The following is a 57,671-nucleotide window of genomic DNA, read 5'->3' as shown; positions in this document are numbered from 1 at the left end:
TTTATATTAATATTTAATTGGAGGAATTCTCATGGAAACAGCAATTTTTGCGGGTGGATGTTTTTGGTGCATGGTTCAGCCTTTTGATAGTCAACCCGGAATCGACAGTGTTGTCTCGGGTTATACTGGTGGACACACGAAAAATCCCACTTACGAAGACGTCAAAGCGCATACGACGGGTCATACTGAAGCTGTCAAAATTACGTTTGATCCCGATATCATTAGTTACACGGAATTAGTCAATATTTATTGGCATCAAACGGATCCTACCGATGCAATGGGGCAATTTCAAGATCGTGGTGATAATTATCGGCCGGTCATTTTTGTGAATGGTCCGGAACAACGGCGGATCGCGGAAGCGTCTAAACGGGCATTACAGGTGAGCGAACGATTTAGTAAACCAATCGTAACGGCGATTGAGAATGCCAAACCATTTTATCCAGCCGAGGCACGCCACCAACGCTTTTATAAAAATAATCCAGTGGTATTTGCGGAACAAGAAGCGGGTGGCCGCGCTGATTTCATCGCCGAGCAGTGGGCCGATGCACCTAAAGTGGACTAAGCGTGAGTTGCTGGTCATCGCGATAGGTGTGATCTAATAATAACTATCGTAGCGGGGCTCGTTCTGGAAATTAGTCGGATTGATTAATGGGAGTTTGCTGAGAAACGTGAGACTTTTAGCAGAATACTGCAAAAGACCGGCCGTTTGCAAATCGGCGTGTTACAATAACGAAAGCAAAAACGTAAAGGAGCACACTTAATTCATGGATGATTTTCAGCAGTTATCCAAACACCATCGTGATGTTGTGAAAGCGTCAACTGCTTTTATATACGCCATTTTAGTTTCCATTGCCATGAACTACTTTTGGACGCCGGGGCATATTTATTCTTCAGGGATCACTGGGCTTGCGCAATTGATCAATAGTTTGATGAGCAAGTTTCTTCCCGTTCAGATTTCAACTGCGGCGTTACTGTTTATTTTGAATGTTCCAATGTTCATTATTGCGTGGCGATCGATTGGGCATAAGTTTACGTTGTATACGTTCTTAGCTGTTACGCTATCTAGTATTATGATCAAACTGATTGCCCCAGTTGGCTTGACCCATGACCCCATCATTTGTGCGATTTTTGGGGGTGCTGTTAATGGTTTCGGGACCGGAACGGCCCTCAAAAATGGGATTTCAACCGGTGGCCTCGATATTATCGGTATCGTGTTACGCCGTAAAACGGGTCGCAGTATTGGGACGATCAACATGGCGTTCAACTCGATCATTGTCATTGCGGCTGGCTTTGTTTACGGGTGGCCATATGCCTTTTATTCCGCACTCGGGTTGTTTGTAAATGGTCGGGTCATGGATATGACGTATACGCGCCAACAGAAGATGCAAGTGATGATTATTACGAGTCGCCCTAAAACGGTGATTGATAGCGTTCAAAATCGGATTCGTCGTGGCGTTACCATCGTACACAACGCTGAAGGTGCTTATCAACATGATGATAAAACGATTTTATTTACAGTCATCACGCGTTACGAAATGGGCGAATTGAAGGCGGCCATGGCCGAATCTGACCCGCACGCTTTCGTTAGTATTTCAGATACGGTCAAGATTCTCGGTCACTTTTATGAACCGAAGCCTTGATGAATTTATCAGATTAAAAGTGTTTGCAAACAGGACTTTCGGGACTTGTTTGCAAGCACTTTTTGATTAGGCGTTCGGGGACGACTTTTACACCACTATTAATAGTGACCCGACTAGCCGAAGTGTGGGCATCTGTTATATAATACAAGCATTGTGTTATTGCTGGATCATAAGTCCATATCAGTTAGACCCAGAGCTAATGAACAACTAATGGGGAACAGACTTGAAAAATAGTTGTTTATATTTAGTGGACGAAGGCAGACGGCTCAAGTAAGTTGACGCCAATCTGAACTTTTTAAGCGTAATTGAGCTGGCACATTTTTGATTGTCACGTAGGGCACGCTTTACCAATAATTAATGATGAAATGAAAGGATGGCCAGTGTGAAGAAAGTAATTTATGTCTGGCTGGTGCGAGTTGTATCGTGGCTAGCGCACTTTAGCAAAAATGATCAGGTGATTTATTTGATGAGCTTTGCGGACAATTTGGATTTTATTCAGCAGTTGAACCAGCGCGTTCCCGGGCGCTTGACTGTTTATTACTTGCCGAGTGCAGCCACCGGGGCGGCACAACTGGCACAGGCGGGAATTGCGACACGGCCGTTTCATGATTCAGTTCGATTTGCCTTGACGGGAATTCCCGTCATTACCCGGGCAGCGGACGTTTATCTTGATAATTATTATGGCTTTACCGCTGGCTTGACGCGGCAGGCCCCACAACGACTGATTCAACTCTGGCATGCTGCTGGCGCGGTCAAAACATTTGGTTGGGGTGATCCACAGACGGCACAGCGACCCGCAGATGATCGGCGTCGGTTTCAGACCGTGTATGATCAGATTACTGATTACGTGGTTGGTTCTGAGAAGATGGGAACGATTTTTGCAGCGAGTTATCACGTCCCACAGACGCGGATGCGGGTCTTGGGATATCCTCGTTCGGATCGGTATTGTAAGTCCGACTGGGTGATGCAAACTGCAACGGCCATTTATCAGAAGTATCCGGCGTTTAAACAACAGGAAGTTATTTTGTATGCGCCGACTTATCGAGCCGGTGTTCAATTTGCGTTGCCGGCTGATTTTAAGCAATTAAAGTTGCGGCCCGACCAACACTTGATTATTAAGTTACATCCCCATTTGGCCGAGCAGGAACGTGATTTGCAAGCCCGTTACCCGGACCTAGTGACATTGGTACCTGAGTTTAGTACCGATGAATTGTTGACGGTCGCTAATACGTTGGTCAGTGACTACTCCTCAGTTGTGTTTGACTACGCGTTGTTACCAAATTGTCAAAAAATCGTTTTTTATGTCTTTGACTGGGACCACTATGAGCAAGAAGTGGGCCTGCAAGCTGATTTTAGGGACTGGGCGCCGGGACCATTAGTCCGGACGGTGGTGGACTTGAATCATGTCCTAGCAATGCCGGGTGCGCCGTTACAGTTAACCCAGTTTAATCAGTTATGGAATACGCGTAATGACGGTCATGCGATTGAGCGGACCTTGGCGTACTTTTATCCACGGGTGACCACAACCGCTTAGAATAACTTGACAGATTTATTTGGATAATGAGTGATCATGCCGGTATCATATGTATCCGGCAACTTTAAGGTATGACAGGAATTAGTAAACTTGCGAAAAGGATGGGACTACAATGCTTAGATTAGGTTCACATGTTTCGATGAAGGCACCCGACATGTTGCTCGGATCTGCCAATGAGGCGGCAAGTTACGGCGCCAACACATTTATGATCTATACGGGCGCACCCCAAAATACACGGCGTAAACCAATTGACGAACTGAAAATTGACGAAGCACAGCCGATAATCGAGGCTCATGACCTCCGGCAGATCGTCGTACATGCCCCATACATCATTAATTTAGGTAATACGAAAAAGCCGGGTTATTTTGAGTTTGCAACGGACTTTCTCTATCAAGAGATCCAGCGTGCAGATGCCGTTGGCGCAACACAATTAACGCTCCATCCGGGAGCACATATTGGTGCCGGAGCGGATGTTGCCATTGCGCAGATCATCAAGGGACTGAACGCGGTTATTCGGCCAGAGCAGCACGTTCAAATCGCGCTAGAAACGATGGCTGGCAAAGGAACTGAAGTTGGCCGGACGTTTGAAGAACTCGCACAGATGATCGACGGGGTGACTTATAATGAAAAGTTATCGGTTACCTTTGATACTTGCCATACTAGTGATGCCGGTTACGCGATTAAGGACGATTTCGACGGTGTCCTGAATGAATTTGATCATGTGATTGGGCTGGATCGTTTGAAAGTGATCCATCTCAATGATTCTAAGAATCCTCAAGGTGCTCACAAGGACCGGCACACGAATATCGGTATGGGAACGATTGGCTTTGATACTTTGAATAAGGTCGCCCATCATCCACAATTGCCAGACATCAGCAAGATTTTAGAAACGCCGTATGTCGGGGAAGATAAGAAACATCAATTGCCACCTTATAAGTATGAGATTGCAATGCTTCGGGCCGGGGAGTTTAATCCGCATTTGATTGAAGATATTGAACAGCAACGTTAATGAGAATTGAACGATAATCGCTAGTCGGTTGTCGTTTTTTGTTTTAGAAGGAGGAAAATGACGATGCAATTGAAAAAACAGCGGCTATTAGTGATTGGTGGTACTTCGGGTTTCGGCATGGCAATTGCTCGCCAAGCCTTACAGGAAGGCGCCGATGTCCATATTATCGGTCATACGGCGGCGCACGTAACAGCTGCCATCACCCAATTAGGCCCATCAGACCATTTGACTGGAACGGCGTTAGACGCACAAAATCTGGCGCAACTAAAAACTTTTTTTGCAGCTCAGCCCGCATTTGACCACGTCGTCTCAATGTTAGGTGGTGCAATGGGTGGGGGGTTCTTGGACAATTCGATTGCAGCGATTCGGCAGACGGTTGAAGATAAATTTTTTGCAAATCTGCAAGTGGCCCAATTAGCCAGCCACCATCTTAACCAACACGGTTCGCTGATTTTTACTTCGGGTGCTGGTGGGCGGCCAGATAATGCCTCCGGAGCGATTGTTGGCAATCAAGCCATTAATACGATGGTCGTTGGACTTGCCGTAGAGTTGGCGCCTGACTATCGCGTCAATGCAGTTGCACCGACTTGGACGCCGACTGGTCTTTGGCGCCAACTATCGGACGCACAATTGGCAGCCCAGGCTGCGACCGTCAGTGCTGGTAATCCCTTGAAACGCGTGGCAACGCCCGCCGAAGTCGCGTCGGCGTATGTTTATTTGATGCAAAATGAGTTTATGACTGGGCAAGTGTTGCACGTTGACGGTGGTGTCGAGCTCGTGTGAGTGACACGACTGATGATTAGTAGCTGACCTAATTAATGATAAGAAAAATGATGCAAAAAAGCGCGCGCTGACCGTTAGAAGGTGGCACGCGCTGATTGTCAGGAAAACTTAGGCGGCATCGGTGAGTTGGCGATTAGTGATACTAGCCATTATTAGTGTCGTCAGTATTCAAGCTTTCGGTAATTAAAGTGGCGGTTTCTTCGATTGACTTATTAGCGACATTGATAACTAAACACCCAATCTTTTTGAAGATCTTGTCGGCGTATTCCAACTCGGCTTTAATTTTATCCGTGTTGGAATACATGGTGTCGGGATTAAGCCCATATTGGACCATTCGCTGCCGGCGAATATCGTTTAACTTTTCAGGATCGTTAGTTAGGCCAAAAATCTTTTTCGGATCAACTTTCCAAATTTCGTCAGGAATTTGAGCCTGAGGAACTAGTGGCAAGTTGGCGACTTTCAGGTTACGATTAGCTAAGTAGAGTGACAGGGGAGTCTTAGAGGTCCGGGAGACACCCAGTAAGACCACGTCGGCCTCTAAAAAGCCACTCGGATTCTTACCATCATCGTAAGTGACCGCAAATTCGATCGCGTTGATCCGGTCGAAGTAGTTGGTGTTTAACGCGTGTACGGTACCGGGGTGATTGGACGGTTGGACGTGCGTAATCTGTGAAAAAGTATCTAAAGCTGGTGTAATGACGTCATAATAAGGCAACTCGTGCGCTTCGCAAAATTGGTTAACGATTTGGCTGAGCCGGCGATCGACAAACGTATGAAAGATGGCGGCGTGTTCCTTCAGTGCCTGCGACAAAACCGTCTGGAGCAGTGAGTCGGTGCGGACAAATGGGAAACGCTGATAGCGAATGTCATAGTCGGAGAATTGTGCAGCGGCAGCTAAGGCCACGTTATGAGCTGTTTCACCGATAGAATCAGATAAAATAAAGACTTTAATTGCTGACATAGAATAACCTCATTTCGGTTCGATAATAGTCTTAGTGTAGCATAGCCGGCGGGGGATGAAAACGATTTACTGTCCGAACTGACGTTGCTTTTAACGATTTATTTTAAGGAAATTGTAAACTTTGGTTGACGGCCTTTTTCAATTTATGTATAATTTACTAGAACAGTTGCGTTATGTGTAAGTATGCATAATTTAACGGTTACTTTTTGAGCTCGGAGGGAGGGAATTTAACATGGCAAAAACAGTCGTTCGTAAAAACGAATCTCTTGATGATGCTCTTCGTCGCTTTAAGCGTACCGTTTCAAAGAGTGGTACTTTACAAGAATACCGCAAACGGGAATTCTACGAAAAACCAAGTGTGAAGAAGAAGTTAAAATCTGAAGCAGCACGTAAGCGTAAGAACCGTCGTCGTTTCAAGTAATTAGTATTGATTACTAATGACCTAACGAGGAGGGAAAACCAATGAGTTTAATCGATACACTCAATGGTGATCTAAAAGCTGCGATGAAGGCACGCGATAAGCAAGCCCTCAGCGTTATACGGATGCTTAAGTCAGCATTGATGAATGAACAAATTAATGTTGGCCATGATTTAACGGCTGATGAGGAAGTAAGCGTGCTCTCACGTGAACTGAAACAACGGCGCGAATCATTAAGTGAATTCGAAAATGCGGGTCGTCAAGATTTAGTCGACGGCGTTAAAGCAGAAATTGCAATTGTTGAGCAGTACATGCCAAAACAATTGTCGGACGAAGAAGTTCAACAGATTGTTGCTGACACCATTCAACAAGTCGGAGCTACTGGTAAAGGTGACTTTGGCAAGGTGATGGGGGCAGTGATGCCAAAACTTAAGGGTCAGGCGGATGGCAAGCTGATCAACCAAACAGTTAAATCATTATTGAATTAACGGTTAACCGGAGAAATTTTTCTCCGGTTTTTTTGTTTCTTCTGGTTGATCAGAAATGCAGTACCGGTTGTTCGGATTAAGTATAAGCAATGGGTGCAGGGACTGATCTAACTGGGCTTACGTTGATTGATAGCGTGCCAATTTAATCGCTCGAAAGAAAAATGCTGTTCAGAAAATCGTTGTCGAATGTCGAGGCGTCCTTGTACTGGTTCGATGGGGGCTTTTATGCTATGATTAACTAACAAATACCTGCTGAAATCAGCGTGGTTATCACGCTAACTGCGGGTGCCATTATTAAATAATGGTGATTAAATCTGTCAATAAAGGAGTCCATGTTTTTGACCGAAAACTCAAAATATGAACAAAAATTTCTCATTGCTGATCCGGCCCAGTCAGTCGCGTTATTAGGACCAGAAGACGCCCACTTAGCTTTGATTGAGGATGGGTTACACGTTCAATTGCACGTGTTTGGGGATCAAATGACGATCAGCAGTGATGACGAGGTTGCTGTTCATAATACGCAAGCAGTACTAGATAATTTAACGAGTTTAATTAAACAAGGTATTCAGATTGGGGCGCCAGATGTTATTAGCGCTATTAAGATGGTCAACCGGGGGACTTTGGATTACTTTAAAGACCTCTATTCAGAGACCTTAATTAAGGACAATCGTGGACGGCCCATTCGTGTCAAAAACTTTGGTCAGCGGCAGTATGTGCAAGCCGTTGCTAAAAGTGATATTACGTTTGGTATTGGTCCAGCCGGGACTGGGAAGACCTATCTTGCCGTTGTGATGGCAATTGCAGCCTTAAAACGGGGCGATGTCGAGAAGCTGATTTTGACGCGGCCAGCGGTTGAAGCTGGTGAGAGTCTTGGCTTTCTACCTGGTGATTTAAAGGAAAAAGTCGATCCGTACCTGCGGCCAATTTATGATGCGTTGTACGATATTTATGGCGCTGAACATACGCAGCGCTTAATGGATCGTGGTATCATCGAAATCGCACCGCTGGCTTATATGCGGGGACGGACGCTTGACCATGCGTTCGTCATCTTGGATGAAGCACAGAATACGACGAATGCCCAGATGAAGATGTTTTTGACGCGGCTAGGTTTCGGTGCCAAGATGATTGTTAATGGTGATATCTCACAAATTGATTTACCACACCATACTAAGAGTGGCTTGATTCAAGCCGAACAGATTTTGGGCGGCATTAGCAATGTCGCGTTCGTTAAATTTACGGCGGATGATGTGGTCAGAAATCCGGTCGTTGCCAAGATTATTACGGCGTACGACCGTGTGGAACAACGCTAGGGGGCACTTATGGATTTAGAATTATACGACCAAACAACAACGGGAGCGCAGCCAGAACAGTTGCAATTGATTCGGGATTTAATTGATCTTGCTGGTCAGACGTTAAAGTTACGGGATGATACCGAGGTCTCGGTGACCCTGATGAATAACGATGCTATTCAAAAAATCAATGAACAGTATCGGGGTGTCGATCGTCCAACTGATGTTATTAGTTTTGCGATGCACGACGATGACGAGGATGATTTGATTGTGATGGATCCGGAGATGGCGGCGGAAATGCCACTAAATCTCGGGGATATTATGATATCAGTTGATAAGGTTAGCGAACAAGCCGCTTTTTTGAACCATTCGGAGGCGCGCGAGCTAGGTTACTTGGTCGTTCACGGCTTTTTACATTTAAATGGGTATGATCATCTTCAGCCAGCGGATGAAACCGAAATGTTTACATTGCAACGCCAGATTCTGGACGCTTATGGCCTCGAAAAATAGACCAGATCGGCTACAGGTTGGCAAAAATCACTCGTTTTGGCAGTCCTGGCTACACGCGTGGACTGGGCTTAAAACGGTTGTGATTGAAGAACGTAATATGCGAACACACCTTGTACTGGGGGCGGTGGCCTTGTTTGCTGGCTGGTGGGTTCACTTGAGCGTTAACGAATGGCTGTGGCTAGCATTAGCGATTTTTCTGGTCATCTTATGTGAAATTAACAATACGATTGCAGAAAACCTGTCCGATATGATCACTGGGCCTAATTTCAGTCCCCTAGCTAAAAAAATTAAGGACATTGCGGCTGGTGCGGTAGTGTTTGCCGCGGCCTTTGCCGTCTTAGTTGGGTTAGTGTTGTTTGCACCTAAAATTTGGAACTTAATTGTCAGTTGGTTAAACTAGTAATTGGTTAACGATTGGACAAGATTGAAAGGAATTAATTATGGCAGAACAACAAGCATTTCATTCCGGCTTTGTGGCGATTATTGGTCGTCCCAATGTCGGTAAATCAACACTATTGAATCGGGTCGTTGGGCAAAAAGTCGCCATTATGTCTGACAAAGCCCAAACGACGCGGAACCGTATCCAGGGGATTTATACCACTGCGGATACGCAGATGGTCTTCATTGATACCCCTGGGATTCATAAACCGCATAGTCGATTAGGTGACTTTATGGTCAAGTCCGCCTTGTCAACTTTGGGTGAAGTGGATGCCGTACTATTCATGATTAATGCGGACGAACGGCGTGGTGCCGGGGATAACTTTATTATCGATCGTCTTAAAACGGTTAAACAACCGATTTATTTAGTGATTAATAAAATTGATCAAGTCCATCCAGATCATCTCTTGGAGATTATGGATCAGTATAAAGACGCTTTGCCGTGGAAGGAAGTTTATCCAATTTCCGCGCTTGAAGGAAATAACGTTGATGAACTACTGACGACCTTGAAGGGCCAATTGCCGGAAGGACCGCAGTATTATCCGTCCGACCAAATTACGGATCATCCAGAGCGGTTTATCATTTCTGAATTGATTCGTGAAAAGGTTCTTGAATTGACTCGTCAAGAAGTTCCCCATTCAACGGCGGTCGTGATTGATTCGATCAAACGTCAAGATGAAGAAAAAATTCACGTTCAGGCCACGATTATTATTGAACGATCTTCGCAAAAGGGCATCATCATCGGTAAGGGTGGTAGCATGCTCAAGAAGATTGGCTCGTTAGCTCGGCGTGATATTGAACACTTACTTGGGGATAAGGTCTACCTTGAGCTCTGGGTAAAAGTCCAAGAGAACTGGAAGGACCGTCAAGACTTGCTAGCCAGCTATGGCTATCGGCAAGATGACTATTAGAATCGCTAGGTGATCCGGATGGCCCAACAAATGGTCACGAATTTTAACGGCATTTTGCTCTTTCGCCGGGACTACCGGGAACGCGATATGCTAATCAAGTTTTTAACTGCCGAGTATGGCAAGAAGATGTTTTTTATCCGCGGTGCGCGTCGGCGTGGCTTCAAAATGGCGGCGGAGTTATTGCCGTTCACGATGGGGGAATACGTTGGTGATTTACGTGATCAAGGTCTCTCGTATATTAATAGTGTCAAGTCAGTGCAGTATCTTGAACATATTAGTCAAGACATTGCTTTGAACGCTTATGCCACGTACGTTATGAACTTAATGGACGTCGCTTTTCCAGATAATCAACCGGTGGGGCGGTGGTACCAACAGTTGACCAGTGCGCTGCAACTGATTGATCAAGATGTGGCCCCCGCGTTGGTGGCTAACGTGGTCGAAATTCAGTTACTGCAACCGTTTGGGGTGGCCCCAGAGTTGCGTTGGTGTACGGTTTGCGGTCGAAGTGATTTACCGTTAGATTATTCTGAAAGTTACGGCGGTTTGCTCTGTCAACAGCACTGGCATTTGGATCCCCACCGCTTGCATGCTAGTCCAGCAGCGATCTTTTATCTACGTCAGTTTTCCGTGTTGGATTTGGCTAAGGTTCATTCGATCAAGGTCAAACCGCGGACAGCGGCGGAGTTACGCCGGATTTTGGATGAAATCTATCAGAACTCAGTGGGCGTTCGATTGAAATCTAAACGCTTCATCGATCAGATGGGCAGTTGGTACCAACCGTTGGCGCCCCGGAAGAATGAGGATTGACAAACGAACGACCATCGGCTATGATGATGAAGAACTGAATAGTTAAGTGTTGATGAGAGAAGGTTAACGGATTCGACTTACAGTGAGACCGTGATGGTGAAAAACGGTCAGTCAAAGTCGTTAATTGGCGCTTTCGGAGCTTTAATACCGTGTAATTAAGCTGCTGAGGTTACTCAGAAGTAGGGTGGAACCGCGAAACCAATCGTCCCTATGTCGTTATTGTCGACGACAGGGGACTTTTTTTGTGCCATAAGTCTGGGAATAGCGATGCCCCCGTTTCAAAGCCATCAGCCGTTCAGTCACTAATTTTGGGAGGATACTAATGAGCAAAAAGTTATCAGTGCAAGAGATTATCTTAACCTTGCAAAAGTTTTGGTCGGATCAAGGTTGTATGTTAATGCAATCATATGATACAGAAAAAGGGGCCGGAACGATGAGCCCCTACACGTTCTTACGGGCAATCGGTCCCGAACCATGGAACGCGGCGTACGTTGAACCTTCACGCCGGCCTGCCGATGGTCGGTATGGTGAGAACCCCAACCGGTTGTACCAACACCACCAATTCCAAGTGGTCATGAAACCCTCACCAGAAAACGTGCAGGATTTATACTTACAAAGCTTGGAAAAACTTGGCATTAACCCGCTAGAACACGATATTCGTTTCGTGGAAGATAACTGGGAAAACCCATCAATGGGTTGTGCCGGTGTTGGTTGGGAAGTTTGGCTCGACGGGATGGAAATCAGCCAATTCACGTACTTCCAACAAGTTGGTGGTCTTGAAGTTGATCCCGTCACTTCTGAAATCACCTATGGTTTGGAACGACTCTCATCTTACATTCAGGATGTAAACTCCGTATTTGACCTTGAATGGGGCGATGGCGTGAAGTATGGCGACATCTTCTTGGAACCAGAATTTGAAAATTCTAAGTACGCTTTTGAAGATAGCAACGAAGAATTATTATTAATGTTATTTGATGAATATGAAAAGGAAGCCAAGCGGCAAATTAAGAACGGCTTAGTTCACCCCGCGTACGACTACTGTCTTAAATGTAGTCATACCTTCAACTTGATGGATGCTCGCGGTATGGTTTCAGTCACGGAACGTGCCGGCTATTTAGATCGAATCCGAAACATGGCGAAGTCGATTGCCAAGGAATTCGTGGCGCAACGTGAAAAACGTGGCTTCCCGTTATTAAAACACGCACAGGAGGAGACGAAATAATGGCGAAAACTTATTTACTTGAAATTGGTTTGGAAGAAATGCCGGCCCACGTCGTTACACCGAGTGTGTTACAACTTAAAGAACGAATGGTCAAGTTCTTAAAGGATGCCCGGCTTGATTTTGAAGATGTTAAAACCTTCTCAACACCACGCCGGTTAACGGTTCAGGTGTTAGGCTTAGCTGACAAGCAGGCTGATGTGAAAAAAGAAGTTCGGGGTCCAGCTAAGAAGATTGCTCAGGATGCGGATGGCAACTGGACAAAGGCAGCGATTGGTTTTTCTAAGGGCCAAGGGGCGTCAACTGATGACATCGTCTTTAAAGATGTTAAGGGTACCCCGTATGTCTTTGTACAAACCTTTACGGCCGGTAAAACGGCGGCCGAAGTATTGGCGGCCGGAATCGAGGATGTTATCACCAAGATGAATTTCCCAACGATGATGAAGTGGTCGACGTATAGTTTCAAGTATATTCGGCCGATTCGTTGGATCGTGTCATTATTAAATGACGAGGTTGTGCCGGTTCAAATTCTGGACGTTGCGGCTGGCCGTGTTTCACGAGGCCACCGTTTCTTGGGCCATGACGTTGAAATTGCTACTGCTGCGGACTATGAAGCTGACTTAGCTAGTGTTCAAGTTATTGCGGATGCCGCTAAACGTAAGGCAACGATTCGTGAACAGATCGCAGCCTTGGCGAATGAACGCGACTGGCAAATCAAAGTTAATGAAGACCTGTTGGAAGAAGTTAATAACTTGGTGGAATATCCAACTGCATTTGCGGGAGATTTTGATACCAAATACTTAACGATCCCGGATGAAGTCTTGATTACTTCGATGCGTGATCATCAACGGTTCTTCTACGTAACGGATGCCGAGGATAACTTATTACCACACTTTGTTTCCGTTCGAAACGGGAACACGGATCACTTGGAAAACGTGGCTTTAGGTAATCAAAAAGTATTGACGGCACGCTTAGAAGATGCAGCTTTCTTCTATCATGAAGATCAACAACACTCGATTCAAGAATATGTGGAACGACTCAAAAAGGTTAGCTTCCATGATAAAATCGGGACGATGTATGAGAAGATGCAGCGGGTCATGGTTATCAGTGATTTTTTGGCTGATCGGTTTGGTTTGACTGAGACTGAAAAGAACCAACTCCACCGGGCAGCGCAAATCTATAAATTTGATTTAGTGACAGGGATGGTTGGCGAATTCCCTGAATTACAAGGGGTCATGGGTGACAAGTATGCTGTCTTGAAGGGTGAAGATCCAGCAGTCGGTCAAGCTATTCGTGAGCATTACATGCCAATCAGCGCTGATGGCGACTTACCTAAGTCCAAGGTCGGCGCGGTGTTAGCTATTGCGGACAAAGTTGATTCCATTACGAGCTTCTTTGCCGTTGGCTTGACTCCTAGTGGCTCTAATGATCCGTTTGCTTTGCGTCGTCAAGCGTTTGGAATCGTACGGATCGTACGGGAACAAGGTTGGGATTTCCCAATTCGTCAACTCGAGGCCGATATTCAAAAGGAATTAGTGGCCCATGATGCTACGTACAACTTAGACTTCGAAAAGCAAACGGCACCAGTTGCTGATTTCTTAACGGATCGCGTCAAACAATGGTTTAACAACCGTAAGATTCGCTACGATATCATCGATACGGTTATCAAAGGGAGTCGTCAGGATATCCGTGAAATGTTCAAAGCAGCCGATGTGCTGAATGCGCATCAAGATGATCCGCAGTTTAAGGACACAATTGAAGCCTTTACTCGTCTGTTGCGGATCACGGCGAAAGCTAAGTTGGCAGCCGGTGATTTGACTGTTGATCCAAGTTTATTTGAAAATGAGGCGGAACAACACTTGTACGATGCTGTTCTTGAATTGCAAAAGCAATTTACCCCAGCGATGAGTATGGAGGACCGTTTCAAAGCCCTGGCCGCCTTACGACCATTGATCGTCGACTACTTTGAACAGACGATGGTGATGAGTAAGGATGAAAAGGTGCGGGATAATCACTTGAAGCAACTCTTGACGATCGCCCAAATGATCAACGTGATGGGTGACTTGAATCAATTAATCGTTAAATAAGCACGGACTGTGGATAATCAAAAGAAGTTACAGCAAGCGCGCTGTAGCTTCTTTTTTAGTTTGCTGACAAACAAATTTGACAAATATGTCTAATAAGGGCAACTTATTATTGCACTGCTGTCAAACTTGTGGTAGTATATATTCTGTAAAAGTTTGCACGCACAAAGTCGCATCCAAATTTCGTGATGCGGCTTTTGATTGCGGCAATGATTTGGTTGGTTTGTCAGACTTTAGTTAGTAGAAATGGGGTGGCAAAGTGGCCAATCGAATTCCCGAGGAAAAGGTTGAGCAAGTCCGCTCAGCAGTCAACATTGCGGATTTTATTGGACAATACGTTCAGTTGAAGAAGGCTGGTAAGAATTTATTTGGCCTGTGTCCCTTTCACGAAGAGCGCACGCCATCCTTTTCGGTCAATGAGCAAAAGCAGATTTTTCACTGTTTCAGCTGTGGCCGTGGGGGCAACGTGTTCAGCTTCATTATGGATCTCGAAAACTTGTCTTTTCCGGAAGCAGTCGTCAAGGTGGCCGATTTTGGGCACATTGACTTGCCGGCGAGCTATACGGCGCAGTCACAACCGGCCGCACCTAAGGATCAGCAACAAGCCGATCTGTTAAAGTTGTACGCGGATAGCGCTAAAATGTATCAACATATTTTAGTGAATACTGAACTGGGTGAACCGGCGCTTAAGTACTTGCACGAGCGTGGGCTGGATGATGAGACGATTAAAACGTTTGGTATCGGCTATGCACCTGCTAATCAGCTCTTGTTAGATTTTTTTAAAGAACACCAGTCCGACTACCAACTACTACGGCAGTCGGGTCTGTTCATTGAAAATCAAGCGGGTGACTTACGTGATCGCTTCGTTGACCGGGTCTTGTTTCCGATTAAAGACGCGAGTGGTCGGGTGATTGCTTTCTCAGGTCGAATCCTCAAAAAATCACCTAATGAACCTAAGTATTTGAATAGTCCGGAAACGAAGCTGTTCAACAAGCGTTCAGTATTATTTAACTTTGACTTAGCACGGGGCCCCATTCGACAACAAAAGTCGGTGGTTCTGTTTGAAGGCTTTATGGATGTGATTGCGGCTTATCGTTCTGGTATTCAGAACGGGGTCGCATCAATGGGGACGAGCTTAACTGATGAGCAGATTTACATGCTTGAGCGCGTTACCGACACCTTATATGTCTGTTACGATAGCGATATGCCGGGGCAAAAGGCGACTGATCGTGCTCTGAAATTGCTAGGTGGCAACAGTCGCCTTAATCTGGGTGTAATCCAAATGCCTGATGGGATGGATCCCGACGAGTATTTGCGTGCTCAGGGGCAGGAGAAGTTTGTCCAAGTATTTGAAGATGGTAAGCAAACGCCCACTGCATTTGAAATGCAGTATTTAAAACATGATTTGAACTTGCAAAACACGCCCGATCAATTGACTTATTTACAGGCGGTCTTGCAACAATTAGCACAACTGTCCTCTAGTGTCGAACAGGATTTATATTTAAACCAATTAGTGGCGGAGTTCGATCTTGATAAGGATGATTTAAAGCAACAGTTACGATCACTGGTCGGTCAGCAGGCCGTTCGACGTGGTGGTGGTCACTCGGATGAACCGCAAGTAGCTCCGCCACCAGCACCTGCGCCGCTAGGGCCACCCCCAGCCACGGTGGATGGCAGTACGAACAGTGGCCCGTTAAGTCGGGTAGAGAAAGCGGAGCGGTTGTTACTGTACCGTTTGTTGAATGACCACGATGTTTGGTTACGGGTGATGGCGATTGCTGGTTTTCATTTTGTTCATGATTCGTATCAACAAATCTTGGTGTATGCGGAGGCTTATTTTAAAACGCATAATCAATTTGATTTGGGCAACTTTACGGATTTTATGACGGATTCAGATTTACAGCCTGTCGTCACGAGTTTGGAATTTATGGACGTGGCCAATGAATCTTCCAAGGAAGAGATTGCTGATCTAGTCAATGTGATCATGAATCAACAGCCGCTGGTAGAACAAATCAACAGTAAGAAGGCCGAGTTAACGGCAGCCAAGCAGATCGGTAATCGTGATTTGGTTCAGCAGTTAACGTTGGCATTAATTGACCTATATCGGCAACAACAGCAGGTCCAACGAGCTGATAACTAGGCGTGAAAATGATATACTTAAGGTTGGCTCGGTATTGCAACCGATCAGCTGGTAGATGCATACTAAATAGGAGGCTACTACATGGCAAAGGCAAAAGCAACGACGGAATACGACAAAGCCGTTAAAGCATTAATTAAGGAATATAAGAAAACTGGTAGCATTCAATATGATGAATTATCAGATAAATTAGCAGCGCCTTACAAACTAGATGCTAGTGGCATTGATAAATTATTACAAAAGGTTGAAGATGCTGGGATTAGTGTTGTTGATGAAAAAGGTGATCCTGATGCTCGAGCGGTCAAAAGTGTCAAAAAAGTTTCTAAGAAGGAACTTAGTGACGCTGGCTCGGCTTCTGGAATTAAAATCAATGATCCCGTGCGGATGTATTTGAAAGAAATTGGTCGTGTCGACTTGTTAACGGCTGACGAAGAAGTCGCTTTAGCACTCCGAATCGAACAAGGTGATGAATCTGCCAAGCAAGAATTAGCCGAAGCCAACTTACGGTTGGTCGTTTCGATTGCCAAACGTTACGTGGGTCGGGGAATGCAATTCCTTGATTTGATTCAAGAAGGTAACATGGGGCTAATGAAGGCCGTTGAAAAGTTTGATTACCGTAAAGGATTCAAGTTCTCAACGTACGCGACTTGGTGGATTCGCCAAGCAATTACGCGGGCAATTGCCGACCAAGCGCGGACCATTCGGATTCCAGTGCACATGGTCGAAACCATTAACAAATTAATTCGAATTCAACGGCAACTGTTACAAGATTTAGGGCGCGAACCAACTCCTGAAGAAATTGGGGCTGAAATGGACATGCCAACGGAAAAGGTTCGTGAAATCTTGAAGATCGCACAAGAACCCGTTTCATTGGAAACGCCAATTGGTGAAGAGGACGATTCACACTTAGGTGACTTCATCGAAGACCAAGACGCAACCTCACCAGCGGATGCCGCGGCTTATGAATTGTTGAAAGAACAACTGGAAGGTGTCCTTGATACCTTGACGGACCGGGAAGAAAACGTCTTACGCTTACGGTTCGGACTTGATGATGGTCGGACCCGGACACTGGAAGAAGTTGGAAAAGTCTTCGGTGTGACCCGTGAACGGATCCGCCAAATCGAAGCCAAGGCGCTACGGAAGTTACGCCACCCATCACGTAGTAAACAGTTAAAAGATTTCTTGGAATAATCACCAGATGATGACGTCTGACTAACCAGCTAAAGGTGCTGATTGGTCAGGCGTTTTTTTTGCTTATGTAGATGTTAAAACGTGGTGGACACTGATTTAAGCCGCAACCCACGTCTTAATGCCATATTGACGAAACGTGTTCGGGTCCGATGAGCCTTCCGGGTAGCGACACGATGAGTTTACCGCTTAACGCCTTAGTTGGGCTAATCCTCAGTCTCAAGCCGTCTGAACCACACACTCTGGCAGTGCTGAGCATTGGCCGAAATGCCTTCCAGTTGGGAAGGTATTCGAATGGCTGACAGGGATGTCCCCAACTTTTGCTGGCTTGGTCGTTGCTATTTTAGAGACAGCAATTTTATCAGTAACTGTCAGTTTGATAATCGAACTGTGATTCGTTCATTAATTCTCAGTCACCATATTATGACTGAGATTCCAAACAACTGAGACCACATTAACGTTTGTTCAATGTTCCAAGCAGTAATTGAATTCGGCGACCAATTGCACTAAGTTGAGTGGCCGTTCATCTGTCATGCGAGCAGGGGTCCCGGAGGTCGGAATAGGATGAACAAGCACTGATGAACTGGCAACCAAATTTAAGACTCTTTTCAGTAATTTGGCATACTGTAATGATGTCGCACTCACGTTTGAGGTAATCATTTTGTGCCAGGAATATGATTGTTGAGTTGTCAAACTCAAATTAGTGTGTTATTGTACTAGTTGTAGTAATACACGTAGTACACAATACCGAGGTGATAAAATGCCGTTTGCAACTAATGGGGCACCGTATTACGAACAGTTAGTTATGCAGATTAAGCAGCAGATCGTTCAGGAAGTCTTACGACCAGGGGATCAATTGCCTTCAATTCGAGCAATGGCGTCAGAAATGCACCTTAATCCGAACACGGTCAGTAAGGCTTATCAAATCTTGGAGCATCAGCGAGCCGTGTATACTGTAAAAGGTCGGGGGACGTTTGTGAGTGAATCGAGTCAGATTGCAATTGATTCGAATGCGGTTGATGATCTTCAGACGCGCTTACAATCACTGTTAACGGAAGCACAATTTTTAGGAATCAGTGCGCAGCAAGTTCAGGCGTGGGTGACCACGGCTTATCAAAAGGGGGAGTCACGGGATGAGTATCCAAGTTAAAGCATTAAGTAAGCGGATTGATAATCGTGAAATATTAAGGGGGATTACTTTTACTTGGCAGCCAGGTCGAATCGTTGGGTTGGTCGGGCGGAACGGCGTTGGAAAGACGACGCTCTTTCGGACGATGGCTGATCACTATTTGGCGGACGAAGGCGAATTAGTGATTGAGGGGCAGTCGACTTTGCAGCAACCATACTGTCGGCAAAAATTATTTTATATTGATACACAACGTCACTTTTTTGGTGGTCAACGGTTGCGACAGATCATAACGACATACGCGTTGGCTTACGATGACTTTGACCAATCGCAACTAACAGCGTTATTAGCGGCCGAGCATTTATCAACCAAAAGCTACTACCAGCGGTTATCAAAGGGTCAGCAGATGTTATTTCAAATCTTGCTAGCGTTAGCGAGTCACGTGCCATATATTATTTTGGATGAGCCGTTTGATGGTTTGGATATCATCGTGCGCGAGCGGATTGTAGCCTATATGGTTGAGGAGGTCGCCGAACACGGCGTCAGTTTCTTGATTTCATCACATAATCTTGATGAACTTGACGGTTTATGCGACCAAGTGCTGTTTTTGCAACATCATGAATTAGTTGCTGATTACGACCTAGAAAGTTTACGGGCAACGGCCCGCAAGTTTCAGCTTGTTTTTGCAGATAAGCATATACCAGCGGTTGTGAAAGAGCATGGGCAGCTGATTAAAGTTTACGGTCGGGTCTTAGAAGTGTACTTTGCGGACTACACGCCGACAATTGAGACAGCGCTCCAACAAAATCAACCATTGATGATGGCCGTCCAGCCGTTGACCATTACAGATGTTTTCCGAGTTAAATTGGGCGACCGGCAAGCTGTTTGGGGTGGTGTGTAGAATGGCAACTGTAAAATTGAGACGGTTATGGTGGCAACAAAATCGGCCTTGGGTGCGACTTGTGACGGCAACGTGTCTGTTAGTGAGCTTATTAATGGCAATTAATGTGACACATACTTGGCAGGTGGAACATGCCCGGAGTGTACGTGGTGAACGGATCAACGCTGCAGATTTTGTTAAACACCCGAAAGACTATAAAGTTGCCGGTCGTCCGGCGGTTAGCCTGCATGTTTATTATGAACATCTTGACCAGTTTTTTTGGCCTGGCGAATACACTTCTACGGATCCCAATCAGGCAGTGCGGGCCCAACAACCCAACCGTTTGTATTATGTTTTGGGACTCGTCAGCGGTTTGCTGCTTGCATTCTGGGGTCGTCGCACACACCGCTTCGAGTTTATGGCTGGTTTAGGTGTTACGCGTTGGCAAATTTGGTGGCAACAGCTGCGGCTCGGGCTGCTATTAATGGTCACCGTTTTTGTAAGTCAAGTGATTTATTATGGCTGGATCACGGCTGCAATCCCCCAAGTTTATCAGCAATACCGTAACGGGGCCGCCCTCTTGGGAAGTAGTGTGGCAGTGACGATGGTCAGTGGGTGCCTAATTATGCTTGCTTGGCTGGTGGGGAGCTTTAATCAGCGGTTATGGTTAGCAATCCTGATCAGCACTCTGACCTGGCGTTGGGCGTCGGGAATGTTAACGCGGACAAATATGTGGTTGCGGTGGTTTCACATTCAGTCGTTGCCTAGTATCCGGTTACATGTTCACTACGGGGTAGCGGCAATCATGGCATTAGTGGGCTTGCTGATGCTACTAGGATTAACTTGGGTGGCCTGTCGTCAATGGTCAGCGGATATCACCACATTGCGGCAACAATCGCTATTTAATGGGGTTATCGCCAGTGCTTTGATTAGTTTGAGTATTGGCTCAACACTTGGGGACATCCTACTACTGCCTTTGATGGGAACAATTGCGCCGTGGTATGAATTGGTCGGAATCGTGCTGACTATGATGGCACTGCTCGTCTATCGTGTTGGCCGTCGTTACCATCAACTGGGGGAAGTTGTGAGATGAATAAAAAATTGGGGCACTTGATTATTTGGCAGCATGCGCCACTTCTCATTGGTATGCTGATTTTGTTTATAGCACTGGGGGCGTGGACTGGCTTCAGAATGAATCAACACTGGCAAATGCTAGATCAGAATCATGACATGCTAATTTCAGGTCTTAAATACGACCACCGGCGGCAACAGTATCAGGATGTAGATGGCTTAGTAGCACCTTCGAAACAGCAGTACTTGAATCAATATTTACAAGTTTATCATGCTGATCGGCGGGGATTATTGGCGAATTTGCGCGTTGGGAGTAATGTTGAACCAAATGATTTTCTATGGGGAATCAGTATTTTAGTGGGCATAGCACTCATTGCCATTCCACGTTACCGGCATCAGAATGAGTGGTTACAGAGCTTAGGATTTCGCCGAGCAGCTATTTTTGGTGCGACGTTTTTGAGCTATAGTTTAACGACGATCATTGCGTATAGTTCGGCGAAATTAATGGTTCTGCTGGTGCTGGTACAGAATATTCCCGGAATTTATTTCGCGCAATTCAATTGGTGGGTCTGGGGCGGCAATGTAATCAGTACCACGCTCGTTGCACTGATTTTGATGACCGCTTCTGCATTAGTGTTATTGGTCACGCCTAACCTGGTAATGGCAATGCTCGTCGGCTATGCAGTCGTTAAACCAATCAGTTGGTTTGTATTGATACGGTCATTCGGTCAACCTGGTAATTATTTGTTGGCGTTCCTCAATCAACACTGGTTGTTGGGTATCGCAATTGGATGTCTAGTCTGGGGCTTGGGCGGGATACTTGGTCGGTATTTGAGCGCCCAGCAAATCACGGAGCGTGACCACCAAGCGATTTTGTTACCGGCTTGGCGGGTACCAATGCTGATAGGGTTGAGCATCATACTGACTAAATTGATTACCGACGTTATGCTGGCACCACAGACGAGTTGGTCATATGTAGCAGTAGTTTGGTCAGCAACATTAATTGGTCTGATTGCTTGGATTTATCAACCGCGCTGGAGTCGCTACTTTTGGCAAGTTGTGCGACAGTTACGCTAATATGATGAAATTAACAATTAATCGATAAAGCATCCAGCCGGTCAGTAATCTTATTTGACCGGCTGGATGCTTTTAAACGTTACGGGTTTGAAAAGAATAGTTGGCAAGCGTTAAGAATAACAGTAGATAGGCGATATAACCAATCGCCAGCGTGGATAGATTTAGTCGGGTTAATTGTTGTAGTTGTGGTGTTTGGATTTGCTCGCCTAGATTGATCATGTTGAGCGGATTCCACTTTAACCAGCTGACTTTGGCGTATAAATAAAAACAAAGTTGATTGAAAATGGTCACAATAAAGTACCCAATGATGCCGGTCAGAATGGCTGGTGTTGAACTGGTGAATAGGGTGCCCAATAGTAAGACGACACTCATTAAAAATAGTAGGGTCAGTCCTGTTGATAGCATGTTCAGACCCCAAGTGTGCCAAATTGTACCGTAATTAGGTAACCGCCGAAAGAAGCTCAACTTCAGTCCGAGACTCATGAGGGTGCTAAAGCCAGATAAGCCAATCATCAGACCGAGTATCGTGAGCCATTTGCTGACTAAGACTTGGGTCCGCGAATAACTGCGATAAAGTAGCGCTCGTAACGTGCCATTTTGCCGTTCATTCGTTAAATAAGTGCTGCCAATTGTGATTGCCAAAAATAGTAGCGGAATAAAGCCGTAGTCGTTGTTTACAAATGCATCATATGGCGTTAGTAGCTGTGGGTAGTGAGCGGCATATATCGCAATTATGAATTGAAAAATCATTATAAATGGAATAAACAGTTGAATCACACGATGGTGCATTAATTTTCGATTTTCTTGTCGTAACAATGTGAACATTAGATTGACCTCCTTAGTGGTTGACCGTTTTCAGCATGGTTAATAAGGATGATTCTAAGTCTTCAGTGTGGGGTTGAATCCGCTGTAACTGAATCTGATTGGTCAAAAGTAGTTGCAGTAATGGATTAAGCTGAAATCCGGGCGTTATTAAGACACGAATTGGTGTTGCTGCAACTAGGTGGTATCCAGCAGAACGCAATAGCTGATAAGCCCGTTGATCTTGATTAGTTACTAATTCATAAGTGGGGCGCTGTTGGGCAAGAAACGCTGGCATGCTCATATTGGCGATCAGTTGCCCGTGATCAAGAACTAAGACGTCATTGGCGACCCGTTGCAGTTCACTCAGGAGATGACTTGAAATTAAAAAGGTGGTGCCTTGAGCTTGCGCCCATAAAATTAAATCGCGTAATTCTTTTGTGGCCTGTGGATCAAGACCATTCATGGGTTCATCTAAGATGACTAGTGCGGGCTGATTGAGCAAAGCCAAGGCTACACCCAATTTTTGCCGCATACCGAGTGAGTAGTGTTTCGTTAGTATATCGGCAAATGCTTGCATGCTAAGTGCTTCAATGATTTTGGTAACGCGTGCTGTACGATTGGCACCGGTTGCGAACAGTGAGAGTTGTTGCCGGCCAGTCAAGAATGGGTAGAGTCCGGGATATTCAATTAGGGCGCCCACAGCGCTTAAAGCTTGGTGATGGCATGGCGTAATTGACTGACCATTTAAATAAATCTGACCAGTAAAGGAAGTGAGCCCTAAGATTGATTTCATCAGTGTCGTTTTGCCGGCACCATTTGCACCAACTAAGGCGACGATATGCCCCTTTTGAATGGTGAAGGTCAGGGCTTTTAAAATGTGCTGGTGACTGAAGTATTGATTTAATTGCGTGACGGTCAGTAGTGGTGTGTTCATATTGGAATCCCCCTAAACCTTAAGCGGCTAATAATAACCACTTCAAGGTATTTTACAAACAAAGTATACTATTAATCATAGTGTAATAGTGTAGTATTACGCTATTTAATATAATCTTAATTATTACTTGTTGTACTCGTTATTATTTAGCAATAACTATGGTTAAAACGTCTTGATTTTAAAATTCAGCAACTGCCAGCTTGGATCAACCGGAAACAGTTTGAGTTTGCACCAATTTTCGGTGGATTCTTACCACGCTAACTGGAGGCATAATTATCAGCCATTCGAGTGGTTGACCGATGGGAGCGGCAGGGTGACAGTGCTCAGTAGCCCAAGCTGACGAGCAGGAGTCTGATTGACTGTCACGTTTTAATCATGATTCATGTCGGATTAACTAAGTGCATTAATTATTCCATTGATACATAAGTGCTAATTTGACAAACTGACTTAATCTGACATACTAATTATTAGCGAAATTAAAAACACGGTCTGGTCGGTAGTCCAGACGCAGCAACGGCTGTCAGTAACCTGCCTTCCTTGGTTGTCCGAATTTCGTTAGTGAAATTAAGGAGGGGTTAATTTGATTAACCGATGCAAATTAACGGTGTTTTTTGATCAACAATTTTATCAGGGTGTTTTTGAGCGTTGGTCGACGGACGGGTATCAAGTCGCCCGAGTGACCTTTGGGACGCAGAATCCTAGTGAACCCCAGATTAGGTTGTTAATTCAAGATCGGTGGTCAACGCTGCAATGGACGACGGCTAGTGCGGTTGCTCAGCAGCAATTGGTTCGCGAGTATCGTCGTGCGGCACGACAATGTCGTCAACATCACGTTCGATTCAAACCGACTAGAGCAATGCAAATGTTGAAGTTAGAACATCAGCGTAACTTGGTAATGAAGAAGCGGCAGCAGCGTCGTGCCCGACATGACCATGCTCAGTTGATACGAGCAAAGCGGTTGGCAAAACATCGTGCTCAACATCGTGGCCATTAGTTGACGAGACACTCACTTAGCTAATTTTAGTTAAGTGAGTGTTTTTTGACAGCATCAAAATAAAATCAATCAGTTTTGAACCGCTTCGAGATTTGATACCAATGATTCCGGGCTTTGAGGACGGACTACTGATTGGTGCCAATGGGGCGTTAATTGCAGATAATCGGCAAATCAAACCAGTTGCATCAATACGGTCGCATGATTTACAGCTCGTGACTGAGATGGTTGCTAGCGATTGAGTTATATTGCGGATGGCTGCTGAGATTGTGCGGCTCAAGTCGATTTTCAACCAGCTTGATTCTCGACACTTGCCACAAAGAGTTGGACTGCCGAAATTGGATGAAGTGATTAAAGTTATCTTATTGAGGGTTGATGAAGATGCAGAGTATGCGCTTAAGTACTTAACTGCTGGCAACTGAGATGTTGATGACTGTTCAGCATACCACAGAAGGTAATCTTGATTTGATTGCTATTAGGGTCAATAAATGGTCCGCCTGTAACGACTGGGGATCCAGCGCTAAGTGGCGTTTGGTAGCGATGAAAATGATCGACAATTACTACAACATGTAATAACGAGCATGTGGGTCCAAAGTAAATCAATTAGGAGAATAATTAACGGATAGCCGATGTTCACCTGCATTAGTGGCTGAAAGAATTCGGGCACTGGCAGACTAACGAATTGGCGTGAACACAAGCCAAAAAACACGATCACTAGCCAGTGACCGTGTTTTTATTTGATAATTCTGGAAATTAGTTGTTCGCGTCAGCGGCTGGTGTCATCCAAGCAACAAATCGATTTGCATGTTCGGTAAAGAAATTTACGAGTCGCCCAGTTAAAAAGGCTGCAATGAGGGTACCTTCCCGAACCCCCGCTAAAGAATGAGTAAAGCTGAGTGCCAGGACTAGTGAAATGCCAATCAGAATGAAATCATTATAAACTTTGACTTTGGCAAACTTGAGTTGATGCATCAGTGCGATGGCGTTCGGAAGTCCTTCACCAGGCATGATAATGGCGTGTGAATTGACTTCTAAAAAGACACCTAACGATAAGAGCACCGTTCCCATTAAGACAAGTCCGAGTTGCTCGATGTATGTTTGATTAGGAAGACTATGGAAAAACCGCACAAAAGCATCGATGAACCAACCGAACAGGCTACCCGGAATTAATTGCAATAAGTTTTGCCAGGAGAACTGCCGGCGCAAAACGATGGCTTCTAGTAGAACTAAAATGAAAATAAAAGCAATTGTCAACTGGCCAATTGGAATTGCCGTAATATTGCTAATGACATTCGGAATACTTGAGATTGGGGACGTTCCTAATAAGGATAATTTAGAGAGTGCGACGCCAGCTGACATGCACAGGATACCAATTACGAGGACTCCAAAGTGTTTAATGAATTTTTTCAATGACGATTTCAATCTCTTTTCTCTTGTAAGGCGAGGTAAACTTGTTGTAATTGGTGCGTAAACACTTGCTCGTTGACTTCTGGATGAGCAGCGAAGAAGTCATGCCACCAGTCAATCAATGTTTTCTTAATGGCGATAGCGATTTGTTCACCAGCCGGTGTCAAGCTAATTCGTAGACTACGCTGATCGGCAGGATCACGAAACCGGATGACGAGTTGGCGTTGCTCAAGTTGACGAACAGTTCGAGCTAATAAACTAGGATCGAGCATCAGACTGGCAGCCAAGTCCTTTTGAGTTTGGGCCGGGTGATCGTAAACAACCAGTAATAAGTCACTTTCGGTCGCCCGAATGTTCAGCGCCTGTAGTTGGGTGTTGATGCTGTTTTTGGATTCGCGGTAAATACCCGCAATATATTTAGTTAGACTAAAATACTCGATAGTCAGCACTCCTTTTTTTATAAATAGTGGACAAGTCCATTATTTATAAAAAAAACGACCTTGTCAAGTCAGTCGTTTAATGGGTCACAGTTGTAAGTCATAGTTAATAGTGGATATGGACGGCCCTGATCATCAGTTGGTTGGCGATTAGTGACTTGGAAACCACGGTGTTCATAAAATTGACGCGCCCGTGGGTTTTGTTCATTCACTGTAAGCGTTGTGGCACCATAATCCTGAATACTAGTTTGCAGTAAGGCGGTTCCAATACCAGCGCCACTAGCGGCTGGGGCGATAAAAAGCATGGCTACTAGTGAACCATCAATACCGATGAAACCAGTTGGGGTATTTTGATCATCCACTGCAACGAGCAGTTGTGGAACGGTTCGTAATGCTGTGGGGACTTCGTGCTCAATGGTTGTGATTTCAGCGGGCGTTAGAAAGTGGTGACTGGCGTCGACGGACTGTCGCCAGAGTTGAGTTAATTGGCTAATCAATTGCGGTGTTCGCTCGGCAGGCGGGAAAGACTTAATTAACAATGGTCGACCTCCTTATTTTCGTTGTGATTGATTAAGTTTAACATAAGAGCCGGTGTCAGTGCCAAAACTAATTTAACGGTTGGAATGACCTTTGAATGTATTGAACTTTTGATGGACTAATCATTTTCCAACTGGAGAATGGCGGATTAAAGACATACATACGTAGGCGAGTAACAACTAAACGAAGTGAAATCACAGTTAATCAGCGACCACCCTCAGTTAGGAATGGCAGATCAATCGACATTGTATTGGCTGGCTCGTATACTAGCGAAAAGTGGATTGGATGTGTTGGAATGAAATTTGTAATTTTTGGCGGTGAATTACTGGTGTTAGCTGCCTGGCTCATTTATGGTCGAACACTGCCATTGAGTTTGCGTATCATTGGTGTTATTGGAATCGTTATCGTTTCGCAATTGGCACATTGGGTATTGAAAGCACGGTAACTAGCGTTATTAATTGTGATTCAAATGAGCTTTTGATGTAAATCCAGAAGCTCACTTTTTGTCTGGGTTATTTTCTAAAGAATTATGCTAACTTATCAATACTGTTGAAATAATGACATTTGTCACCTGATCATTATGACAAACGCGACTACTCGACCCGATTACGCTGGCGTACACTATAGTCATTAAAGGAGGCGGGGATAATGACACCGTTGATTGAAGCAACTAAGGTCGCATTTAGTTATGGTCAACAGTCAGTTTTGACTGATATTAATATGACGATCATGCCGGGCGAGATTGTTGGCTTGATTGGTGAAAATGGGGCCGGCAAAACGACGTTGTTAAATTTGTTATTAGGAATCAAACGAGTTCAGCAGGGCCATCTCAAGGTGTTCGGGCAAGCGGCCGGTAGCCTGGCGGCGCGATTAAAGATTGGGTCAATGATGCAGGGTGATATGGCAATTCAAGGCGTGACGGTGCGTGATATGTTAAGGCTAGCTGCGGCTCAACGTCTGCCTGAATTTGATTGGCAAGCATTATTAGCCACCTTGAAACTACAAGACATAGCCCAGCAACGCTTGACGGCGTTATCTGGAGGACAGTTACGACGAGTCACCTTTGCTTTGGCACTGGTAGGTGATCCCGATTTGTTATTTTTAGACGAGCCGACCGTTGGCATGGATACCAATGCGCAACAGACATTTTGGCAACAGATTAGGCGCTTGAAGGCCGCTGGTAAAACCATTATCATTACCAGTCATTACCTACCGGAGATTGAAGCCATCGCTGATCGAATTATGTTGCTGAAGGACGGGCGCTTTGTCTTTCAAGGCTCGTTTGCCGTGTTGCAAAAACAATATCAACAAGTGGAGATTCGTTGCCAAACGAGACTGCCAGCGGATCGGTTTACAAATTTAACGGCAGTAACTGCGGTTACTAAGCAAGGCGACGAACTACGCATGAGTAGTGAAGACGGTGACGCTACGCTGCAAGCGATGATGCCCATAATCAGTGAGTTGCATCAAGTCTCAATTAGTCGTGAATCATTGACGGATATTTTTGTTCATCTGACGAAGGGAGTCTCAGCATGAAAATTTTAATGGCTCAACTGAGATTTGATGCACGGCGTTTGATTATTCGAAACGCAGCGTTTCAGTTTTTTGCCTTGGTGATGCCAGCAGCTTTTTACTTGTTATTTACAAAAGTAATGGTTACCGGTGGCACAACGGCTCAAATCGCACTTTTTAATCGGTCTTATATGGGCAGTATGATCGTTTATAGTGGGACGATCAGTACGCTGTTCAGTATTGCCCAGATTCTAATGCATGATCGGGAACGGGGACTATTACGGTGGCTACGGTTAACGCCACACGGGGTAGTACCGTACTATCGTTCGATTGGCATGATGAGTTTGGGAATGAATGCGTTAACGGTCGTTATTTTAGGCGCGATTGCGGTCGTTGTGAACCACGTTGATTTAACCGTGGTTCAATGGCTAGGGATACTTGGAATTGCTCTGATTGGTCAATTACCGACATTGCTTATGGGCGTTGGACTCTCATTTTTGAATCGTGCCGAAACGTTGAGTGTCGCTAGTAATTTAATTACCTTTCCAATGGCCATTATTAGTGGTCTATGGTGGCCCATTAGCCTATTACCAAGCTGGCTACAGGTGATTGGTAAACGACTGCCAACATATTATGTGAACGATTTGTTGGTCAACTGGGGCACCCATGGTACACTAAAATTAATCGATTTGCTTGGTATCGGGCTGTGGGTGTGCGGCCTATTAGTGATTGTTAGTTGGGTGATTCAGCGGGGACTTAAACGGGGGAATGGCGTTGTTGACGCATCATAAAAATAAATTGAAGACGATTGAATGGACGAGCTACGTGTGGCTCGCCTATTTGCCGTATACAATTGCGGCTTACATACCCGTTAAATCTTGGCATGATTGGCTTTGGCTATTGCTTGTTGGTGGTTTTCTTGTGTTGTACATCTTGGTTGTCGAGAAGCCACATTGGCGTGCAGTGACGATGCCAGCGGAGTTAGTTGTGACGGGACTGTTTGCGGTATTTGCGGCTAACAATTTTATGATCATCTTTCCCGGCTGGCAAGTGAGCTTTTTACTTGGTCGTCGTCCTAAACGAGAATTTTATGGTTTTGCTTTAGGGTATTATGCCTTTTTAATTGGTGGCTGTATACGAGACTATTTACAATATCCTGGTGTGTTTGGGTGGCATAATGGTGACGTGATGGGCTTAGTTTTTCCATTGTTATCACCCATACTCGCGTATACCTTTTCGTGGTCAGTTGAACGACAGCGCCAACTCAACCAAACTAACCGCCGATTAAAAACAATTGTGGAACGTAACGAGCGTGAACGAATCGCGCGTGACTTGCACGATACCCTTGGACAAAGCTTTTCAATGATTACACTCAAAACGGAATTAGCTAAAAAATTACTCGTCAAAGCACCGGAGAAAGTGGCACCAGAATTGGACGAAATCGAACAAACCAGTCGCCAAAATTTACAGTTAGTTCGCGAAATCGTCAATAATTTGCATGAACAATCGCTCACAGAAGTCCTATTGGCCCAAACTCGTAATCTAGCAGTGGTTGGTGTCTGGACGACGACCACTGGTGAGACACAGGCAACCAAGTGGCCGACAACGGTCCAAAGTTGTTTTGCGGCGGTGTTAGTTGAAGCCATGACCAATGTGATGCGCCACGCACACGCGCACGAGGTGCGGATTGATTTTGTCGAGACGGCAAAAATTTATCAGATTAAGCTGAAAGATGACGGTAAAGGTGGAACCTTGATTCGTCAGGGCGCCAACGGGATTGCCGGGATGCGAACCCGCTTGCAAGCTAAACAGGGCACCTTTGCCATCACGAGTAGTCGGCGCGGCACCCAGTTGATCTTAACTTTACCAAAGGAGTAGTGAGTCAGCATGATAACTTTATACTTAGCAGAAGACCAAAGCATGTTGAATTCTGCCTTGACCCAATTACTGGAATTAGAAGATGATCTACACGTGGTGGGTAGCGCAGTAGACGGCATAAACGCCTGGCAGGAGTTGCAAGAACTGCAACCGGATGTCGCAATTCTGGATATCGAAATGCCAGGGATAACCGGCTTGGATGTTGCTGATCGATTGGCCAGTTCGCAGCTAGCCACGAAAGTAATTGTTTTGACGACTTTTGCGCAACGCCGTTATTTTGAACGAGCAGTTAAAGCCAATGTCGCGGGATATTTGTTAAAAGATAGTCCGAGTGATGACCTAATTGATGCAATTCGAGCTGTGATGACCGGCCGCACCATCTATGCGCCCGAGCTAGTCACGAATATGTTGTCAGCAGACAACAATCCATTGACCGAACGGGAACTAGCAGTTTTGGTCGAAGCTGAGAAGGGGTTGCCCACGAAGACGATTGCGGCCAATTTATACTTGTCAGCGGGGACGACCCGTAATTACTTATCCGCCATTTTTAGCAAATTGGGGGTTCACAATCGATTAGAAGCGATTCGTGTGGCGAAAGCTAATCAGTGGTTGTAAAGCTAGGCTGTTTGAACGAGGGGCCAACTAGGTTTATTTTTATCAACACATATACAAATAATTTGGTGCGCGATATAATTAATTGAATAGTGGTTAATGTTGAGCCCACTTACTAATTACGTGGCAAATCTGGAAGAATGGAAGATCCGGTAAGATGAAAGTAATGATCATCGGTAGTACCCACGCTGGTACGGCAGCGGCACGCGAAATTTTAACACGTCATCCGGAGACGGCGGTGACGATTTACGAGCGGAATGATAACGTTTCGTTTGTTTCGAGTGGGATTTATTTGTACTTAACGGGTGTCATCCAACACCTGGAAGACATGTTTTACACCTCGCCGGCTGACTTGAAGCAGTTAGGCGCTCAAGTTAAGACCCGCCATAATGTTTTACGAATTGATACGGGCCATAAAACGGTGCAGGTCGCCAATATGCAGACTGGCGAAGTCTTTGATGATACTTATGATAAGCTGATTATGGCAACTGGTTCATCAGTTATTGTGCCACCAATTATGGGTATCGATCATGAGAAAGTATTACTGTGCAAAAACTACGAGCAGGCGGAACAACTTTATCAATCTCTACAAGCCAACCAACGCGTTGCAATTGTTGGGGCCGGATATATGGGGACCGAGTTAGCGGAAAGCTATGCTAGTATGAACCAACAAGTCATGTTATTTCATTCGCATTCACATATTTTGAATAATTATCTTGGTCCCCAAATGGCGGATGCTGCAACTAAACTCTTACAACATCACCAGGTCGATATCCACCTCAATGAACGGGTGACTGGATTCGCAAGCGGTTCGAATGATCAGTTGATCGTTGAAACTGCGCAGGGTGATTATGAGGTTGATCTGGCCGTCGTTTGCGCGGGCTTTATGCCGAATACGGAATTGTTACGCGGGCAGGTCGCTATGGACCGCCATGGTGCTATCTTGATCAATGATTATGTTCAAACCTCTGACCCGGATATTTATGCGGCTGGGGATGCTTGCGTGGTCAATTATAATCCCACGGGACAGCCGGCGTATACACCATTGGCAACTAACGCACTGCGCCAAGGTGCGTTGGCGGGGATCAATGTTTTCGGAGATTTACAGCCGTACATGGGAACGCAAGCCACCTCAGCCATGCAATTATTTGATCACACGATGGCCACAACTGGGTTGACCTATCTAGCCGCGCAAAGACGAGAACTACCAGTACGACACGCCGTCTATCAAGGCAATTGGCGGCCAGCTTATATGCCGACGACGGCCAAAGTCACGATTGAACTAGTTTATAATTATCAGAATCGTCAGCTTCTCGGCGCGCAATTCTGGAGTCGTCACGACATTGCCCAAGCTGCAAACACGATCTCAGTAATGATTCAAAATCAGAATACGATTGATGATTTGGCTTACGTGGATATGTTCTTTCAGCCGAATTTTAATCAACCGTTTAACTATTTAAATTTGGTGGGGCAACTAGCCGTCAAACAAGAATATCAGCGAGGCAATCAAACACCACGAATTACAGCTCGTGGTAACTGGTCGAATAGTAGTGATAAGCATTGACCTAACGTAAAGCAGCACAGGCGCATTAAATCACAGACTTGGGGTCATTTCCCAAGTCTGTTTTTATGCCATCCAAATGATGAAAGCACTGTTCGTCATCCCATAATTGGTGAAAAAGCCTGATTTGCGCTGACAGGAACCCTGTATAATAGATTCCAGTCAAAAGTAGGAATCAGGACATGCAAGTAAAAGTGAAATGGCTGTCGGGGTTGCTAGTGGTTTTGCTAGTACTGGGGCTCAGTGGATGTATGGCACAACAACACCGCATGAAGTATGTACAGTCAAATACGCCTACGTTATTTTTCCACGGTGGCGGTAATAGGTATCACGCCGAGGCACAGATGGGACAAGCGGCTGAAAATGCAGGGGTGACAACTAGCGTTATTCGGGCGATGGGGCTTAAAAAAGGGCGCTTCAAGAATTCGTAGTGGATTCTTGAAGCGCCCTTTTAAGGCTTTAATGCGTCGTTTGACAGTCAATGTGGCGATTGGTCAATTGGCTGAGGCTGGAGCCGATACCGTATTAAGCTTCAGTGCCGACGTTGATGATGAGCTTACCAGCACTGTGACTGTTTTCGCTATACCGGTGGGCGGCTTGGAGACCAGCCGTACTAAACGGAAAGACTTGGTCGATGATGACTTGTAAGTGTCCTTCAACGGCGAGCTGCCCCAAGATGGCTAACTCCCGGCCGTTGGGTTGTAACCACCAGCTGGAGACAGTGGGGCCTTGGGATTTTTGAGCCGCTGTTGGTTGCCCATCAATCGTCACGAGTCGGCCAGTTGGCTTTAAGATTGCCAAGCCCTCATCAATGGCGTCAATGGTATCAAAGACGGCATCGTAGTCTGTAAGGACATCTTGAACAGCCGTCGTGTGGTAATCAATGACGTGGTCAGCGCCGATTTGCTTCAACAGCGTATGGTGATTGGCGCTCGCAGTAGTCGCAACCTCGGCACCGAGGTACTTAGCAATCTGGATGGCATTTAAACCAACCCCGCCAGCACCGGCTTGAATTAAGACTTTCTCGCCAGCTTGAATCTTTAATTGGTCATGAATGACTTGGTAAGCAGTTAGCCCCACTAACGGCAAAGCGGCGGCTTGTTCAAAAGAAAGACTGGCTGGTTTTAGTGCTAACTTGTCTTCTTTGACTGCGGCATATTCAGCGTAGGTCCCGCGCCGGCCATCCGCATAAATGTCTGGGCGGGCAAAGACTTCATCACCAACCTTAAAGTTGGTCACGGCCGCGCCAGCCTCAACAATGGTCCCAGCGACGTCCCAACCAAGGACAACTGGCATTTGCCAGTCAAACATGCCTTTAAGCAACCCTTGACGAGCTTTCCAATCGATGGGGTTGATACTCGTTGCCTGAACGGCGACTAAGACCTCGTCCTGATCAATGCTGGGACGTTCGATAGTGGCCATCTGGAGTTCTTCGGGCCCACCGTACTGATTAATAATGACTGCTTTCATTTTAAATAATTCCTCCCTGAAACTGAATAACCTAGCTTAGCATTTTAGTTGTGCTCAATTCAATTATTTAGTTCGGACTAGCGTGAATTAGATGCGCGTCGTTTTCAGCAGCCATCAATTGGGCAGTGTGTTGTGGTGATTGGTGAAAGCTGAGTCGATAGTGTCAGTCAGTAGGTATTTGTTGCTGCAGGTCTGTCGCCAGTTGCGTTAAAAAGGTTTTGGCGGCTTCCGACAAGCGTTGTCCCTTAGTCCAGACTAGGCTAGTGCGGGCGGTTATTCGAGGTGTTAGTGGGATGAAAATTAAATCGGATTGGTTCGTATTGATGATGCCATCAATCCCCAACGCGTACCCGACGCCCGCAGAAACTAGTAACGAGGCATTATAGAGTAAATTATAAGTGGCGACGATGGTGAATTTTGGCGTGCTTTCACCATACCAATCCTGAAGTTGATTGATCGTACCGTGTTGTGCAGAAACAATGATCTTTTGGCCTTCAAGATCAGCTAAGCTAATGTAATCATGGTCAGCTAGCGGCGAATGCCGCGGAACCAGTAATCCCCAGCGACTTTCGCCGGGTAGATGGATAAAGTTTAAGTCGTGTTTGTCAGTTGGTTCCGTGACGATTCCAAAGTCAAAGTTCCCGGTTTTGAGGTTGGTTCGAATCTGATTCGCATTACTACTCGTCACGTTGATCCTGATTTTCGGATACTGTTGTTGTAGTTTCTTAATCGACTGAGCAATCGTCAAAAAACTGCGCATCTCGGCACTCCCTAATTCAATCGTGCCACTGATTTCTTTGGCTGTATTAATGTTGGCAAGCGTCTTATCGGCTAAGGCGATGATTTGGTTCGCCTGCGTGGCAAAGTATTCGCCACTACTCGTGAGACTGATATGACGGCCATTGCGTTCAAATAGGGTCACGCCCAGTTCATCCTCTAAATCCTTTAATTGTCGTGAAATTGTTGGCTGCGAGACGTGTAAGCGTTCAGCGGCCCGACTGATATTTAACTCGGCGACCACTGCTTGAAAATAACGTAGAACTCGTAATTCCATCTAAAGCACTTCTTTCTATTACAATTAAGTATAATTTTAAATACCATATAAGCATTCGACATGGTTGCTGTCAAGCTTTAAGATGAAACTTGAGGTTAGTGCAGAATAGTTGGTTATTCAGAGAATAACGTGTCAAGCATCAAGGCAGGGCACCATTTAACCGAAGTGCTCTGAATTAAGCATCACTATTTTGCCAGAATGGAGGAATGTTAACGATGAACAAAAGTAATCAGCCCGTAGTGTCAACCACTGTAACCACGATGCAGTGGTCCAGAGCACAGTTAGCCGCTTTTAGCACGGCGGATGATTTTCAAGTCTCCCCATTTTACAGTGATGGGCAGACATACGGGACACCGACCTGGATTTGGTCGGTCGTGGTAGGGCAGCAACTATTTATCCGTGCTTGGAACGGTCCGCGCTCACGCTGGTATCGATCGGCCGTAACCCAAAGGGCTGGCCGGATTCATTTGGCCGAGAGCAATCATCTGGTGAATTTTGTGCCCATTTGTGATGAGCAGTTAAATAACCAGATTGACCAAGCTTATCGACAAAAATATGCCGGTAGTCCGTATTTAATGCCGATGCTAGCAAGTGGACCGCGGCAGGCGACGGTCCAAGTGATGCCACGAATATCTAAGAAAGGTGAATAGAAATGACTAAAATAATGATTATTGGTGCTAATGGTGGGATTGCCAGGAAGCTGACGCAACGGTTATTAGCAGAAACTGACGATGAACTGGTATTGTTCCTACGTCGAGCGGAACGTTTAGCCCAGTATCGGGAGCAACCACGGGTCACGCTGATTGATGGCAACGTGCTTGATACGGATGAACTTGCCACAGCAATGGCACCGGTGGACATAGTCTATTCCAATGTTGGTGGGACTGATCTAGCAGCCCAGACGAAGAGCATTTTGGCCGCAATGGTCCGAACTCAGCGGCAACGGTTGATCTTCATTAGTGCACTCGGCGCCCATCATGAGGTGCCAGGAAAATTTGGCGCGTGGAACGAACAAGCCATTGCCGATTTCCTACCCGGTTTTCGAGAAGCAGCGAGGTTGCTTAGTGCTTCCGAACTGGTTTATACGGAGATCCGACCAGCCTGGCTAACGGATGTTGCCGAAATTGATTATGAATTGACGACTGGCGCAGAACCTTTTAAAGGAACTGAGGTATCACGAGCAAGTGTTGCCGATTTAGTCTTTAAATTAATGGCGCATCCTGAAAATTATCAGCGTGTCAGTTTAGGGGTCGATAAACCTGGTACGGCGGGTGACCGGCCTAGTTGGTTGTAATTCCTGTCATGAGCCTTGATTGAATGCTAAAATAGGCGTTAACGCTCAGACGACAACGCCTTCCGATGCGGGGTGGCGCAAATTCAAATGACGAACTAACAGTGAATAGATGATTAAATAGAATTCAGGGGGAAGTTATTGAAAAGAATACGCTTATGGGGGCTGATGGCAGGCCTGCTGTTATTATTAGTTGGTTGTGGTCGTGCAGAGACGACCGGGGTGACTAAACCGGTTACGACTCAGGGGCATCGCTACATTCCGACACTGTTTTTCCATGGGTGGGGCAGTAGTTACCATGCTGAGACGCACATGGCAGATGCTATCGTTAAAGCCGGCAAAACACAAACTATTGTACGCGCGATGGTTGCTAAAAACGGGACGGTGGCTTTGAAAGGCCACTTTAGATCAGGTGATTATCGACCAATTGTTGAAGTGAACTTTGCTAATAACCGGTCTTCAGATTATCCAACCGTGGGCCGCTGGGCAAAAAATGTGGTGGTGGCGCTCCAACGAACTTATGGCATCACGTCGTTTAACATGGTTGGTCATTCCATGGGTAATATGGCGATTACCTATTATCTATTGGCGAATGCGCAAAATGAGCGGTTGCCGCAGCTCAGGCGACAAGTCGCAATTGCTGGACATTTCAATGGTATTTTAGGCATGGACGACAGCCCTAACCAGATGACGTTGAATGCTGCGGGACGACCGAATAAATTGCGACCGGCCTACCGCCAGTTATTAGGATTGCGGCGGGTTTATCCACGTCAGCAAGTACGAGTCCTTAATATTTATGGCGATAAGGGCGATGGGACGCATTCGGATGGGTCCGTCAGTAACGCTTCATCACGCTCTTTACGGTACTTAGTTGCGGCGCGTGCGCGTTCTTATCGCGAGGTTAAGATTACTGGGAAACATGCGCAACACAGCCAGTTGCATGAAAATGCGCAGGTCGACCGGTTACTGATTGATTTTTTATGGCCCACACATTAAAGTGGGGCAGCCTGATGGACAGGCACTGGCGAGTTCGCATTTTTAAAATTGACGCTAAAGAAACTGGGGTAGTCAGCTGACGTTTGTCAGTGATTAGCCTAGTTTTTAGGTTGCTACCAACTTGTAATGACGGGGTATTCGCGCTTAAATAGATAAAGACTGATTACTGGTAACGGTGTTGGTCGTTTGCTAGCGCGATCAGAGTGGCTGATTATAGTAGGCTATTGATAGTAGTTGCGCGTCCAATCGATTGTATGACTAATGAGGGTCGAACAAACCAGGTCATTATGGTGACCAAGCAACGGATTATTGGAGTGGGGGGTAGTGGCGGATGTTTAGTTATGAGCAGCTCGAAAAATATAATGAAACTGATGTGGAAATTTACAGGTACGTTATTAATAATATGGATAGGGTCGGCTACATGAGCATTCGTGAGTTAGCTCACGAGTTGCACGTGTCGACCTCGACGATTTTGCGTTTTTGTCTTAAAAATGGGTTCGAAGGCTATCGTGATTTTAAACGGGCACTTAAAAGTGAACAACAACAGTTGACCACCTACGAGCCCAAGAGCGACGTCAGTGAGCTAGCACACTTTTTTGCAAAAACTAATTCTAGCGCGTATGAACGTAAGTTGATGCCAGCGCTCACGTATTTGCGTCGAGCCACGCTGGTTATTTTTGTCGGCATTGGTTCCTCAGGAAGTTTGGCCCGCTATGCCGCGCGCTGTTTTACCAACGCTGGTAAGGTTGCGTTTGGACTTGAGGATAGTAATTATCCAGTGAATACTTTTGAGATTCACGATACGGTCGTTTTTGCGTTATCTGAGAGTGGCGAAACCCCAGAACTAATTGTACTTGTTCAGCATTTTCAACAACGCCGGTGCGCAGTCTTAAGCATTACTAACCAGTCCCAATCCACGCTAGCGAAGCTTTCCGATTGGAATTTTTCATATCAATTGGCTCACCAGAGAATTAATGGTAATTATAATATAACGACCCAGGTCCCCGTGGTCTATGTGATTGAGACCTTAGCGAAACGACTATAACTAAAGAAACGAATCGTGACTTGAATAGTAACGATTCGTTTTTTAAGCTTGGAAGTGAAAGGGGTGCTTAATGATGGATGAACGACAGCGGAGTTTGAGCGGTCAGACCTATGATGCACACGCACCAGTATTTTTAGAGCTAAAACGGCGTACACGGCAACTTTTAAGCCAGTATAACCAGCTCGCCTATGACCAAAAAAGTGAGAAACGTACGATATTGCAGGCTATGTTTGCCAAGATTGGATCGAATGTTTCGGTGGGGAGCCCATTTATTTGTGACTACGGGTGTAATATTTCGATTGGTCAGAATGTTTCAATCAATATGAACTGTACCTTGATCGACTGTAATCGGATTACCATTGGTAATAATGTCTTGATTGCCTCAAATGTTCAAATTTATACGGCTACCCATCCGGTCGAACTGCATGAACGTTTACGTGCGGACTGGCAGCCAGATAGTGATCAGTATTTTTGCCAGACGTTAGCGCGGCCAGTCACAATCGAGGATGGCTGTTGGATTGGTGGTGGCGTGATTATTATTCCCGGCGTGACAATTGGTCGGGGATCCGTGATTGGTGCCGGTAGTGTGGTCGTCAAAGACATTCCAGCTAATTCGTTGGCGGTAGGCAATCCTTGTCGTGTGATTCGGCAGATTAATCAAGGTGAACCGCATGCTTAAGATGATCGCCTTTGACTTTGACGGCACGCTCGCGCCGACGATTCCAATGGTGATTGACGTCTTTCGTCGTAGCGTTGCACCGTACGTTGAGCACGAACTGACCAAGCAAGCTATCGTCCAGACGTTTGGGCTAAATGAGGTTGGGATGGTCAAAGCAGTGGCTGGTCAACGGTGGCCGGTCGCTTTGGCCGCCTTTTATCAAGAATACGCTCGCGCACATTTACGGGTGTCAGCACCGTATCCGGGAATCGTCACACTTTTAGAACTGTTGCAGCAGCAAGGGATGGCGCTAGCTCTGATTACGGGTAAGGCGGCTAAGAGTTGTCAAATTTCCTTGGACGTGACTGGCCTGACGTCCTATTTCCCCACGCGGTTGTATGGTTCTGAGTGTCAACCTAATAAAGCTGACAATCTGCGACAATTGATGCGCACTAAGTCGTTAGACGCCGCGGAACTCTTGTACGTTGGCGATACTCGCTCAGATTTTGAAGCAGCTGATACGGCCGGGGTGCAATGTTTGACGGCGGCGTGGGATCCTAATCAGCCAATTGTTGAAGCCGGTGATCAGATCGTGTTTACTTCGGTCGAGCAGTTGTGGGTCTACTTGCAACGGCGACTTGGTTGAAGCAGTTAAATAAACAGGATAATTAATAATCGTGGTAACAAACAAATTAAAAAGAGTGGCGTGATAAGTCGCATCGTTATATAAGGCCAATTAATAACAGGGCATGACTTTAGTGTTTTTAAAGTTACGCCCTGTTATTAGTGTTTTTTAATCTATTGATGGGTGTATTAGGATTATCAGTATGTGGTCAAAGCGTAAATCAGTTGAGACGATCGCAGTCAGTTAGAATTAAATCTTCTAATCATAGTAATTTGCAAAATAACCTAGTCGCACGGCGGATTACGACCACAGTGAAGGGGCACCAACTGGCCTGCTTATTTGAATCGTTCCAGTGCTGTTTAAGCAATTGCACGTGAATTGTCAAACGGTCACACCGGTAATCAGGGTGAAATTGGTTATGTTGACGAGCATAACTATTATCAAATTATTCAGCGCATGGGTAACCATGTACAAATTCGAATTGCGCGGGCGAAATAACGTGACGACACGTTATGACTGTCTAAATTTTAAAAACTAAATCTTTTTGCACTTTACTAAAATCTTAGAAATTTAAAAACAACATGTATATCTAATCTTAACGTGTATCTTTAAGAGGAGTCTGGTTTGCAAGTTTAATTTTGAATTAAACAAAGATAAGAAACTAACTTGTATTGAATAAGTGCCATTTTCAGGGATTTTGCGGTAGCCAATCGTGTAATATTCCATTTCGATATTTTATAATAAATTCTATTAAAGTATGAAATATATTGTCGACAGAACTAGTATTATTACGTATAAGTTAAATAATATGTGGTGTTTTTTTGTTGAGATTTAGCTGCGCCTGACTCTTTTAGTGGATACTATTGAAAGGGTATTGAGAAATTTCTAGTCAATAAAAAAGTAAGGTATTGATGGAGTGATATGCTACATTGAGCTAACTTGGGAAAATGAAACTTTTGTATGATTTAAATGGTGAAACAATCAATGAAGAAATATAATATTCAGTCCATAATTGATTGGCTTTACAGAATCAGTACTTTAAAATGGTTTAATTATTTGCAAGACGCATTAATAGCTGCTTTTCCAATAATTGTTGTTAATGGTTTTCTTGAAACTATCTTACAAGCCTTAATGACTGACAATGGATTTTTTGTCGTTATCTTTCACTTAGAACACTTTGTTGCAAGTAATGCTGTTTTGATAAATCAGCTGACTGTATTAGTTCAGCTATTACAAGTTTTTGCCAACACAATAATTGCTGTCCAGTTCTCAAGAAATGTGATCAAATCTTTAGATAATAATATAGCTTGTGGTGCAATGGCTGCATTCTCTTTTATTATTTTGAGCATTAAGTTAGGCCAGAACCATGAATTGATTTTTCTAATTCATGGTGTTACTTTTGCTTTGCTGACGGGCCTAGGAGTTAGTAAATGTTTTGATTTTTTTAGAGTCGAAGTCAATAAGGACGATAATGATTATCAAAACGCTTTAATTGCGACATTGACAAACATCAAGCCTATTCTCTGTATCATTTTTTGTGTTTTAATTTTAAAAATATTAAATTTTGAAATTGATTCAAATGGAATAAACACTCATCTGCATAGCATAATTCAAACAGCCCTAACCGATAATCACTACAGTTTGATACCAGTGTTACTAATACTTTTTCTAAGAAGTATTAGTAAATTTATGGGGATTAATGCGGATTTTCTTTTTAGTTTTAGTACCCGAGCGCAATTGGTAAATTTAAATCGTGCTTTGAAATTTGCACATCCTGTTGCTGCTGTTCATCCAACTGCTTACTCGACGTTATATTCTTGTTTTGCCCATTTGGGTGGCGATGGCATGTTACTCGCATTGATAATTGTCGTGCTCATCATAGGAAAAAATCAACATTTGAAAAGGTTATTGACTTGGTCGTTCATACCGACGTTTTTTAACTTCTCAGAGCCAGTGATGGTTGGCTTTCCAATCATGTATATGCCTATTTATCTAATTCCTTTTATAATGAGTCCTTTAGTAACGACAGTCATTGCTTATCCGTTTTTAAAGTACAATATTGTCCCAGCGCCTGTTTATCCAGTGCCTAATGGTACGCCAGGACTGTTGAAAGCTTTTATTGCCACTGGGGGCAACATTCCGACCCTACTATTAGCACTTCTTTGCTTAGTTGTCTCTTGTTTTATATATTTACCGTTTGTTAAAGCAGAGATGAGACTAATTAATCTAGAGCATGCGAAAATTAGATCTTCTTTTAAAAGATAAATTTTGAATTTGTGAGTCTAGAGGATAATAGACGGAGTGATTAACTTGCGAATCTCAAAAAAAATTATTATTTCAATAGGCCTATTATGCTTCCTTATGACGTTAATTTTTTTGTCCGATAAATGGACTAAACAGAATATTTCAAATTTGAAGATTCAACGAAACTCAGTTACTGAACCCATAGTTTTGGTTCCAGGAAGTAATGCGACACAATATAGATTTGATCCGCTTATAAGAGACATTAATAAAAGGGAAAAAACACCTCATTCTTTGTTAAGAGTGTTAGTGCATAAGAATTATACAATTTCCTATAGTGGTGCAATAAAAAAAGGTGAAAGACAACCCTTTATTGTTATTGCTTTTGAAGATAATAAAGATGGTTTTAAAAATATAAAGAAACAAGCTATCTGGTTAAAATACGCCTTAAAATATATATCACAACAATATGAATTTCGAAAGATTTCATTAATTGGCCATTCGAATGGTGGGCTGATTATCACGTATGCACTTGAACATAATTTGACTAGCCATTATCTAACTGTACAAAAGGTTATGACTATTGCTGCACCGTACAATTTGAACGATTCTTCTGTTAGAAGTGAGACTGAGTTGTTAGAAAACTTGATTGCAAACAGAAAATATATTCCAAACTCAATTGATATGTATTCTTTAGCTGGCACTCAAAGTTATAGCAATGACGGCTTAGTTCCGTTGTACAGCGTATTGGCGGGTCGCTATATTTACCAAAAGCAAGTTAAGCATTATACGCAAATAACTGTTTCGGGTGTTGGAGCGGAACATTCGGACTTACCACAGAACCAACAAATAATAATGGCCATTGAACAATATATTGAAAAGTAGAAATTTTTTCTGCTTTTTCCTTTAATTACTTATCCTAATTTATATTCTGAAATAGTTCGTATATTATCTGTTTTATGTTATTTTAAAAAAAGTACAAGTGCAGTTCTAGTCAATAATTCATATCTTGCAAGAAGGTAAGCAGATGAATAAGCATAACTTCTCAAATAAACGTAGCTATGCAAAAGCTTACAGACAGTGCATGCGGGAAGATATTCTAGGTCAATATGCGGTAGCTACGTTTTGGTATCTGTATTAAAAGAAAATACCATGATGTGTGATACGTGCGATACACGTTTTACATGGATCCTTTTGAACGAGAAAGAATGATTGTTGTTCCTAATACTTTCAAAGAAATTGACAGAAGGGTGACTTTTGCCGACCCGTTAAAATTTTCAGACCATACTAAAGGGGCACAGATGGACACTGAAGGGTGTGGTATTTAAAGAAGTGAATTGGAAAAATTGAGGGGATTGAATTTATAGACTGTCATTTTAGAATGAGGCGCATGGCTACAGTTGCTGGCAGCAAAACTGTCAAATTGGTTTAGGGCTGTATTAAAAGAATACCGTTAACCAGTTCTACTAAGAAATTTACAGGACACATGGTGGAGCCTACAGGAGTGGTTGAAGTGGTCATGAATTAGCTGGTGCCCACAAATATAGGGCTCAACAAACCTGACAAAACTGTCAAATTTCGCGTGTTAACGTGAGCAACAGACATAAGAAGGTCTGATTTGCCTTGAGCACGTCGGCAGCATTCGGTGGAATTAACTCATCACTTATGCTGGGCTAGCATAAAAAGAGTAGCGTTCATCTTCTTGATTTGAACGCTACTCTATTATTTTAAATGCCGAACTGTTTAAACCAAAGAGGGTAAATAATGAATTTGAATATTTATGATCTACTACTATATTGATATCTTTTTCTACTTTTGACATCGATTGAAAGTGCGAAGTTTAAAAAATTATATATCCAGGCGACGTAATCAGGATTAGCGTTTTTAATTTAATAAAATTGGGTAGATTCTTTTTAGTAGAGTGTGAAATTAAGAAAGATAATCAAATCTGTTCCAGAATCAAACTTAGTTGTACCAATAAACAATAGTTGTTTTGTATTAATTTTTTGGTTGAAAGAGTGATGTAATTAAACTTGTATCAAGATCAGAAATAGATATGCTTTGAGTATTTAAGACATGCCATAAACCACCAGCACAAAAATTAAAAAAATTGGATTGCTGGGTTGAAGTGAGATGTTGCCAATCAGAATTTTCTGTTAAGTTGACAATGTCCAACAGTTTGAGTGCAGTTAACCGATGTAATGTGTATGAGAAAAAGTCGGAATTTTGTAAAACTTGTAATCGATTTTTGTTGCCAAACCAAAATTTGAAAAGAGCGTCGATAAAATCATTTAAACAAAGTATTGGTGTTTCTTTCAATATTTCGATAAAGTCATTTGCAGAATTATCCAAAAAGCCCTCAATGACTTTTTGTGTGGATGAATAATGACGATAAAAAGTTTTTCTAGATACTCCTGACTTTAAGCAAAGTTCTGTGACAGTAATACTTTCGAGTGTTTGTCCAGTCTCAATTAAATCAAATAGATGTTTTACCAATTTAGCATCAGTTAGTTGATATTGTTCTTGTGGCATTTGTTTTATCCCCTTTCATCTTTCATCAAAACCTAAATTATCATTTATTGAATTAAATAATGGCAAATCAGGGATATGCTGGACACACAACCTGATTTAACCACTATTCATGTTTTAAATTCGTCTTTTCTGGGTTCAGGAGGTTTAAAGAAGCCGTACGTCTTTTTATGCTAAGCTGTCTTTTTTCCGTTTCTTAATGAGGGTAGATGCATACATGGCAAAAATTGAAGCTATACCAATGTACAGCAGGCTCAACATTGAAGGTCCAGTGATTGATGCATCTGTAATATACATTTGGTTAAGAATAAGATCATAGGCAAAGCGAATTGGCGTAATATCATAAACATAATTATGATAGAAGGGACTCAGCATTTGCGGAATGAAAGTAATGACTGCCATTGAACCTATCCAGATAATAAGTAGTAATGGCCATCCTTTTAGTCCAAGCAAATCGAGTACAGCTGACTGCAGTAGATAGAAAACAAATGATATACCACCAATCATCAGTAGGAATTGTTTTGGATCATGAATTGGCACAGAATAGCAAACTTTTGTGAAGAAGTAAACTGATACAGCAATCGCAGTGACAATTGCGATACCCGAAATTAATTGGCTTGTGACACTAGTTAATGAGAGGCGGCCATCAGTACGTTTCTTCTCATTCTTACTATGGTCTCGCCAGTTCAGTAAACTAGCAATAAGACTACCGAGCCAACAGAAGATGGTTACTAAGAATGGCGCCATACCACTTATTTCTTTAGTTGAAACTTTATTGCGTTTGATAAGAGTTGTGTGAATTGGTGTTTGCAATTTAGACCAGTCCTGAGGAGATAGTGTTAGTCCTGACTTATTTGCAACGGTTATATATTCGTTAGAAATCTTCTGATTTAGATGATCAGTCATCTTTGGAAGTGCAGTAGTCAAAATAGTTGCAACCGTCATATTACTTCCTTGACTGACGTATAAAGAGATTTTTGCTTGTTCTGGGGTCTTCTTGGTTAATGAATTTGCTAAGGCCTTTTGTTGTTGGAATGGTGCCGTCTTAGCAGCCACTGGCGTTTTAACTACCAGTGCAGCTAGCTTCTGAGTTATGATTTTACCTTTTAAATAGTCTGTTTGCTGATTGATAGCTTTAGTAAATCCCGAATGAATGACAACAGCCCCGTAGTATTTTCCGGATGCAAAGCCTTTAGTGAGTTCACTCGTGTGGGTTACATTGACCCATTTAATTTCAGCGCTTTTCTTATGGCTCTCTTTTCGTAATTTCTTAACAACATTCTTAGCATCTTTTCCTGTATCGTTTACTACTAACGCTAATGGTAAATGACGAACCTTAACTGTGCTCCTAGCTCCAACTTGTGCGAAGGCAAATAATCCGATTAATATAGTGGCGACTAACATACTGATCCAGATGCTTTTTCTCTTAAACACGTTGAACATTTTCACTACCCCCTTTTTTTATGCTACGGGTAGTTTATATTAATATTGAAATAAAAAACATGGTCAAATTAATATGATTTGTGTCTTAAGGCTACAAATGGCAACCATATGAGCCATAAGGTTACAGAATTGGCAAAACTGGTAATGGAGGAATCGATATGACGGATTTTAGAATGAAAAAAACTGACGACGTTATCACCAAATCATTTGTTGACCTAGTCATAGAGAATGGATTTGACAACGTTACTGTCACGGATATTGCACTCAAATCTATGATTAGTCGTAAAACTTTCTATTTACATTATGAGGACAAATTTGCACTGACAGACGCAATACTACAAGATATTCTAACGTGGTTTGATGAGACATTGAAAAAGAAGCGATTACTCATAAATCAAGGAATTGGCTTAAGTAACGCAGTTGGTCAATTAGAACCGGAACTTAGACAATTACTGATGTGTTGGAGCAGACCAATAAACGCAATAATGGCAATTCCACAAGCTAAGATGCAACTAATGGATGGTCTTAAAGATATTTTAAGTAATCATTTACAGGCAGCTCTCACACATCCAAAGTCAGATTTGGAAATAAATGTTATTGGTGGCATGATGTTAGGGATGATAAGATATTACTTACAAACAAATGACTTCCCATCAAGCAAAGAAATTCATCAATTATCAGACACCCTTAATTTGATATTTGGCGCGTAGTATAAGTCAGTCACATTTCTGTCCATTTAAAGTGGTATTTTGCTTTAGTGATTAAGCCTGATTGTGAAATCTTATAGCGTTTTTTAATGGGATTAATTTGGCGCCTAAAGTATGATTGTACGATGTTTTACAATTGCTTTATTAGTATAAACTTCATATTGTAAGGGCCATCGTAGATAGAAAAGGCATTTTATTTGGCGTTATTAGTTATAGCACCTGTAAAAAAGATAAAACCGGGATTTAACTAATTTCGATAAGACGGCGTCTCACTGGCAACGGTCGGAAAGTTAAACAGTGAGAATTCACTGGATTGGTGCGGCCAATGAGCCACAAACCACGGTGAAAAAACAAGCTTTTTAGTGTCAACAGATAAAGTTATGACACAGCGTATGCTAAATGAGGGTCGGTATTGAGTGATATGGTGAGAAATTGCTTGCCGGGTCTTGCCCAATCCGCCATACCGCAGTATGGTTAGGACAAACGAGTTAACGGGAGTGACAATATGGACTGGGAAGACTATTTTCCAACGGCAATCGCTGAACGTGGGTACGATTATTACTTACAGGGGTATGTCACTGATTTAAAACGGACCAAAACACAAATTACGGCAATGGTTACGGGCACGCAGGACTATGGCGTGGTGATTGATCTCGCTAATGGTGACTTTCACGGTGGCGCGTGTGAGTGTCCGTATGCCAATAGTCATCCGTACTGCAAGCACATGGCGGCCGTTTTGTGCCAAGCGACGGCGGCTGATAAACCTGCCAGTCAACAGCAAGTTTCCAAAGCACCAACTAGTTTCGACAGTCTTGAACAGACTGCCACTAAGCTGGTGGAGCGGGCTACTGATCGGCAAGTCCGGGACTTTTTGAGTGTGGTGTTGGCCCATGACAAGCATCTCGTCCAGCTGTTCCGGACGGTCATGGGTGAGACTAATGTTGTGACAGATTTACCTGAATATCTCGCGAGTGTTGATGATTTATTTGACACAAACGCGGATGGCGGTGGTTTTATCGATTATGACGCGGCGACGGACTTCGGTGATGAGGCCTTAACTCTCCTAAAAGAAGAGGTGCAACCGTTGGTCGATCACGGCGAGTATGGTTTGGTATTTCAAATCTTAGCGCATCTGATGCTTAAAATCGACCACGTCGACATTGATGATTCCGATGGTGAGATCATGATGATCATGAGTGCTAGTGACGACTTGTGGGAAGCTGTCTTAACAAAAGCCGACGCGGATGTGCAGCAGCAGGTGTTTGATTGGTTATGCAAACAATTAACGAAGTCGTTGAATATCATTGAAGATACGCTTGACGATTTATTATTCACATATTTCAAGACGCCAGCGTTTATTGATGCAAAGCTGGTGTATACCGCTAAGCGGTTCCGTGCGGTGCAAAAACACCCGGATCTCTGGGACTATGACTGGCAGATAAAAAAATGGCTAAAGCACTATTTACAAATGATGTCTGCGGCTCATGTGCCTGATAAGCAAATTATTAAATTTTGTGGCGCTAACTTGGCGATACCGCAAGTTCGCTTGTTTTATAGCCAGTTCTGTCTTCAACATCAAGATGAGGCGCACGCGGTCCAATTGCTAAAGGATGGTAAAAAGTTGGTCACGGACGATCCCAGCATGTTAGCGGAACTTAGTCGCCAACTAAAGGACGCTTATCAGCAATTAGGTGAACAACAACTGTATCGTCAGGAATTATGGCAATTGCTGACTGAATATGCGCCAGCGGATGAGATGCTATTTTCAGAGTTGAAGCAGAGTTACCCGACCACGGATTGGCCGGCGGTTCGCGAGCAACTGTTGACAGCGATCGCGAAGAATTCCAATGTCGATTTGAAACCACTGTACGTGCAAGAAAACTTATTGAACCCGCTATTAAAAGCGGTCGTGGCCGCGGACGGACTCTGGGATTTACGGATCTATGAGCCGTTATTGAAACCACGTTTTTCAGATCTGCTATTAGCGAAATATGATCATGAAGTGCGGAAAATGGCTACTACTACTGGAACTCGGCGAAAGTATCAACAATTGGTTGGCATATTGAAACGGATGCTTGCTTACCCGGCTGGTAAATCGACCGTGCAGGCGATTGTACATGATTGGCAGCAACAATATCCGCGGCGTTCAGCAATGATGGATGAGCTCTCGCGGTTAAACTGGTAATTGATCGTTAGTTGGCGCAGCAATCGCGAACAGAGTTGAGTCGCATCGTTAAGTTTAGGATCGGTTCCTACCCCAAACTTAGCGGTGCTTTTTTCATAGCCAACTGCGGGCATAATAAATTGTCTTTGGGGCCTCGGTCATCCTGGCCAAGCTAAAATGGTAGGACGTTAGTCTATTTCAAAGTTATTAATAGCTGTCCATACTCATGGCTGACCGGTGGCTGTCATTGACCCTGTTATTCAAAATAAGGCTAATCAGTCATCGAATCACAATTAAATTTGAATAATGACCGAATTATCATCTTGGAACCGGTATAATGAGCCTTAAGCGACCGAACTGATTAACCATAGGGTGTGGATATGCGCTGTTGGCGTCATTTGTGGTTCGGCCGTTGCTACGAATAAATTAGCGAGTGATGTGAGGACGTGATCAGTAATGAATATTTTGATTATTGGAACGGGTAAATTGGGGTATGAAGTGTATCGTCGAGTGGCCGTGATGCCGCAGCACCACGTGACTTTGTTGGATCATCACCGACATGAGCATGATGTCTCGTTAGCCACGCAGTTAATCGGGGATGCGAGCAATGTTGATGATTTAAAACGCGCGCTGCGAGGGATTGACGTCGTATTCTCAACGGTGGGCATTACCCACGCGGCGCAGTTTGCCACGGCATTGGTGCAAGCGATGGATGCAGTTGGGGTCAAACGGCTATTTTGGACGACCCAGTTTCAAATCAACTATGATCAGATTTCAGAAGCAATGTACACCTTAGCCCACCGCGAGTTTGGGTTTAGTCGTGAAGTTGAGACGACCTATGTGGCGGGGCAAAAGGCCGGGGCCGCAGTCATCAGGAATAGTGATTTGGACTATACATTGCTAGCCTGTCATTTTTTCAAGTACAATGATGAAGCGGATCAATTAATTGTTGAACCAGCTGGAAATGCTGTTAGCGGTGGGCCACTTAGTCTATTCTCATTGGCGACATTGATCACCGATATGTTGGAACATCCACAAGATTATCCGCAACGTGAGCTCATGATCTCAGCTTGGCCAGGCGAAAAGTAACATCAGTTCTGGCTAATCAACTTTAATTGACAACAGTAGTACTCATAAAATATAAGTTTTGATGGCGATAGCTAAGTTGCACCAACGGGTAACTGGGCTATCGCCATTTTTGTGCTAAGTTTCAAAACTTACGACTGTTACCAGTGTACTAATGTAAATTGGTTCTATTTTTCTGAGCCAGACGGTACAATATTTGTAAATTCATCAAAAGATTGAGGAGATGGGAGCAATGTCACAATGGCAACAAGATTGGGCTTACCAAAAGTACTGGGTCATGGCACACTCACAGCAGCATTATAATGCCATCCGACAATTAGCTCGGCACAATGATTGGTCAGCTGCAAAACAGGAACGCTACCAACAATTATTAGCAGAAGCCGAACAAATTACGCCAACTAAAGCCACGTTGACAACGGCTTATCAGCACGTCTGGGGCTATTTTAAAAAGCAGTGTACGCTGGCCGAGAAGCAACGTTACTTGAATTTACTAACGAATTTAACCCCGGCACACGATCAGCTTGGGCCGTTCTTGTGGCAGTTGACGGTGAAGTACGAAGTGGCTTATTTGCTGGCGTCACGCTTGCTGCGCGCGTTTGATCAGCATGAAAATCAACGGTGATTCGTATAACATTTATATTATTTAAACAATAATAAATATGAAAAAACAATGAATTTTTTACGATTACTTCGTTCAGGTCTTTACAAAGTTATGAATAACCTGCTACAATAATAAACAAGTTATAATTATCATAATAAAAACACTAATCAAGGAGGCGAAATAATTATGATTAAATTGTTTACGCAAGCAGGATGTAACTCATCGCGAAAGGCCCGCCAATGGTTCCGGGATCATGATATTGCATTTGAGGAGAAGAACTTTAGTAGCGCAGCCCCTACTGTTAGTGAGTTAAAACAAATTCTGTGCCTAACTGAGAATGGATTGGAAGATATTATTTCTACCCGTTCACAAAGTTATCCCGCAATTGCTGATAAGCTGCCAGATATGTCATTCAATGAGACGCTCCGGCTGTTATGCGAACAACCCCAGTTGTTGCGGCGGCCAATTATTGTTGGTCGTAATAAATTGCAAGTAGGCTTTAATGATGATGATATTCGCCAATTCATTCCCCGGCATATTCGGCGACTGAATTTTCAACAAACCTTAGTTGGATTGGTGGATATGTAATGATAGGGGACTTAAAGTCCACCATATTGTGAAAATGGTAATTACTAGGTTGATGTAAATTAATGTTAATCCGACGCTCTTTTTCATAATTGTTGATGCCAATAGCGGCCTAACTTGATTGAAAGACGTCATAAAGAAACAAAAACATCCCGGCTAGCAGACAGGCTAGTCGGGATGTTTTTGGCGCTTCAGCAGTCATTTAGTCGACTGTGATGGTAGTGGAAGATGCCATTAGCTGTGCCAACTGTTCTTCGGTTGTCCGGTTTTGGGACAACGGTGGCAAGTTGTCGAGCGTAAAGTAGGCTGTTTGGGCGACCTCAATGTTAGGCTCAAATTGGCCATCAGTAATTTCACAAGCAAAGACCAATTTATAATACTGAAATGGTTGGGGAATATCGACACGTAGAGCAGTATCAAAAACGGTGATGAGCCCCTGAACCGCGACGTGACGGCCAGTCTCTTCCCACACCTCGCGTTGCACATTTTCAGTCGGCGTGTAGCCCACGTCAGCAAAGCCGCCTGGTAAGGCCCATAGTTTCGTTTTAATATCTTGAACGAGTAGTAGCTGATTACCATGGCGTATCAAGCCGCGAACGTCGATTTTGGGGGTAATGTAGCCAGAGTCCTGAGTTAGAGCAGCCGTCAGGTCAGCAGTGGCGACGTTGGCAGCGGCGGCCATTTGTTGAATCAATAAGGTTTGTAACTTTTGATAGCGATCTTTGTCGAACGGGTCAGTCGTGTAGGCTAATCCGCTTTGAATCAGGGCTAACATTGCTCGTTGAGTAGTTAATAGTGAAGATGGCATGTTAATGATCCTCCTCTAAAGGTAAATAAGTTTATCAGGTGCAATTTTAGTAGCTAGGTTATCCGGTAGTGGCTGATCAGTCACAAAGTAATCAAAATCACTGAGAGCTAGCAAGTTGAAGTTGTGGCTGACGTTCACCTTGGTGTGGTCAAACAACAGCACTAGCCGGTCGCTTTGGGCGCGTAACGTTTCCTTTAAAGCGATATCAGATTCGTAAGCGTAATAAACGCCGTCTGCGGTCAACCCAGCGCAACTCAAGACCGTGGTCGTAAATCGAAATTTGTGTAGTGCTAGAATGCTGTCAGCGCCTTGAACACACCGTTGTTGTGCATCTAATGTGCCACCCAGGATACGCGTTTGAAAATTGCTATGTCGTAATGCCTGGTCAGCAATGTCAAGGGAATTCGTAACGATCATGCCGGGGTGCTTGGACTGGAGATATTGTGGTAGACAGGCAACGGTGGTTGAGATATCTAGAAATAATAACGCATCATTTAGTAAATACGAACTGGCAGTGTGGGCCAGGGCTCGTTTAGTTTGCAGTAAGTCATCATCCCGGTCCAGGTACTGATCTAGCTTATTAAACGTATTCGGCCGACTAATGCCGCCGTAGTTTCGTTCAGCCAAATTATGAGCTGCGAGTTTGACAATATCGCGCCGGGCAGTGTCGCGTGAAGTCCCCGTTAATTGCATAATGTCTTTTAAACTCAGTGATGGGTGGGTTTTTAATTCATCAAGAATCAATGCTAAGCGTGTTTTTTGGTTCATAATTGATCACCTTAAGTTTTTTTAAGTGTTAAACACATACTAACTTATTTTAGCTTAAATAGAAAGCCAATGACGTCAATTAATGAAAACGGTTGAATTAATCGGCGTTGATGTTGTGGTTACGCCTTGAAACCCTTAAAATTAAGCTAATTAGTGGCAGGGCTACAGCATACCTACGAAAGGATGGTTCAGATGAAAGTGAAAAAAGTGGTCATTGTTGGTGGCGTTGGTGGTGGTGCTTCAGCGGCGGCCCGCGTGCGTCGATTGGACGAGTTCGCCCAGATTACAATTTTTGAAAAGGGGCCGGATGTCTCATTTTCCAATTGTGCCTTACCGTACACATTCAGTGATGTGATTGACCAGCCCGATGACGTGATTTTAAAGACACCGATGCAATTCGAGCAACAGTACAATATTGACGTTCAAGTGAATACAACGGTTGTCGCCATTGATGCGCAGGCTAAGACAGTGATGATCAAACGGCAAGGACAGGTAGCAACGACGATCGTCCCATATGATACACTGATTCTTTCACCTGGTGCTCGACCGATACTACCCGCAGTGATTGCGGGAATCGACCGGCCCAATGTTAAAACGGTCCGCAATGTTCAAGATGTCCGAACGATTCAAGCGTATCTGACTGAACAACACGTTCATGATGTGACGATTGTTGGCGGCGGCTTTATCGGACTAGAGATGGCTGAAAATTTACAACAGGCTGGCTATCAGATCACAATCATTGAGGCTGCCGAGCACGTCTTGGGCACTTTGGATGACGAGTTTGCTCAGCTAGTACACAAGGAACTATACGATCACGGTGTGCAGGTGATACTGCAAGAACAAGTGACGGCCATTGGTGCAACACAAGTGCAGCTCGCCTCGGGACGCGCCGTGACCAGCCAGTTAGTGATTGTGGCAATTGGGGTTACACCAGTAACTGAATTAGCGGTTCAAGCGGGTTGTGCGTTAGGCGTGACCGGTGGTATCAAGGTTGATCATCGTTACCAGACGTCCGTGGCCGACATTTATGCGGTGGGTGATGCCATTGAAGTGACTAATCGGCTTACACGTCAATCTACGCGGCTAGCATTGGCATTTCCTGCACAAATGCAGGCCCGACACATGGTGGATCATTTATACGGGCGGACGCCACAGTATCAGGGTGTGATCGGATCGCAGGTTCTTCACGTCTTTACGTTAAACGTGGCGTCAACGGGCCTGAACGCTACTGAGTGTGAGCACCAGCAACTTGATTATCGGTTCGCAACGGTGGCACCACAGAATCGGGTCAGCGTGATGCCAGGGACAACAGCCGTCTTTCTTAAGTTGATATTCAGTTATCCGACCGGTGAGATTTTGGGCGCACAGGCCATTGGTCAATCGGACGTCGACAAACCGATTGATATTATCGCTAGTCTAATCACGATGCACGGTCGAGTCAGTGACCTGACAGATGTTGAATTATGTTATTCGCCATGGGTCAGTACCGCCAAAAATGTCGTCAACATGGTTGGCTTAGTGGCGGAAAACGTCCTGAATGATGAATTTAAGCAGGTTGCGGTGACGCAGGTTCGACAGCTGGTCTTGGCGGGAGCGTTTATTATCGATGCCCGTGAACCACAAGAGTATGCTGATGGACACATCAAGGGCGCGCATAATATTCCACTGAGTCAGTTTCGACAGCGCTTAGTGGAAATTCCAACCAATCAGCCAGTTTATATTCATTGTCAGACCGGACAGCGAAGTTACAATATGGTCCGCGCGTTACTTCAGCGCGGCTATACGAATGTGGTCAACATTGCTGGGTCGTATGCCGAACTAGTTCAGTATGAATATTTTAATGATCAGACAACAGGGCGAACCTCAATTTTGACACGGGCGTAAAAAAATATTAAACCCTGACAATCACGGGCAACACGCCACTTAATTATGAATAATACTGCGTTGAAATAGGGTGTTAAGCGCTTTTTGAGACCGAAGCATGCAGGATTTTGAATGAATTGTTTGCGAAAATGTCAGCTTGACCGTTTCGTTGTACACCTTGAAAGTTTAAGGTGTGATGTGTTGCTGGGGCTATGATGGCGATGATAAAATAACCTTACCAGTAAAGGGACTAATTCTAATTATTGATAGCTGGTAACGTGGTCATTACGACTACCGTATCATCCGTCGTTCTTTTGCACTGATTTTTTAGCGGCAATGGGAGTGAAACGTGTTCACCAACTAATAAAGTCAGATATTGTAGAGGAGTTTTATCATGCAATTCAGAAAAATTGTGCCCCTGATGAGTGGTTTGTTAGTAATGAGTGTTGGGTTAGCGGCTTGCGGACACTCCGAAACGAAGACTAAACATCCAACGAGCACAGTGGCGAAAGTTGCTAAAGCAACGAAACAGACGGTCACAAAGGCTGATGTGAAAAATGCCAAGAAACTGTTGATCAACCAAAAGCAATGGCACTACAATGCCACTAATAAAGTGTATTATCAGGTTGGCGTTAAGTATGGTACTAAAACAACGAGTAGTACGTATGAATCAATGGGAATCTTTATTCCGGCAAAGTACGTGAATGCCAAGGCTAGTGGACAGAAGACTTACACGATTACGTTCAATAACAAGGCTAAGGTTAAGGGGTACACGGCTAAAACTGCCCCAATCGTGATGCCCGTGAATACACCTGGTTATGCTGCGCAAACGGCACCAACGGGTTATGATAGCAGTGCGAACAAGTATACTAAGGCTGGCTTTATATACGTTGCCGCTGGTTGTCGTGGTTTGAGTCAGTCAGATAAATCCAATGGTTCGTCGCCATGGGGTGTGACTGATTTGAAGGCCGCGGTGCGCACCTTGCGTTTGAATCGTAGCCGTATTGCTGGTAACACCAACCGAGTTTTCACGTTTGGCCATAGTGGTGGGGGTGCCCAAAGTGCGTTAATGGGTGCCACCGGTGACAGCAAAAAGTACACCACTTACTTGAAAGCAATTGGGGCCCCGTTAGCGACAACAACGGGTAAATCTACTAGTGATGCAGTGGCCGGTGCGATGGCCTGGTGCCCAATCACTAGCCTAGATACGGCCAATGAAGCTTATGAATGGAATATGGGGCAATACTCGAATTCTGGTACTCGTAAACAAGGTACGTGGACCAAAGCTTTGTCGAATGATATGGCGACGAGTTATGCACAATATATCAATAAATTAGGGTTGAAAGATGCCAACGGCAAGACCTTGACGCTCAAAAAATCGACGAGTGGTATTTATACTTCGGGGACTTATGCGACATATCTGAAAAAAGAAGTTGAGCAATCACTGAATAATTTTTTGAAGGACACGACTTTCCCATATAAAGCCACTAGCAACGAAGGACCAAGTGGCGCAGCGTCACAAACTTTAACGAGTGGTAAAATGCCTAGTGGGTCGAAGCCAAGCGGTACGGCTAAGAGCGGGAGTAAGCCGTCTGGCAGTGCGCCATCTGGCACGGCGACTAACAGTTCGTCCACGAGTGGTGAGACTTATAAGACGGCGACTGCTTATATTAAGGCGCTCAATAAGAACGGCAAATGGATCACGTATAATGCTAAGAAAAACACGGCAACGATTACGAGCGTGAAAGCATTCGTCAAGCATTGTAAGACGGCTTCAAAGGATGTTGGGGCTTTTGATGGCTTGACGCGCCAACAAACAGAAAATAAGCTATTTGCCACGAATGGGAGTAGTGCTAACCATTTTGACGCAACTATCAGCAAGTTATTAACGACTAATCAGTCGAAGTATGCCAAGTTGAAGAACTACAAAGCAAGCTACGCCAAAGCTTACCGGTCGGATTTGAAGAAGACGGATGCCCAGGGAAGTTCGATTCAGAAGCGGATGAACTTATATAACCCACTATATTATCTAACCAGTTATTATGACGGTTATAACACGAGCAAGGTAGCCAAGTACTGGCGGATTCGGACGGGTATCAATCAGAGTGATACTGCGTTGACTGTTGAGACCAACTTAGCATTGACGCTAAAACAAAATTCACAAGTTAAAAGTGTTGATTTTGCGACGGTTTGGGGCCAGGGCCATACCGAAGCAGAACGCAAGGGTAACAATGAAACCAACTTTATTAAGTGGGTCAACAAGAGCTTGAAGTAAGTTAATCCAACATAACTGTAACAGGTTATTCCTGAAATAATTAATTAATATTTAAACGTGGTGCTATTAGAAACCAATTTCTGATGGCACCACGTTTTTTAGTATCAGTGTCAACGAGCGTGTTCGTGATGTAGTTCCTAAATGCTTTGGCAACCCTTATTGAACAATCCCTATTTTTAGTGTCGTTAATCCAATTAATGATTGAAATGACTGGGTCTCGTGCTACACTAAAATAAAAGATAAAAAAGTTGGTGGCAAAATATGCGAACGATTGAAGACGATGCAGCGCTTAAGATTCTAGCGGATGTGATTAAGATTCCATCAGTTAACGACCATGAGTTGACGGTCGCAAAATATTTGCAAGCCCTGTTGGCGAAGTATGATATTTCAGCTAAAATTCACCCCATTACCGGTGATCGTGCAAATCTAGTTGCTGAGATTGGTCATGGGAAGCCTGTTTTAGCAGTTTCCGGTCATATGGATGTGGTTGCGGCGGGTGACCTGGCGGCGTGGGACACCGATCCTTTCACCTTAGTAGAAAAATCCGGTCAGTTATTTGGTCGGGGTGTCACGGATATGAAGGCTGGTTTAGTCGCATTAGTCGTTGCGATGATCAATATTCAGCAGCAAGGTGGCCCTAAACATGGCACCATTCGCTTGTTGGCGACAATGGGCGAAGAAGTTGGTGAAGCTGGTTCTGCTGCCTTTTATCAACAAGGGGCGATGCAAGATGCAGCTGGTTTACTGATTGCTGAACCTTCAACGGTTTATGGAACAGCGGCTGAGCAGAAGGGGTCTTATGACTTAAAATTGACGTCTAAGGGTAAGGCAGTACACAGTTCGACACCCGAACGCGGCTATAATGCCTTAGTCCCGCTGATTAAATTACTCAATGAAGCCAATGACTACTTTGAAACGATTCCGGCAGGCGAGATGGGACCGGTCAGATTTAACATTGACGTGTTAAACGGTGGGGACCAAGTAAATTCGTTACCCGATTTAGCGACTGCACTCGTTAATGTGCGGACGATTCCGGAATACGATAATGACCAAGTGACCCAAAAATTAACGGACCTGATCGCGGCATATAATCAGCAAGGTGCTGACATTAAGATGACCGTTATCATGAATGAGTCACCAATTGCAACCACGGCTGATAATCGGTTAGTAAAGTTAGTGCAGGCCATTGGCAAGCCTTATGCTGGCCGCGATGTTGTCG

At 44.3% G+C, this 57,671-nt stretch carries 58 protein-coding genes (1 of these 58 cut by a window edge); 46 read left to right on the top strand and 12 right to left on the bottom strand.

Annotated elements, in window-relative coordinates; genetic code table 11:
- Nucleotides 1-31: 31 nt before the first annotated feature.
- The 5 genes from msrA to E5260_RS08510 all read left to right on the top strand — a co-directional run bounded on the left by msrA (nt 32) and on the right by E5260_RS08510 (nt 4,966).
- Nucleotides 32-562: a peptide-methionine (S)-S-oxide reductase MsrA gene (gene msrA / locus E5260_RS08530; RefSeq protein ID WP_003640689.1), complete on the top strand. Its 531-nt coding sequence runs from the start codon at nt 32-34 to the stop codon at nt 560-562.
- 202 nt (nt 563-764) lie between these two features.
- Nucleotides 765-1,640, top strand: coding sequence for a YitT family protein (locus E5260_RS08525; protein WP_003640688.1), 876 nt, complete (start codon nt 765-767; stop codon nt 1,638-1,640).
- A 373-nt stretch (nt 1,641-2,013) separates the two neighbouring features.
- Complete coding sequence (locus E5260_RS08520; protein WP_003640687.1) at nt 2,014-3,174, top strand: CDP-glycerol glycerophosphotransferase family protein; 1,161 nt, start codon at nt 2,014-2,016, stop codon at nt 3,172-3,174.
- A 112-nt stretch (nt 3,175-3,286) separates the two neighbouring features.
- The gene (locus E5260_RS08515) at nt 3,287-4,183 is read left to right on the top strand and encodes a deoxyribonuclease IV (RefSeq protein WP_003640686.1); all 897 of its coding nucleotides are present in this window, start codon (nt 3,287-3,289) and stop codon (nt 4,181-4,183) included.
- Nucleotides 4,184-4,240: 57 nt separating this feature from the next.
- Entirely contained in the window at nt 4,241-4,966 is a 726-nt protein-coding gene (locus tag E5260_RS08510; RefSeq protein ID WP_003640685.1) for an SDR family oxidoreductase, read from the top strand.
- 142 nt (nt 4,967-5,108) lie between these two features.
- Here the strand turns inward: E5260_RS08510 and E5260_RS08505 are convergent, their stop codons facing one another.
- The gene (locus E5260_RS08505) at nt 5,109-5,927 is read right to left on the bottom strand and encodes a pyruvate, water dikinase regulatory protein (protein ID WP_003640684.1); all 819 of its coding nucleotides are present in this window, start codon (nt 5,925-5,927) and stop codon (nt 5,109-5,111) included.
- A gap of 232 nt (nt 5,928-6,159) precedes the next feature.
- Between E5260_RS08505 and rpsU the strand changes: the two genes are divergently transcribed.
- From rpsU to E5260_RS08430, 15 genes are all read left to right on the top strand, one after another.
- Nucleotides 6,160-6,348 carry a 30S ribosomal protein S21 gene (gene rpsU, locus E5260_RS08500; RefSeq protein ID WP_003638914.1) on the top strand — a complete coding sequence of 63 codons (189 nt, stop codon included), beginning with the start codon at nt 6,160-6,162 and terminating at the stop codon, nt 6,346-6,348.
- 41 nt (nt 6,349-6,389) lie between these two features.
- Entirely contained in the window at nt 6,390-6,833 is a 444-nt protein-coding gene (locus tag E5260_RS08495; protein ID WP_003640683.1) for a GatB/YqeY domain-containing protein, read from the top strand.
- 332 nt (nt 6,834-7,165) lie between these two features.
- Nucleotides 7,166-8,143, top strand: a complete 978-nt coding sequence (locus E5260_RS08490; protein WP_003640682.1) for a PhoH family protein — start codon at nt 7,166-7,168, stop codon at nt 8,141-8,143.
- A gap of 9 nt (nt 8,144-8,152) precedes the next feature.
- Complete coding sequence (ybeY, locus tag E5260_RS08485; protein ID WP_003640681.1) at nt 8,153-8,632, top strand: rRNA maturation RNase YbeY; 480 nt, start codon at nt 8,153-8,155, stop codon at nt 8,630-8,632.
- On the top strand, nt 8,616-9,032 hold the full coding sequence (locus tag E5260_RS08480) for a diacylglycerol kinase family protein (protein WP_003640680.1): 417 nt from the start codon (nt 8,616-8,618) through the stop codon (nt 9,030-9,032). The genes ybeY and E5260_RS08480 overlap by 17 nt, the downstream gene beginning before the upstream one ends.
- A gap of 40 nt (nt 9,033-9,072) precedes the next feature.
- On the top strand, nt 9,073-9,981 hold the full coding sequence (era, locus tag E5260_RS08475) for a GTPase Era (protein WP_003640679.1): 909 nt from the start codon (nt 9,073-9,075) through the stop codon (nt 9,979-9,981).
- Nucleotides 9,982-10,011: 30 nt separating this feature from the next.
- Nucleotides 10,012-10,788 carry a DNA repair protein RecO gene (gene recO, locus E5260_RS08470; protein WP_003644472.1) on the top strand — a complete coding sequence of 259 codons (777 nt, stop codon included), beginning with the start codon at nt 10,012-10,014 and terminating at the stop codon, nt 10,786-10,788.
- Between the two features lie 322 nt (nt 10,789-11,110).
- Nucleotides 11,111-12,010, top strand: coding sequence for a glycine--tRNA ligase subunit alpha (glyQ, locus tag E5260_RS08465; RefSeq protein ID WP_003640677.1), 900 nt, complete (start codon nt 11,111-11,113; stop codon nt 12,008-12,010).
- Nucleotides 12,010-14,094 carry a glycine--tRNA ligase subunit beta gene (gene glyS, locus E5260_RS08460; protein WP_003640676.1) on the top strand — a complete coding sequence of 695 codons (2,085 nt, stop codon included), beginning with the start codon at nt 12,010-12,012 and terminating at the stop codon, nt 14,092-14,094. The genes glyQ and glyS overlap by 1 nt, the downstream gene beginning before the upstream one ends.
- Nucleotides 14,095-14,350: 256 nt before the next feature.
- Complete coding sequence (dnaG, locus tag E5260_RS08455) at nt 14,351-16,231, top strand: DNA primase (RefSeq protein ID WP_003640675.1); 1,881 nt, start codon at nt 14,351-14,353, stop codon at nt 16,229-16,231.
- Nucleotides 16,232-16,312: 81 nt separating this feature from the next.
- Nucleotides 16,313-17,419 (top strand): RNA polymerase sigma factor RpoD, encoded by a 1,107-nt coding sequence (rpoD, locus tag E5260_RS08450; RefSeq protein ID WP_003640674.1) that lies wholly within the window; start codon nt 16,313-16,315, stop codon nt 17,417-17,419.
- A 757-nt stretch (nt 17,420-18,176) separates the two neighbouring features.
- The gene (locus E5260_RS08445) at nt 18,177-18,566 is read left to right on the top strand and encodes a GntR family transcriptional regulator (RefSeq protein WP_003640670.1); all 390 of its coding nucleotides are present in this window, start codon (nt 18,177-18,179) and stop codon (nt 18,564-18,566) included.
- On the top strand, nt 18,550-19,443 hold the full coding sequence (locus E5260_RS08440; protein ID WP_003640669.1) for an ATP-binding cassette domain-containing protein: 894 nt from the start codon (nt 18,550-18,552) through the stop codon (nt 19,441-19,443). The genes E5260_RS08445 and E5260_RS08440 overlap by 17 nt, the downstream gene beginning before the upstream one ends.
- Before the next feature lies 1 nt (nt 19,444).
- On the top strand, nt 19,445-20,515 hold the full coding sequence (locus E5260_RS08435; protein WP_003640668.1) for a hypothetical protein: 1,071 nt from the start codon (nt 19,445-19,447) through the stop codon (nt 20,513-20,515).
- Nucleotides 20,512-21,570, top strand: coding sequence for a hypothetical protein (locus E5260_RS08430; protein WP_003640667.1), 1,059 nt, complete (start codon nt 20,512-20,514; stop codon nt 21,568-21,570). Before E5260_RS08435 ends, E5260_RS08430 begins: the two co-directional genes overlap by 4 nt.
- Nucleotides 21,571-21,642: 72 nt before the next feature.
- Here the strand turns inward: E5260_RS08430 and E5260_RS08425 are convergent, their stop codons facing one another.
- Entirely contained in the window at nt 21,643-22,395 is a 753-nt protein-coding gene (locus tag E5260_RS08425) for an ABC transporter permease (protein ID WP_003640666.1), read from the bottom strand.
- Between the two features lie 13 nt (nt 22,396-22,408).
- Nucleotides 22,409-23,308, bottom strand: coding sequence for an ABC transporter ATP-binding protein (locus tag E5260_RS08420; RefSeq protein WP_003640665.1), 900 nt, complete (start codon nt 23,306-23,308; stop codon nt 22,409-22,411).
- 580 nt (nt 23,309-23,888) lie between these two features.
- Between E5260_RS08420 and E5260_RS08415 the strand changes: the two genes are divergently transcribed.
- From E5260_RS08415 to E5260_RS08405, 3 genes are all read left to right on the top strand, one after another.
- On the top strand, nt 23,889-24,302 hold the full coding sequence (locus tag E5260_RS08415) for a YjdF family protein (protein ID WP_003640664.1): 414 nt from the start codon (nt 23,889-23,891) through the stop codon (nt 24,300-24,302).
- A gap of 92 nt (nt 24,303-24,394) precedes the next feature.
- The gene (locus E5260_RS08410; protein ID WP_162936240.1) at nt 24,395-24,541 is read left to right on the top strand and encodes a hypothetical protein; all 147 of its coding nucleotides are present in this window, start codon (nt 24,395-24,397) and stop codon (nt 24,539-24,541) included.
- A gap of 12 nt (nt 24,542-24,553) precedes the next feature.
- Entirely contained in the window at nt 24,554-24,721 is a 168-nt protein-coding gene (locus E5260_RS08405; RefSeq protein WP_003640662.1) for a hypothetical protein, read from the top strand.
- A gap of 331 nt (nt 24,722-25,052) precedes the next feature.
- Here the strand turns inward: E5260_RS08405 and E5260_RS08400 are convergent, their stop codons facing one another.
- The 3 genes from E5260_RS08400 to E5260_RS08390 are packed head-to-tail and all read right to left on the bottom strand — an operon-like array spanning nt 25,053 to nt 26,682.
- Nucleotides 25,053-25,721 (bottom strand): YczE/YyaS/YitT family protein, encoded by a 669-nt coding sequence (locus E5260_RS08400; protein WP_003640660.1) that lies wholly within the window; start codon nt 25,719-25,721, stop codon nt 25,053-25,055.
- On the bottom strand, nt 25,718-26,155 hold the full coding sequence (locus tag E5260_RS08395; protein ID WP_003640659.1) for a MarR family winged helix-turn-helix transcriptional regulator: 438 nt from the start codon (nt 26,153-26,155) through the stop codon (nt 25,718-25,720). Before E5260_RS08395 ends, E5260_RS08400 begins: the two co-directional genes overlap by 4 nt.
- A gap of 59 nt (nt 26,156-26,214) precedes the next feature.
- A complete protein-coding gene (locus E5260_RS08390; protein ID WP_003640658.1) occupies nt 26,215-26,682 on the bottom strand; it encodes a GNAT family N-acetyltransferase in 468 nt (155 codons plus the stop codon).
- Between the two features lie 293 nt (nt 26,683-26,975).
- On the opposite strand from E5260_RS08390, the gene E5260_RS08385 reads away from it, so the two are divergent.
- The 7 genes from E5260_RS08385 (at nt 26,976) to E5260_RS08355 (ending at nt 32,674) form a co-directional block, all read left to right on the top strand.
- The gene (locus tag E5260_RS08385; RefSeq protein WP_003640657.1) at nt 26,976-27,125 is read left to right on the top strand and encodes a hypothetical protein; all 150 of its coding nucleotides are present in this window, start codon (nt 26,976-26,978) and stop codon (nt 27,123-27,125) included.
- A 203-nt stretch (nt 27,126-27,328) separates the two neighbouring features.
- Nucleotides 27,329-28,216, top strand: coding sequence for an ABC transporter ATP-binding protein (locus tag E5260_RS08380; protein ID WP_003640656.1), 888 nt, complete (start codon nt 27,329-27,331; stop codon nt 28,214-28,216).
- Entirely contained in the window at nt 28,213-28,983 is a 771-nt protein-coding gene (locus tag E5260_RS08375; RefSeq protein WP_003640655.1) for an ABC transporter permease, read from the top strand. Before E5260_RS08380 ends, E5260_RS08375 begins: the two co-directional genes overlap by 4 nt.
- A complete protein-coding gene (locus E5260_RS08370) occupies nt 28,961-30,070 on the top strand; it encodes a sensor histidine kinase (protein ID WP_003640654.1) in 1,110 nt (369 codons plus the stop codon). Before E5260_RS08375 ends, E5260_RS08370 begins: the two co-directional genes overlap by 23 nt.
- A gap of 9 nt (nt 30,071-30,079) precedes the next feature.
- Complete coding sequence (locus E5260_RS08365) at nt 30,080-30,685, top strand: response regulator transcription factor (RefSeq protein WP_003640653.1); 606 nt, start codon at nt 30,080-30,082, stop codon at nt 30,683-30,685.
- Between the two features lie 154 nt (nt 30,686-30,839).
- Entirely contained in the window at nt 30,840-32,246 is a 1,407-nt protein-coding gene (locus tag E5260_RS08360; RefSeq protein ID WP_003640652.1) for an FAD-dependent oxidoreductase, read from the top strand.
- A 179-nt stretch (nt 32,247-32,425) separates the two neighbouring features.
- Nucleotides 32,426-32,674, top strand: coding sequence for a hypothetical protein (locus tag E5260_RS08355; RefSeq protein ID WP_003640651.1), 249 nt, complete (start codon nt 32,426-32,428; stop codon nt 32,672-32,674).
- A 94-nt stretch (nt 32,675-32,768) separates the two neighbouring features.
- Here E5260_RS08355 and E5260_RS08350 read toward each other — a convergent pair whose 3' ends face one another.
- Together E5260_RS08350 and E5260_RS08345 are read right to left on the bottom strand one after the other, a co-directional pair.
- Nucleotides 32,769-33,713, bottom strand: coding sequence for an NADP-dependent oxidoreductase (locus E5260_RS08350; RefSeq protein WP_003640650.1), 945 nt, complete (start codon nt 33,711-33,713; stop codon nt 32,769-32,771).
- A gap of 163 nt (nt 33,714-33,876) precedes the next feature.
- Nucleotides 33,877-34,767, bottom strand: a complete 891-nt coding sequence (locus E5260_RS08345; RefSeq protein ID WP_003640649.1) for a LysR family transcriptional regulator — start codon at nt 34,765-34,767, stop codon at nt 33,877-33,879.
- A gap of 215 nt (nt 34,768-34,982) precedes the next feature.
- On the opposite strand from E5260_RS08345, the gene E5260_RS08340 reads away from it, so the two are divergent.
- The 8 genes from E5260_RS08340 to E5260_RS08305 all read left to right on the top strand — a co-directional run bounded on the left by E5260_RS08340 (nt 34,983) and on the right by E5260_RS08305 (nt 42,508).
- Entirely contained in the window at nt 34,983-35,417 is a 435-nt protein-coding gene (locus tag E5260_RS08340) for a DUF2255 family protein (protein ID WP_003644458.1), read from the top strand.
- Nucleotides 35,418-35,419: 2 nt separating this feature from the next.
- On the top strand, nt 35,420-36,061 hold the full coding sequence (locus E5260_RS08335) for an NAD(P)H-binding protein (protein WP_003640647.1): 642 nt from the start codon (nt 35,420-35,422) through the stop codon (nt 36,059-36,061).
- Between the two features lie 138 nt (nt 36,062-36,199).
- Nucleotides 36,200-37,054 (top strand): alpha/beta hydrolase, encoded by an 855-nt coding sequence (locus tag E5260_RS08330; RefSeq protein ID WP_021356897.1) that lies wholly within the window; start codon nt 36,200-36,202, stop codon nt 37,052-37,054.
- Nucleotides 37,055-37,385: 331 nt separating this feature from the next.
- Nucleotides 37,386-38,099, top strand: coding sequence for a MurR/RpiR family transcriptional regulator (locus E5260_RS08325; RefSeq protein ID WP_003640645.1), 714 nt, complete (start codon nt 37,386-37,388; stop codon nt 38,097-38,099).
- 70 nt (nt 38,100-38,169) lie between these two features.
- Complete coding sequence (locus E5260_RS08320; protein ID WP_003640644.1) at nt 38,170-38,778, top strand: sugar O-acetyltransferase; 609 nt, start codon at nt 38,170-38,172, stop codon at nt 38,776-38,778.
- Nucleotides 38,771-39,403, top strand: coding sequence for an HAD family hydrolase (locus E5260_RS08315; RefSeq protein ID WP_003640643.1), 633 nt, complete (start codon nt 38,771-38,773; stop codon nt 39,401-39,403). Before E5260_RS08320 ends, E5260_RS08315 begins: the two co-directional genes overlap by 8 nt.
- Nucleotides 39,404-40,366: 963 nt before the next feature.
- Nucleotides 40,367-41,647, top strand: coding sequence for a PTS sugar transporter subunit IIC (locus E5260_RS08310; protein ID WP_025015628.1), 1,281 nt, complete (start codon nt 40,367-40,369; stop codon nt 41,645-41,647).
- Between the two features lie 147 nt (nt 41,648-41,794).
- Complete coding sequence (locus E5260_RS08305; protein ID WP_225867863.1) at nt 41,795-42,508, top strand: alpha/beta hydrolase; 714 nt, start codon at nt 41,795-41,797, stop codon at nt 42,506-42,508.
- Nucleotides 42,509-43,621: 1,113 nt separating this feature from the next.
- On the opposite strand, the gene E5260_RS08300 is transcribed toward E5260_RS08305, so the two are convergent.
- Both E5260_RS08300 and E5260_RS08295 read right to left on the bottom strand, forming a co-directional pair.
- Nucleotides 43,622-44,155: a TetR/AcrR family transcriptional regulator gene (locus tag E5260_RS08300; RefSeq protein ID WP_003640638.1), complete on the bottom strand. Its 534-nt coding sequence runs from the start codon at nt 44,153-44,155 to the stop codon at nt 43,622-43,624.
- A gap of 165 nt (nt 44,156-44,320) precedes the next feature.
- A complete protein-coding gene (locus E5260_RS08295; protein WP_003640637.1) occupies nt 44,321-45,595 on the bottom strand; it encodes a YhgE/Pip domain-containing protein in 1,275 nt (424 codons plus the stop codon).
- Between the two features lie 158 nt (nt 45,596-45,753).
- Here E5260_RS08295 and E5260_RS08290 point away from each other — a divergent pair, with 158 nt between their 5' ends.
- From E5260_RS08290 to E5260_RS08270, 5 genes are all read left to right on the top strand, one after another.
- Nucleotides 45,754-46,305: a TetR/AcrR family transcriptional regulator gene (locus E5260_RS08290; protein WP_003640636.1), complete on the top strand. Its 552-nt coding sequence runs from the start codon at nt 45,754-45,756 to the stop codon at nt 46,303-46,305.
- A gap of 502 nt (nt 46,306-46,807) precedes the next feature.
- A complete protein-coding gene (locus E5260_RS08285; protein ID WP_003640635.1) occupies nt 46,808-48,487 on the top strand; it encodes an SWIM zinc finger family protein in 1,680 nt (559 codons plus the stop codon).
- Nucleotides 48,488-48,922: 435 nt separating this feature from the next.
- The gene (locus tag E5260_RS08280; protein ID WP_003640634.1) at nt 48,923-49,555 is read left to right on the top strand and encodes an NAD(P)H-binding protein; all 633 of its coding nucleotides are present in this window, start codon (nt 48,923-48,925) and stop codon (nt 49,553-49,555) included.
- 229 nt (nt 49,556-49,784) lie between these two features.
- Nucleotides 49,785-50,174 carry a YbgA family protein gene (locus tag E5260_RS08275; RefSeq protein ID WP_003644450.1) on the top strand — a complete coding sequence of 130 codons (390 nt, stop codon included), beginning with the start codon at nt 49,785-49,787 and terminating at the stop codon, nt 50,172-50,174.
- A 165-nt stretch (nt 50,175-50,339) separates the two neighbouring features.
- A complete protein-coding gene (locus E5260_RS08270; RefSeq protein ID WP_003640632.1) occupies nt 50,340-50,741 on the top strand; it encodes a Spx/MgsR family RNA polymerase-binding regulatory protein in 402 nt (133 codons plus the stop codon).
- 199 nt (nt 50,742-50,940) lie between these two features.
- On the opposite strand, the gene E5260_RS08265 is transcribed toward E5260_RS08270, so the two are convergent.
- Both E5260_RS08265 and E5260_RS08260 read right to left on the bottom strand, forming a co-directional pair.
- Nucleotides 50,941-51,546 (bottom strand): NUDIX hydrolase N-terminal domain-containing protein, encoded by a 606-nt coding sequence (locus E5260_RS08265; RefSeq protein ID WP_003640631.1) that lies wholly within the window; start codon nt 51,544-51,546, stop codon nt 50,941-50,943.
- A gap of 15 nt (nt 51,547-51,561) precedes the next feature.
- A complete protein-coding gene (locus E5260_RS08260; protein ID WP_003640630.1) occupies nt 51,562-52,314 on the bottom strand; it encodes a DeoR/GlpR family DNA-binding transcription regulator in 753 nt (250 codons plus the stop codon).
- 192 nt (nt 52,315-52,506) lie between these two features.
- Between E5260_RS08260 and E5260_RS08255 the strand changes: the two genes are divergently transcribed.
- The 3 genes from E5260_RS08255 to E5260_RS08245 all read left to right on the top strand — a co-directional run.
- Nucleotides 52,507-54,198 carry an FAD-dependent oxidoreductase gene (locus E5260_RS08255; RefSeq protein WP_003644449.1) on the top strand — a complete coding sequence of 564 codons (1,692 nt, stop codon included), beginning with the start codon at nt 52,507-52,509 and terminating at the stop codon, nt 54,196-54,198.
- A 373-nt stretch (nt 54,199-54,571) separates the two neighbouring features.
- A complete protein-coding gene (locus tag E5260_RS08250; protein WP_003640628.1) occupies nt 54,572-56,452 on the top strand; it encodes a subtype A tannase in 1,881 nt (626 codons plus the stop codon).
- A 261-nt stretch (nt 56,453-56,713) separates the two neighbouring features.
- Nucleotides 56,714-57,671: the 5' portion of an ArgE/DapE family deacylase gene (locus E5260_RS08245; protein WP_003640627.1), read on the top strand. 188 nt of this gene lie beyond the right edge of the window; 958 of the gene's 1,146 nt are visible here — the first part of the coding sequence; it begins with the start codon at nt 56,714-56,716; its stop codon lies off the right edge, out of view.

The sequence above is a fragment of the Lactiplantibacillus plantarum genome, assembly GCF_014131735.1.
Classification (GTDB): domain Bacteria; phylum Bacillota; class Bacilli; order Lactobacillales; family Lactobacillaceae; genus Lactiplantibacillus; species Lactiplantibacillus plantarum.
Note: the sequence above shows the minus strand (reverse complement) of the source record. Positions and strands in the feature narration are given on the sequence as shown.

Excerpts from the sequence above, each read along its gene's own strand:
- msrA (WP_003640689.1), top strand. The coding sequence starts at position 32 with ATGGAAACAGCAATTTTTGCGGGTGGATGTTTTTGGTGCATGGTTCAG.
- E5260_RS08525 (WP_003640688.1), top strand. The coding sequence starts at position 765 with ATGGATGATTTTCAGCAGTTATCCAAACACCATCGTGATGTTGTGAAA.
- E5260_RS08520 (WP_003640687.1), top strand. The coding sequence starts at position 2,014 with ATGGCCAGTGTGAAGAAAGTAATTTATGTCTGGCTGGTGCGAGTTGTA.
- E5260_RS08515 (WP_003640686.1), top strand. The coding sequence starts at position 3,287 with ATGCTTAGATTAGGTTCACATGTTTCGATGAAGGCACCCGACATGTTG.
- E5260_RS08510 (WP_003640685.1), top strand. The coding sequence starts at position 4,241 with ATGACGATGCAATTGAAAAAACAGCGGCTATTAGTGATTGGTGGTACT.
- E5260_RS08505 (WP_003640684.1), bottom strand. The coding sequence starts at position 5,927 with ATGTCAGCAATTAAAGTCTTTATTTTATCTGATTCTATCGGTGAAACA.
- rpsU (WP_003638914.1), top strand. The coding sequence starts at position 6,160 with ATGGCAAAAACAGTCGTTCGTAAAAACGAATCTCTTGATGATGCTCTT.
- E5260_RS08495 (WP_003640683.1), top strand. The coding sequence starts at position 6,390 with ATGAGTTTAATCGATACACTCAATGGTGATCTAAAAGCTGCGATGAAG.
- E5260_RS08490 (WP_003640682.1), top strand. The coding sequence starts at position 7,166 with ATGTTTTTGACCGAAAACTCAAAATATGAACAAAAATTTCTCATTGCT.
- ybeY (WP_003640681.1), top strand. The coding sequence starts at position 8,153 with ATGGATTTAGAATTATACGACCAAACAACAACGGGAGCGCAGCCAGAA.
- E5260_RS08480 (WP_003640680.1), top strand. The coding sequence starts at position 8,616 with ATGGCCTCGAAAAATAGACCAGATCGGCTACAGGTTGGCAAAAATCAC.
- era (WP_003640679.1), top strand. The coding sequence starts at position 9,073 with ATGGCAGAACAACAAGCATTTCATTCCGGCTTTGTGGCGATTATTGGT.
- recO (WP_003644472.1), top strand. The coding sequence starts at position 10,012 with ATGGTCACGAATTTTAACGGCATTTTGCTCTTTCGCCGGGACTACCGG.
- glyQ (WP_003640677.1), top strand. The coding sequence starts at position 11,111 with ATGAGCAAAAAGTTATCAGTGCAAGAGATTATCTTAACCTTGCAAAAG.
- glyS (WP_003640676.1), top strand. The coding sequence starts at position 12,010 with ATGGCGAAAACTTATTTACTTGAAATTGGTTTGGAAGAAATGCCGGCC.
- rpoD (WP_003640674.1), top strand. The coding sequence starts at position 16,313 with ATGGCAAAGGCAAAAGCAACGACGGAATACGACAAAGCCGTTAAAGCA.
- E5260_RS08445 (WP_003640670.1), top strand. The coding sequence starts at position 18,177 with ATGCCGTTTGCAACTAATGGGGCACCGTATTACGAACAGTTAGTTATG.
- E5260_RS08440 (WP_003640669.1), top strand. The coding sequence starts at position 18,550 with ATGAGTATCCAAGTTAAAGCATTAAGTAAGCGGATTGATAATCGTGAA.
- E5260_RS08435 (WP_003640668.1), top strand. The coding sequence starts at position 19,445 with ATGGCAACTGTAAAATTGAGACGGTTATGGTGGCAACAAAATCGGCCT.
- E5260_RS08430 (WP_003640667.1), top strand. The coding sequence starts at position 20,512 with ATGAATAAAAAATTGGGGCACTTGATTATTTGGCAGCATGCGCCACTT.
- E5260_RS08425 (WP_003640666.1), bottom strand. The coding sequence starts at position 22,395 with ATGTTCACATTGTTACGACAAGAAAATCGAAAATTAATGCACCATCGT.
- E5260_RS08420 (WP_003640665.1), bottom strand. The coding sequence starts at position 23,308 with ATGAACACACCACTACTGACCGTCACGCAATTAAATCAATACTTCAGT.
- E5260_RS08405 (WP_003640662.1), top strand. The coding sequence starts at position 24,554 with ATGGCTGCTGAGATTGTGCGGCTCAAGTCGATTTTCAACCAGCTTGAT.
- E5260_RS08385 (WP_003640657.1), top strand. The coding sequence starts at position 26,976 with ATGAAATTTGTAATTTTTGGCGGTGAATTACTGGTGTTAGCTGCCTGG.
- E5260_RS08380 (WP_003640656.1), top strand. The coding sequence starts at position 27,329 with ATGACACCGTTGATTGAAGCAACTAAGGTCGCATTTAGTTATGGTCAA.
- E5260_RS08375 (WP_003640655.1), top strand. The coding sequence starts at position 28,213 with ATGAAAATTTTAATGGCTCAACTGAGATTTGATGCACGGCGTTTGATT.
- E5260_RS08370 (WP_003640654.1), top strand. The coding sequence starts at position 28,961 with ATGGCGTTGTTGACGCATCATAAAAATAAATTGAAGACGATTGAATGG.
- E5260_RS08365 (WP_003640653.1), top strand. The coding sequence starts at position 30,080 with ATGATAACTTTATACTTAGCAGAAGACCAAAGCATGTTGAATTCTGCC.
- E5260_RS08360 (WP_003640652.1), top strand. The coding sequence starts at position 30,840 with ATGAAAGTAATGATCATCGGTAGTACCCACGCTGGTACGGCAGCGGCA.
- E5260_RS08355 (WP_003640651.1), top strand. The coding sequence starts at position 32,426 with ATGCAAGTAAAAGTGAAATGGCTGTCGGGGTTGCTAGTGGTTTTGCTA.
- E5260_RS08350 (WP_003640650.1), bottom strand. The coding sequence starts at position 33,713 with ATGAAAGCAGTCATTATTAATCAGTACGGTGGGCCCGAAGAACTCCAG.
- E5260_RS08345 (WP_003640649.1), bottom strand. The coding sequence starts at position 34,767 with ATGGAATTACGAGTTCTACGTTATTTTCAAGCAGTGGTCGCCGAGTTA.
- E5260_RS08340 (WP_003644458.1), top strand. The coding sequence starts at position 34,983 with ATGAACAAAAGTAATCAGCCCGTAGTGTCAACCACTGTAACCACGATG.
- E5260_RS08335 (WP_003640647.1), top strand. The coding sequence starts at position 35,420 with ATGACTAAAATAATGATTATTGGTGCTAATGGTGGGATTGCCAGGAAG.
- E5260_RS08325 (WP_003640645.1), top strand. The coding sequence starts at position 37,386 with ATGTTTAGTTATGAGCAGCTCGAAAAATATAATGAAACTGATGTGGAA.
- E5260_RS08320 (WP_003640644.1), top strand. The coding sequence starts at position 38,170 with ATGATGGATGAACGACAGCGGAGTTTGAGCGGTCAGACCTATGATGCA.
- E5260_RS08315 (WP_003640643.1), top strand. The coding sequence starts at position 38,771 with ATGCTTAAGATGATCGCCTTTGACTTTGACGGCACGCTCGCGCCGACG.
- E5260_RS08310 (WP_025015628.1), top strand. The coding sequence starts at position 40,367 with ATGAAGAAATATAATATTCAGTCCATAATTGATTGGCTTTACAGAATC.
- E5260_RS08300 (WP_003640638.1), bottom strand. The coding sequence starts at position 44,155 with ATGCCACAAGAACAATATCAACTAACTGATGCTAAATTGGTAAAACAT.
- E5260_RS08295 (WP_003640637.1), bottom strand. The coding sequence starts at position 45,595 with ATGTTCAACGTGTTTAAGAGAAAAAGCATCTGGATCAGTATGTTAGTC.
- E5260_RS08290 (WP_003640636.1), top strand. The coding sequence starts at position 45,754 with ATGACGGATTTTAGAATGAAAAAAACTGACGACGTTATCACCAAATCA.
- E5260_RS08285 (WP_003640635.1), top strand. The coding sequence starts at position 46,808 with ATGGACTGGGAAGACTATTTTCCAACGGCAATCGCTGAACGTGGGTAC.
- E5260_RS08280 (WP_003640634.1), top strand. The coding sequence starts at position 48,923 with ATGAATATTTTGATTATTGGAACGGGTAAATTGGGGTATGAAGTGTAT.
- E5260_RS08275 (WP_003644450.1), top strand. The coding sequence starts at position 49,785 with ATGTCACAATGGCAACAAGATTGGGCTTACCAAAAGTACTGGGTCATG.
- E5260_RS08270 (WP_003640632.1), top strand. The coding sequence starts at position 50,340 with ATGATTAAATTGTTTACGCAAGCAGGATGTAACTCATCGCGAAAGGCC.
- E5260_RS08265 (WP_003640631.1), bottom strand. The coding sequence starts at position 51,546 with ATGCCATCTTCACTATTAACTACTCAACGAGCAATGTTAGCCCTGATT.
- E5260_RS08260 (WP_003640630.1), bottom strand. The coding sequence starts at position 52,314 with ATGAACCAAAAAACACGCTTAGCATTGATTCTTGATGAATTAAAAACC.
- E5260_RS08255 (WP_003644449.1), top strand. The coding sequence starts at position 52,507 with ATGAAAGTGAAAAAAGTGGTCATTGTTGGTGGCGTTGGTGGTGGTGCT.
- E5260_RS08250 (WP_003640628.1), top strand. The coding sequence starts at position 54,572 with ATGCAATTCAGAAAAATTGTGCCCCTGATGAGTGGTTTGTTAGTAATG.